The sequence below is a fragment of the Candidatus Ozemobacteraceae bacterium genome, assembly GCA_035373905.1.
GTDB lineage: Bacteria > Muiribacteriota > Ozemobacteria > Ozemobacterales > Ozemobacteraceae > MWAR01.
The window spans coordinates 1-57,091 of the sequence record DAOSOK010000001.1; the positions used below are offsets into that span (position 1 = coordinate 1).

At 61.7% G+C, this 57,091-nt stretch carries 53 protein-coding genes (1 of these 53 cut by a window edge); 19 read left to right on the forward strand and 34 right to left on the reverse strand.

Annotated elements, in window-relative coordinates; translation table 11 throughout:
- Window positions 1-206 precede the first annotated feature (206 nt).
- Window positions 207-785, reverse strand: a complete 579-nt coding sequence (locus tag PLU72_00005; protein HOT26535.1) for a hypothetical protein — start codon at window positions 783-785, stop codon at window positions 207-209.
- A 228-nt stretch (window positions 786-1,013) separates the two neighbouring features.
- Here PLU72_00005 and PLU72_00010 point away from each other — a divergent pair, with 228 nt between their 5' ends.
- Together PLU72_00010 and PLU72_00015 are read left to right on the forward strand one after the other, a co-directional pair.
- Entirely contained in the window at window positions 1,014-1,619 is a 606-nt protein-coding gene (locus PLU72_00010; protein HOT26536.1) for a hypothetical protein, read from the forward strand.
- A gap of 22 nt (window positions 1,620-1,641) precedes the next feature.
- Entirely contained in the window at window positions 1,642-2,100 is a 459-nt protein-coding gene (locus tag PLU72_00015; protein ID HOT26537.1) for a peroxiredoxin, read from the forward strand.
- Window positions 2,101-2,144: 44 nt separating this feature from the next.
- Here PLU72_00015 and PLU72_00020 read toward each other — a convergent pair whose 3' ends face one another.
- The 7 genes from PLU72_00020 to PLU72_00050 form a co-directional block, all read right to left on the reverse strand.
- The gene (locus PLU72_00020; GenBank protein HOT26538.1) at window positions 2,145-2,567 is read right to left on the reverse strand and encodes a type II toxin-antitoxin system VapC family toxin; all 423 of its coding nucleotides are present in this window, start codon (window positions 2,565-2,567) and stop codon (window positions 2,145-2,147) included.
- A complete protein-coding gene (gene vapB, locus PLU72_00025; protein ID HOT26539.1) occupies window positions 2,567-2,800 on the reverse strand; it encodes a type II toxin-antitoxin system VapB family antitoxin in 234 nt (77 codons plus the stop codon). Before vapB ends, PLU72_00020 begins: the two co-directional genes overlap by 1 nt.
- A gap of 152 nt (window positions 2,801-2,952) precedes the next feature.
- Window positions 2,953-4,917, reverse strand: a complete 1,965-nt coding sequence (htpG, locus tag PLU72_00030; GenBank protein HOT26540.1) for a molecular chaperone HtpG — start codon at window positions 4,915-4,917, stop codon at window positions 2,953-2,955.
- A 68-nt stretch (window positions 4,918-4,985) separates the two neighbouring features.
- The gene (locus tag PLU72_00035) at window positions 4,986-5,432 is read right to left on the reverse strand and encodes an Hsp20/alpha crystallin family protein (GenBank protein HOT26541.1); all 447 of its coding nucleotides are present in this window, start codon (window positions 5,430-5,432) and stop codon (window positions 4,986-4,988) included.
- 140 nt (window positions 5,433-5,572) lie between these two features.
- Window positions 5,573-6,133: a hypothetical protein gene (locus PLU72_00040; protein HOT26542.1), complete on the reverse strand. Its 561-nt coding sequence runs from the start codon at window positions 6,131-6,133 to the stop codon at window positions 5,573-5,575.
- 16 nt (window positions 6,134-6,149) lie between these two features.
- A complete protein-coding gene (locus PLU72_00045; protein ID HOT26543.1) occupies window positions 6,150-6,989 on the reverse strand; it encodes a serine/threonine-protein kinase in 840 nt (279 codons plus the stop codon).
- Between the two features lie 121 nt (window positions 6,990-7,110).
- Entirely contained in the window at window positions 7,111-8,292 is a 1,182-nt protein-coding gene (locus PLU72_00050) for a cyclic nucleotide-binding domain-containing protein (protein ID HOT26544.1), read from the reverse strand.
- 268 nt (window positions 8,293-8,560) lie between these two features.
- On the opposite strand from PLU72_00050, the gene PLU72_00055 reads away from it, so the two are divergent.
- From PLU72_00055 to PLU72_00070, 4 genes are all read left to right on the forward strand, one after another.
- Window positions 8,561-9,088 carry a hypothetical protein gene (locus PLU72_00055; protein HOT26545.1) on the forward strand — a complete coding sequence of 176 codons (528 nt, stop codon included), beginning with the start codon at window positions 8,561-8,563 and terminating at the stop codon, window positions 9,086-9,088.
- 113 nt (window positions 9,089-9,201) lie between these two features.
- On the forward strand, window positions 9,202-11,433 hold the full coding sequence (locus PLU72_00060; protein ID HOT26546.1) for an alpha-amylase family glycosyl hydrolase: 2,232 nt from the start codon (window positions 9,202-9,204) through the stop codon (window positions 11,431-11,433).
- A 77-nt stretch (window positions 11,434-11,510) separates the two neighbouring features.
- A complete protein-coding gene (locus PLU72_00065; protein ID HOT26547.1) occupies window positions 11,511-12,518 on the forward strand; it encodes an SH3 domain-containing protein in 1,008 nt (335 codons plus the stop codon).
- A gap of 31 nt (window positions 12,519-12,549) precedes the next feature.
- Window positions 12,550-13,521, forward strand: coding sequence for a hypothetical protein (locus tag PLU72_00070; protein HOT26548.1), 972 nt, complete (start codon window positions 12,550-12,552; stop codon window positions 13,519-13,521).
- Window positions 13,522-13,597: 76 nt separating this feature from the next.
- Here PLU72_00070 and PLU72_00075 read toward each other — a convergent pair whose 3' ends face one another.
- On the reverse strand, window positions 13,598-14,188 hold the full coding sequence (locus PLU72_00075) for an FmdE family protein (protein HOT26549.1): 591 nt from the start codon (window positions 14,186-14,188) through the stop codon (window positions 13,598-13,600).
- Window positions 14,189-14,229: 41 nt separating this feature from the next.
- Window positions 14,230-16,164, reverse strand: coding sequence for a TonB-dependent receptor (locus PLU72_00080; GenBank protein HOT26550.1), 1,935 nt, complete (start codon window positions 16,162-16,164; stop codon window positions 14,230-14,232).
- A gap of 50 nt (window positions 16,165-16,214) precedes the next feature.
- On the opposite strand from PLU72_00080, the gene PLU72_00085 reads away from it, so the two are divergent.
- Window positions 16,215-16,391, forward strand: coding sequence for a hypothetical protein (locus PLU72_00085; protein ID HOT26551.1), 177 nt, complete (start codon window positions 16,215-16,217; stop codon window positions 16,389-16,391).
- Between the two features lie 668 nt (window positions 16,392-17,059).
- On the opposite strand, the gene PLU72_00090 is transcribed toward PLU72_00085, so the two are convergent.
- The 7 genes from PLU72_00090 to PLU72_00120 are packed head-to-tail and all read right to left on the reverse strand — an operon-like array spanning window position 17,060 to window position 21,965.
- Entirely contained in the window at window positions 17,060-17,488 is a 429-nt protein-coding gene (locus PLU72_00090; protein HOT26552.1) for a biopolymer transporter ExbD, read from the reverse strand.
- The gene (locus PLU72_00095) at window positions 17,488-18,072 is read right to left on the reverse strand and encodes a MotA/TolQ/ExbB proton channel family protein (protein ID HOT26553.1); all 585 of its coding nucleotides are present in this window, start codon (window positions 18,070-18,072) and stop codon (window positions 17,488-17,490) included. The genes PLU72_00090 and PLU72_00095 overlap by 1 nt, the downstream gene beginning before the upstream one ends.
- Window positions 18,069-19,310 carry an ATP-binding cassette domain-containing protein gene (locus PLU72_00100; GenBank protein ID HOT26554.1) on the reverse strand — a complete coding sequence of 414 codons (1,242 nt, stop codon included), beginning with the start codon at window positions 19,308-19,310 and terminating at the stop codon, window positions 18,069-18,071. The genes PLU72_00095 and PLU72_00100 overlap by 4 nt, the downstream gene beginning before the upstream one ends.
- Window positions 19,307-19,987: a methyltransferase domain-containing protein gene (locus PLU72_00105; GenBank protein ID HOT26555.1), complete on the reverse strand. Its 681-nt coding sequence runs from the start codon at window positions 19,985-19,987 to the stop codon at window positions 19,307-19,309. The genes PLU72_00100 and PLU72_00105 overlap by 4 nt, the downstream gene beginning before the upstream one ends.
- A gap of 20 nt (window positions 19,988-20,007) precedes the next feature.
- Window positions 20,008-20,805, reverse strand: coding sequence for a DUF364 domain-containing protein (locus PLU72_00110; GenBank protein ID HOT26556.1), 798 nt, complete (start codon window positions 20,803-20,805; stop codon window positions 20,008-20,010).
- Entirely contained in the window at window positions 20,793-21,461 is a 669-nt protein-coding gene (locus PLU72_00115; protein ID HOT26557.1) for an energy-coupling factor transporter transmembrane component T, read from the reverse strand. Before PLU72_00115 ends, PLU72_00110 begins: the two co-directional genes overlap by 13 nt.
- Window positions 21,462-21,467: 6 nt before the next feature.
- Window positions 21,468-21,965 carry a hypothetical protein gene (locus PLU72_00120; GenBank protein HOT26558.1) on the reverse strand — a complete coding sequence of 166 codons (498 nt, stop codon included), beginning with the start codon at window positions 21,963-21,965 and terminating at the stop codon, window positions 21,468-21,470.
- Between the two features lie 265 nt (window positions 21,966-22,230).
- Between PLU72_00120 and PLU72_00125 the strand changes: the two genes are divergently transcribed.
- The 3 genes from PLU72_00125 to PLU72_00135 are packed head-to-tail and all read left to right on the forward strand — an operon-like array spanning window position 22,231 to window position 26,428.
- Complete coding sequence (locus tag PLU72_00125) at window positions 22,231-22,860, forward strand: helix-turn-helix domain-containing protein (GenBank protein HOT26559.1); 630 nt, start codon at window positions 22,231-22,233, stop codon at window positions 22,858-22,860.
- 13 nt (window positions 22,861-22,873) lie between these two features.
- Window positions 22,874-25,132, forward strand: a complete 2,259-nt coding sequence (locus tag PLU72_00130) for a hypothetical protein (protein ID HOT26560.1) — start codon at window positions 22,874-22,876, stop codon at window positions 25,130-25,132.
- Between the two features lie 54 nt (window positions 25,133-25,186).
- On the forward strand, window positions 25,187-26,428 hold the full coding sequence (locus tag PLU72_00135; GenBank protein ID HOT26561.1) for a M20 family metallo-hydrolase: 1,242 nt from the start codon (window positions 25,187-25,189) through the stop codon (window positions 26,426-26,428).
- 203 nt (window positions 26,429-26,631) lie between these two features.
- Here PLU72_00135 and PLU72_00140 read toward each other — a convergent pair whose 3' ends face one another.
- From PLU72_00140 to PLU72_00150, 3 genes are all read right to left on the reverse strand, one after another.
- Window positions 26,632-27,552 carry a hypothetical protein gene (locus PLU72_00140; protein HOT26562.1) on the reverse strand — a complete coding sequence of 307 codons (921 nt, stop codon included), beginning with the start codon at window positions 27,550-27,552 and terminating at the stop codon, window positions 26,632-26,634.
- A gap of 291 nt (window positions 27,553-27,843) precedes the next feature.
- Window positions 27,844-28,704: a pentapeptide repeat-containing protein gene (locus PLU72_00145; GenBank protein HOT26563.1), complete on the reverse strand. Its 861-nt coding sequence runs from the start codon at window positions 28,702-28,704 to the stop codon at window positions 27,844-27,846.
- A 160-nt stretch (window positions 28,705-28,864) separates the two neighbouring features.
- Entirely contained in the window at window positions 28,865-30,214 is a 1,350-nt protein-coding gene (locus PLU72_00150; GenBank protein ID HOT26564.1) for a hypothetical protein, read from the reverse strand.
- A gap of 224 nt (window positions 30,215-30,438) precedes the next feature.
- On the opposite strand from PLU72_00150, the gene PLU72_00155 reads away from it, so the two are divergent.
- Together PLU72_00155 and PLU72_00160 are read left to right on the forward strand one after the other, a co-directional pair.
- Entirely contained in the window at window positions 30,439-30,582 is a 144-nt protein-coding gene (locus tag PLU72_00155; GenBank protein HOT26565.1) for a hypothetical protein, read from the forward strand.
- Between the two features lie 294 nt (window positions 30,583-30,876).
- Entirely contained in the window at window positions 30,877-31,422 is a 546-nt protein-coding gene (locus tag PLU72_00160; protein ID HOT26566.1) for a hypothetical protein, read from the forward strand.
- A 31-nt stretch (window positions 31,423-31,453) separates the two neighbouring features.
- On the opposite strand, the gene PLU72_00165 is transcribed toward PLU72_00160, so the two are convergent.
- The 6 genes from PLU72_00165 to PLU72_00190 all read right to left on the reverse strand — a co-directional run bounded on the left by PLU72_00165 (window position 31,454) and on the right by PLU72_00190 (window position 37,165).
- Entirely contained in the window at window positions 31,454-32,461 is a 1,008-nt protein-coding gene (locus PLU72_00165) for a pyruvate kinase (GenBank protein HOT26567.1), read from the reverse strand.
- Window positions 32,454-33,725, reverse strand: coding sequence for an MFS transporter (locus PLU72_00170; GenBank protein ID HOT26568.1), 1,272 nt, complete (start codon window positions 33,723-33,725; stop codon window positions 32,454-32,456). The genes PLU72_00165 and PLU72_00170 overlap by 8 nt, the downstream gene beginning before the upstream one ends.
- Window positions 33,722-34,993, reverse strand: coding sequence for a hypothetical protein (locus PLU72_00175; protein HOT26569.1), 1,272 nt, complete (start codon window positions 34,991-34,993; stop codon window positions 33,722-33,724). Before PLU72_00175 ends, PLU72_00170 begins: the two co-directional genes overlap by 4 nt.
- Window positions 34,986-35,936, reverse strand: a complete 951-nt coding sequence (locus tag PLU72_00180; protein HOT26570.1) for a hypothetical protein — start codon at window positions 35,934-35,936, stop codon at window positions 34,986-34,988. Before PLU72_00180 ends, PLU72_00175 begins: the two co-directional genes overlap by 8 nt.
- A 10-nt stretch (window positions 35,937-35,946) precedes the next feature.
- Window positions 35,947-36,621: a methyltransferase domain-containing protein gene (locus PLU72_00185; GenBank protein ID HOT26571.1), complete on the reverse strand. Its 675-nt coding sequence runs from the start codon at window positions 36,619-36,621 to the stop codon at window positions 35,947-35,949.
- A 166-nt stretch (window positions 36,622-36,787) separates the two neighbouring features.
- Window positions 36,788-37,165, reverse strand: coding sequence for a J domain-containing protein (locus PLU72_00190; protein ID HOT26572.1), 378 nt, complete (start codon window positions 37,163-37,165; stop codon window positions 36,788-36,790).
- Between the two features lie 170 nt (window positions 37,166-37,335).
- On the opposite strand from PLU72_00190, the gene PLU72_00195 reads away from it, so the two are divergent.
- From PLU72_00195 to PLU72_00225, 7 genes are all read left to right on the forward strand, one after another.
- Window positions 37,336-38,121 (forward strand): GIDE domain-containing protein, encoded by a 786-nt coding sequence (locus PLU72_00195; GenBank protein ID HOT26573.1) that lies wholly within the window; start codon window positions 37,336-37,338, stop codon window positions 38,119-38,121.
- Window positions 38,122-38,236: 115 nt separating this feature from the next.
- The gene (locus PLU72_00200; protein HOT26574.1) at window positions 38,237-39,055 is read left to right on the forward strand and encodes a protein phosphatase 2C domain-containing protein; all 819 of its coding nucleotides are present in this window, start codon (window positions 38,237-38,239) and stop codon (window positions 39,053-39,055) included.
- A 69-nt stretch (window positions 39,056-39,124) separates the two neighbouring features.
- Window positions 39,125-39,673, forward strand: a complete 549-nt coding sequence (locus tag PLU72_00205; protein HOT26575.1) for a tetratricopeptide repeat protein — start codon at window positions 39,125-39,127, stop codon at window positions 39,671-39,673.
- Window positions 39,674-39,703: 30 nt separating this feature from the next.
- A complete protein-coding gene (locus PLU72_00210; protein HOT26576.1) occupies window positions 39,704-41,371 on the forward strand; it encodes a serine/threonine-protein kinase in 1,668 nt (555 codons plus the stop codon).
- A gap of 33 nt (window positions 41,372-41,404) precedes the next feature.
- Complete coding sequence (locus tag PLU72_00215) at window positions 41,405-41,881, forward strand: hypothetical protein (protein ID HOT26577.1); 477 nt, start codon at window positions 41,405-41,407, stop codon at window positions 41,879-41,881.
- Between the two features lie 21 nt (window positions 41,882-41,902).
- Complete coding sequence (locus tag PLU72_00220; GenBank protein HOT26578.1) at window positions 41,903-42,787, forward strand: hypothetical protein; 885 nt, start codon at window positions 41,903-41,905, stop codon at window positions 42,785-42,787.
- Entirely contained in the window at window positions 42,784-44,178 is a 1,395-nt protein-coding gene (locus tag PLU72_00225) for a tetratricopeptide repeat protein (protein ID HOT26579.1), read from the forward strand. The genes PLU72_00220 and PLU72_00225 overlap by 4 nt, the downstream gene beginning before the upstream one ends.
- A gap of 17 nt (window positions 44,179-44,195) precedes the next feature.
- Here the strand turns inward: PLU72_00225 and PLU72_00230 are convergent, their stop codons facing one another.
- The 8 genes from PLU72_00230 to PLU72_00265 all read right to left on the reverse strand — a co-directional run.
- Window positions 44,196-44,864 carry a hypothetical protein gene (locus tag PLU72_00230; GenBank protein HOT26580.1) on the reverse strand — a complete coding sequence of 223 codons (669 nt, stop codon included), beginning with the start codon at window positions 44,862-44,864 and terminating at the stop codon, window positions 44,196-44,198.
- 1 nt (window position 44,865) lies between these two features.
- Window positions 44,866-45,402, reverse strand: a complete 537-nt coding sequence (locus PLU72_00235) for a prepilin-type N-terminal cleavage/methylation domain-containing protein (GenBank protein HOT26581.1) — start codon at window positions 45,400-45,402, stop codon at window positions 44,866-44,868.
- Entirely contained in the window at window positions 45,399-45,863 is a 465-nt protein-coding gene (locus tag PLU72_00240) for a hypothetical protein (GenBank protein ID HOT26582.1), read from the reverse strand. Before PLU72_00240 ends, PLU72_00235 begins: the two co-directional genes overlap by 4 nt.
- A complete protein-coding gene (locus PLU72_00245; GenBank protein ID HOT26583.1) occupies window positions 45,853-48,030 on the reverse strand; it encodes a hypothetical protein in 2,178 nt (725 codons plus the stop codon). Before PLU72_00245 ends, PLU72_00240 begins: the two co-directional genes overlap by 11 nt.
- A gap of 55 nt (window positions 48,031-48,085) precedes the next feature.
- Window positions 48,086-49,303, reverse strand: a complete 1,218-nt coding sequence (locus tag PLU72_00250; protein HOT26584.1) for a hypothetical protein — start codon at window positions 49,301-49,303, stop codon at window positions 48,086-48,088.
- 305 nt (window positions 49,304-49,608) lie between these two features.
- Window positions 49,609-49,935: a YbaB/EbfC family nucleoid-associated protein gene (locus PLU72_00255; GenBank protein ID HOT26585.1), complete on the reverse strand. Its 327-nt coding sequence runs from the start codon at window positions 49,933-49,935 to the stop codon at window positions 49,609-49,611.
- A 58-nt stretch (window positions 49,936-49,993) separates the two neighbouring features.
- Complete coding sequence (locus PLU72_00260) at window positions 49,994-56,752, reverse strand: Ig-like domain-containing protein (GenBank protein HOT26586.1); 6,759 nt, start codon at window positions 56,750-56,752, stop codon at window positions 49,994-49,996.
- Window positions 56,749-57,091, reverse strand: the 3' portion of a protein-coding gene (locus tag PLU72_00265; protein HOT26587.1) for a hypothetical protein. It continues 497 nt past the right edge of the window; 343 of the gene's 840 nt are visible here — the last part of the coding sequence; the start codon falls outside the window, past its right edge; it ends in the stop codon at window positions 56,749-56,751. Before PLU72_00265 ends, PLU72_00260 begins: the two co-directional genes overlap by 4 nt.

Below are 57,091 nucleotides of genomic sequence, written 5' to 3' on the forward strand. Positions count from 1 at the left end.
CCAAATTCAACATCTACGTTAACACCCCCAACTGAACATACAAGACGAGTAGTACCGCCCACTTGACCTCCTCTTATGCAATACACCAGAGTTGTCTGGAAACGCTGAATTTTCCCGAAATAAAGAATATTCCGTCAGACCAATGAATATTTTTCGGTATACCAAGTCACGTGACAGGAATGACTTCCCTTTTGGTGGGCGGTTCATCACTTATAAGGATCGACATTTATCGATGGCGCTTTTACAGCCTTCAATAGACGAGCGAGTTCACTGGAATCGAATCTTTTTATCGAGCACTCTCTATTGCCGTAGCGGTCTTCATCTCTGATGGAGAGCCAAAAATAGGTGGGATTATAGGAATCTTTCTGAACAATGAGAGTTCCCTTCATTCCATCCACTGACAATTCCCACCTTTCGATGGGGTGTGAGTTCTTGCTGTAGCGATCAGGTGACTCCCTGAGGATTTTCAATAGACTGTTTGCTGAGTTCGAATTCCCTTGAAGTTCCAACTTTTTCCCGCCAGCATGGAATACAATATTTGAGCCGGCTTTTGCGATATTTTCGTGAAACTCCCTGCTGATGAGGTTGTCTCTCGCAACCCAGAGAAACCAGGAAATAAAGAACAGAACGAAGATTCCGACAAATAGCGTGCCTCCATTGAGCCTTGAATCTTTTTTTTCTCCTCTTGCTGAAATAATCATCAACAAAAGAGACATGAAAATTATAATTCCTATTAATACATAATCTATCTTGAATTGAATCAGGAGAATGAGCAGAGTTCGCATGGGAGGCTTTCCTTCCGCTTATTTGGTCCGGGGCAATGAACGTCATGAAACGACGATACTGCACCCTTTTGGAACGTGGGCATTTTACCCTTTGTTCCGGTATATATCCAGAACATGCCGGATCACCCGATTTCGTGATTGCAGAAACAGGATTTCCTGGTGTACACAGTATTCTGCATTCAGCCGTGACTCCGAATTTTCGTCCGATCGGCCAAGATTTCCTGGAAAATGAACATTCATCGCGTTGTTGTCGTGTGCATGCTTTCCTGCCTGGCGTGTTGTCCGGCCGGGGCATTCCCGGCACCGGATTTCCCGCCGGCGTGGGTCGAAAAACGGGTGCCGGCGCAGAAATTCGTCGAGTATGACCTTGTCGATCTCCAGGGACAGCGCTGGAACAGTATGGAACTTCGGGGGAAGCCCGTCGTGATCCTGACCGGGCACCGTGATATACGTCATGATATTAAACGATGGGCCGAGCGCCTCAAGCAAGAATTCGCCGATGCCGGCGGTATCGCGCTGTTTTACGATGTCAATCTCGCGCAGTTCCCCTGGACGACCGAACACGAGGATGCCGAGGCCTGGTGGCGGGAGCAGCGGTTCCCGATTCCCGTCGTGCTCGACTGGCATGCGCTGATCGGCCGGGCGTTGAAGATTGCATACGGCACGCCGAACGTCATCGTTCTCGACCGGGACAACCTGCTCGTTCACCACGCAACCGGCCCGTGCGAGCCGGCCGCCTGGGAACTCGTCCGGAACATGCTTCGCCGCCTCCTCGCTGGTGGTGGCGCGAAGCCGAATCTCGGCCCCGGGGTTGCCCCGAAGGCCGTGCAATGATGCGCTTTTCCAGAAGGTTGCGATGAACGTCGGAGACAGGGCGCCGGAATTCACGTTGAACGACCAGGACGGCAAGCCCGTTTCCCTTGCGGATTTCAGGGGCAGGCAGACGGTTGTGGTGTTCTTCTACCCGAAAGACGAGTCGCCGGTCTGCACGATCGAAGCCTGCGGATTCCGCGACATGACCCCGTCGTTCACCGAGGTCGGCGCCGCCGTGCTGGGCATCAGTTCGGACAATTCAGAAAAACACAGGGCATTCGCCGATCAATACAGGCTTTCCTTCCCTTTGCTGGCCGATACCGACGGGGCGGTGCGCCGCGCGTTCGGGGTGCCCAGCACCCTGTGGCTGTTCCCCGGTCGCGTCACCTACGTCATCGACCGCGACGGCATCGTGCGCATGGTCTACGACTCGCCGATCCGCGCCCAGCAACACGTCGAGCGCGCCCTCGAGGCCGCCCGCTCCCTCGCCCCGAAGCCCTGACGACAGCAGGGGATTTTGCTGGCCCTGAGACCTGATGGCATCCCTCAGGGAGCGATCCTGTGCGAAGACTTGCACCAGTTCACGAGTTTCAGGCCGGGAACCCGGGAAAACTCGCGTTCGTTGTTCGTGACGAGGCATGCGCCCGCAGAGAGGGCGTGAGCTGCGATGAGGGTGTCCATCGGCCCGATCGGAGATCCGTTTTTCTCGAGATGATGGCGGATAGCTCCATATTCGATGGCTGCCGCCGAGTCGAAGGGAAGGATCTCGAACGGCAGGAGGAATTCCTGCAGGTGTCTCCTGTTTTTATCTGGCTTCGAGCTTTTCGCGATGCCGAACTCGAGTTCGGCGAGGGTGACCGCTGAAATGCCGATTTCTCCGGGGCCGTGCGCTTTGACATGGGCGGCAAGCGCCGGGTGTGTGCTTTTGCAGAGATAGATGAAGATATTCGTATCGAGAAGATACAGCATCAGTCGAAGAGCTCCTCACGTCGTTCGAGACTGCCCTGGTCCCGTTCGGACATGAAGTCTTCCGTGAATTTCCCGGCGTTGCGTTCCATCGGGGCCCACCAGTCGTCCTTGGGGAGGAGGATGATGGCGTTTCCGAGACGCTTGATGAACACTTCTTTCCCGTTGAATCGGAACTCCTTGGGAAGCCGGACGGCCTGGCTCTGCCCATTCTGGAAAAGTTTTGCGGTTTTCATGTTCGTCCTCCGTATATACTAATAAATAGATACTCCAGATGGTGCGATTGTGCAAGATGTTTCCGCCATCATCAATGATCCGCTTGCCCGGACAAAATGAACCGGGGCCGCCCTGTGCGGACGGCCCCGGATATTTCGATGGGGAGGAATGATTACGAGAGGGCTTTGACCATCAATTCGGCGACACGGCGGCTGAAGCCGGCGGGGTCGGGGAGTTTGCCGCCCTCGGCAAGCAGGGCCTGGCCGTAGAGCAGCTCGGCGTAGTCGCCGATGCGGCTGTCGTTCTTGTCGGTGGCGTAGATGCCGTTCAGTTTCTCGAGCAGCGGGTGGGTGGCGTTCAGCTCGAGAATGCGCTTCACGGGCGGAACGTCCTTGCCGGTGGCCTTCAGCAGGGCTTCGAGCTGAGGCGTCATGTCGTATTCGTTGCCGACGATGCAGGCGGGTGAGGTCGTGAGGCGGCTCGAGAGGCGCACTTCCTTCACGTGCTCGGAGAGTTTGCCCTGCAGGGCCTCGAGGAGCGGCTTCCAGGCAGTCTCCTTCTCCTTGCGGGCCTCCTCTTCCTTCTTGCGTTCTTCATCGCTGCCCAGTTCGGCGACGCCCTTGGCGGCGGACTGGAACGTCTTTCCCTTGTATTCATGCACGAATTGGACCCACACCTCGTCGACGGGGTCGCTGAGCAGCAGCACTTCGTAGCCCTTGGCCCGGAACGCCTCGAGATGCGGCGACGACTCGGCCATCGCGCGGGTCTCGCCCGTCAAATAGTAGATGCTTTTCTGCTCGGGCTTCATCCGGCCCACGTATTCCTCCATCGTGAACCAGTCGCTCGGCGAGAAGGTGCTCTGGAAGAGGCAGGCGTCGAACAGGCGGTCGCGGTCCTCGGGGACCTTGAACAGGCCTTCTTTCACCACGCGGCCGAACTCCTTCCAGAACTCGAGGAACTTGTCGCGCTGGTCGGTGCGCATCGTCTTGAACGCGTCGAGCACCTTGCGGGTGATCGTCTTGCGGATGCCGGTGATGCGCCGGTCGTGCTGAAGTATTTCGCGCGATATATTCAGGGGCAGGTCCTCGGCGTCGACGACGCCGCGCACGAACCGCAGATACTCCGGCACGAGGTCCTTGCAGTCGTGCATGATGAAGACGCGCTTGATGTACAGGTTCACGCCCCGTTCGGCATCCGGCATGTAGATGTCGTGGCCGGCCTTGGTCGGGATGTAGAGCAGCGAACGGAACTCGTTCGTCGTGCCTTCGGCCTTGAACATGATCCACTTGAGCGGGTCGTTCCAGTCGCGGCTGAGGTGCTTGTAGAACTCCTTGTGCTCGTCCTCGGTGATCTCTTTTTCGGGCCGCATCCAGATCGCTTTCATCGAGTTGAGCGTCGCGTCCTCGATGGTCGTCTCATCCTTCGCGTCCTTACCCTCGCCGACGCGCTTGTGGCGCTCGACGCGCATCTTGATGGGGTAGGCGACGAAGTCGGAGTATTTCCGCACGATATCCCTGATCGTCCACTCGGTGGTGAAATCCTGGATCTCGTGATGCTCGTCGTCCTCGCTGGCCTTGTCATCCTTGTTCTCGACCTTCAGGTGCAGGGTGACCGAGGTGCCCTGGTGGTCCCGGGAAGCCTCGTCGATGCTGTAGGTGCCGTCGCCGGTCGATTCCCAGCGCCACGCCTTCTCTTCGCCCGCCTTGCGGCTGACGACGGTGACACGGTCGGCGACCATGAAGCTCGAGTAGAAGCCGACGCCGAACTGGCCGATCAGCTCGGGCGGAAGCGCCTTATCCTTGGCTTCCTGAGCCAGCCGGAGAAACTCCTTCGTGCCGGAACGGGCGATCGTGCCGAGATACTCGACCAGCTCGTCGCGGTTCATGCCGATGCCGGTGTCGTGGATGGTGAGCGTGTTCTTTTCCTTGTCGGGCTCGATGCGGATGTGCAGATCCTCGGTCAGGCCGCGGAGCGCGTCTTTCGTGAGCGCCTCGAAACGCAGCTTGTCGAGCGCGTCGGACGCGTTCGAGATGAGCTCGCGCAGGAAGATCTCGCGGTGCGAATACACCGAGTGGATCATCAGATCGAGCAGTTGCCTGGCTTCGGTCTTGAATTCGTAGGTCTGGGCAGTAGACATTGAGGCTCCTCCGGAAATATGTGACTAAATATTGTATACCTGAGCGTATCAGGTGAGAATCCGCAGCGTCAGACGATCTTTACGTCGATCGTGCGAGGACGTGCTTCGGGGGCCTTCGGCAGGGTGAGATACAGGACGCCGTGCCGGATCTCGGCTTTGACCGCCGTCGCGTCGATGAGGGCTGGCAGTTCGAACATGCGGCTGAACTTCCCGCTGCGGCGCTCGCGCCGATGGAAGGCGGCCGCCTCGACCTCCGGCGCAGATCGTCTGCCGGAAAGGGTCAGGACGTTTCCCGACAGCTGGACGTTGAGATCGCCTGGTTCGACACCTGGAACCGGCGCCTCGATGAGATACGCGTCATCCGTCTGCGACAGCGAGATCTGCGGAAACACTCGTGCCATGCGGCTTTTCCACGCGACGCCGGGAAGGGGGCGGCCCCGGACGGCGCGAGTGAACTCGTTCAGCTGCTCGCCGAACCTTTCCATGCCTTCGTTCGTGAAATGCCAGACGTTCATGGTGCGACTCCTTGGGTGTCAGAATGATTTGACTATCGTGATTCGCAAACGTCATGCCAGACAACAAAAAGCCCATGCAATGCGGAATCCCGCATTCCCCGGAGGAGGGTGCGACGTCGCAGCGACTGCCCGTCAGCCCGTCACTTGATCTCCAGCTCGAACGCGAGACTGTTGGTCTTGTACCCGTCGATGATCATCCAGAGCAGCATCTGATGCTTTCCGACCGTTGCGCTGGCCACGGTTGCGACGGGGAAGGGGAGCTGGACCTGCCAGATCCCTTCCGTCGAGGCGGCGCCCAAGCTGGTGGGAATCTCGAGCGGCGAGGCGAACTCGTCGAAGAAACCCGCGCCGCGCACCGACGCCCTGAAACTTGCAGATGCCGTGCCGGAGCTGACGATGCCCGTCGGCCCAGGATTGGCGACCGTGCTGGCCAGCGCGACAACGCCGGTTGCCGCGGCGATGGGCGTCGCGGTGACCCAAGAGCAGGAAAGCGTCAGGATTCCTCCGTCTGCCTGCTTGATCGAGTTGCCGGTGACGGTCAGGCTTGCGATGGTCGGGTAGAACCACGGCGTGCCGCCGGCCGTTCCCGCGGAAAGCGGGGTTCCCTGGTCGTTACAGCCTGTCGACAGCAACGTCGCGACGAGGCAGGCAGCGATGAAAAGAACGGGAAGGAGCAGGGGGAATGCGTGGCGGTCCTTCATGGATGGCCTCGGTCCGTCATGCGCCGAGAATCTGCGGAATGACGGCCTTGAGGTCGGCCATGATACGGCGGATGGACGGCCGCATGCGCGGGGTCTTGTCGAGCATGCCGAACACGGTTTCCCGCAGAGGGGCGAACTTGGGCACGGCGTCGAACCGCTCAGCCGGCAGCGGCGCTGTCACGTGCTGGAGGAGCCTGGCTACGTTGTCGCCGGGGTTGGTCTCGTCGAACTCGAATGGCACCTGGCCGGTCAGGAATTCCCAAAAGATGATGCCGATCGCGTAGACGTCTGATGCCTCGCTCAGGGCCAGCCCCTGGCACTGTTCGGGCGACATGTAGGCCGGTGTGCCGAGAAGGACGCCCGGCTTGGTGAGCTTTTCGCGTGTCTTGGCGAGGCCGAAGTCGACGATCTTGAGCTGGCCGTCGTTGCCGATCAGCAGATTGGAAGGCTTGAGATCGCGGTGGATGACCATGCGGTTGTGGCACTCCTCGACCCCTTCGAGCAGTTGCTGAAACGCCCGAAACAGGGCTGGCAGGTCACGGCGCAGCTCGTCCTTCATCGCGGCCATCGAACGGCCGTCGATGAACTCGGTGATGATGAAGGGAAGGTTGCCCTCCTTCTCGAGCGAGTAGATGCGGGCGATGGCCGGATGCCGCAGCGAGGAGAGAACCTCGCCTTCCTTGATGAACCGTTTCACCGTGTCGATATTGGCGCTGGCCGGGCCATCGAGGATCTTCAGCGAGACGTCCCGGTCGGCCGTCATGTCATGGGCCTTGTAGATCGTGCCGTGCCGCCCCTCGCCGATGAACTGGATGATCTTGTATCGCTCTCGGATCACATCGCCCGGGTTGCGCATGTCTTCCTCCACTGAATTCAGGTTGTCCGTGCTCTGCCCATCGTATAGTTGGCGATATATCGCAACGTCCCGACGGGACGCAACATTCTAAGCTATTTTCTCGGGACGGTCAATCGAACGATCAGGGCTTCTCGATCTGGCCGAGAGCCGCGGAAAATGCATTGTATATTTCTCTCGATTGATTCGCACAGGAATGGAACGGGCGTTCCAGCGCCGGATTCTGCCTGCGGAGAGTGTCGAGCCTGGACGCGATTCCGTGATGCGCCTCGAGAATGGCACCGAGTTCGGTGAACAGGAACCGGCGTATCGTGCTGCAGAGGCCTGAAACGAGCTTCAGCGTCTCGTTCGTTCGGGTGACGAGGCCGAACATCATCCCGGACAGCATCCCGGGATGCGAGCTGAAAAAGTCGCGGATATGTTCCTGTTCGATCACGATCGCGGAAACCGGCGTGAGGCACACGACGTTGGCTGTCCGAAGCGAGTCCTGATTCCTTCCGTCGAGACGCTCGAGCACGGCGATCTCCCCGATGATGCTCCCGGGCCGGTCGATCCGGATCCGGTGGTCATTGTCGAGGACGACGTCGACCGCTCCGCCGGTCAGAATGAATAGCCTGTTGCCGGGCAGCCCTTTCCGGCAGAGGAACGTGCCGGTGCTGAACTCGCGCGCTCCGTTCGAGAGGTCGGCTCCCTGGATGACTGCGTTGGATACCGAGGGGGCCGGCTTCGAAAGCCAGGTTTTCGCGGCGACGCCTTTTGCCCGGTCGAACGCCTTGTGCGTTCGGACGAACTCCAGGATGGATGCGATCGTCGAAAACGCGCCGGTGCGGATTTGTTCGATTTCACTCGTGACCGCGAGGAGCGCCTGGGCCGAAAGAGACTGGAGGCGGCGCAGGTCGTTCTCAATCCGGGAAAGCCTTTCGAGCCGTTCGATTGTCGCCCGAAGGGTGCGGGCCAGTGATATACAAGTCTTGATACCGATTTCCGGTTGGCCGGTCACGATGTTCTGCAGAGATTCCCCGGCGGTGGGAATCGGCGTTGCTCCTGACTCCTCGAGAGCGAAGACCGAAAACTCGTGAGGCTTCTTGAGCAGGGCATCGATCTCGCCAAAGATCTGTCCCGGCTCGTCGAAAATCTCGAGCAGCACTGCATTTGCGAGCCGCTCCGCCATGGGGACATCCGGATTCGAGTCGGTGAGTTTCACTTTTGCGAACCGGCCCTGGGTCAGCCCGTAATACTCCTGCCTGACCTCACCCTGAAAAAACACCGGCTGTCCGGGCTCGAATGTCGTGTAATCGTCACGCACGTGCTAACTCCATTTCCCTCTGGCTTTCCAATCAATACATGCCTCGAGGCACGTTCATTGTCGCATGTCTTTGTACCCTCCCTATGTATTCCGGGAGTGACAGGAATGTCAATACTCCTAGAGAGGCCCGAATTCGTGGAGAGACTGGGTTGGCCACCTTCCTGAACGTGGTATCATGGGGCAAAATCCCCCAAGTCTGAACGGAATCTTCAAGGGAGGTTCGGAAGTGAGAAGAGCGTGGTTCCATGGTGTGATGCTGGTAACACTGATGATGGTGAATTCTTGGGTGTATGCGACAGAGAGAGACCTGGGGCGAAGCCAGGCGGTGCAGGAGTTCATGGCGGCGCAGCGGCAGAAGTCGCAGGCCTTCCAGGAAGCGGAAAACAACGATGGGAAAGCGTTCATGGCCGCTCTCGCCGGAAAGCCCAAAGCAGAGAAGATCGCGGCCGTGCGCACGTTCAAGACGGAACAGTATGAGAAGAACTGCGCCTTTCGGGAGCAGATGATGGCCGAATGGGACGCCTTCCTGGCAACGCAGGGATCATCGAACGTCGGCGCCGCTCAGGGGCGCAGAGAGATGATGAAACAGCGGATGGCAGAACAGAACAGCAAGATCAAAGCGTTTTTCGCCCAAAAGCATGCCGAGAACATGGCGTTTCTCGACAGAATGCTGGCCGATTCCTCGATGGACGGCGCCGCGCTCGACAAGGAAATGAGCACCTTTTTCCAGAATCAGAAGGCTTCGGCGAAAGAACACATGGATTCGATCCGACGACCCGCCGGGAAGGGACGCTGACTGCGGGTTCTGAGAAGCGACCTGATCGATTCTCCAGGGCGCCGGGCATGCCGTGAAAGATTCAGGGAACATACAACGAGCCAGCAGAATGCGAAGTAAATAGGAGCATATATATGAGACGGATTATATTGGTTGTTTGTCTCCTGGTGGGTGTCTGCTCGACGTCTTGGGCCGAAACGTGGAAAACGCTTTCCGTCGCGGGGACCTTCAACAACTGGGACCCGGCCGCTGCGGGCGGGGAGATGGCGGTGAAGGGCGACCATTGGGAAGCGAAGATGTTCCTGCATGCCGGGGCCGTCGAATACAAATTCTGCGCCGACAAGGCCTGGGCGTTGAACTGGGGCGACGATGCCGAGAAATCCGATCTGCCGCAGAAGGGAAAGGCCGTTCGCGGCGCCGGGAACATCCTGATCCGCATCGACAAGTCGGGCACATTCCTCTTTTCCTTCGATCCGTCCACGGGAGAGTATGAACTGGTTCGCGACTCCGCGGGTGAGCCGCCGGCGCCGAATCCCGAGCCTCCGACGCCCCCCGCGCCCGAACCGCCGGCGCCCCCCATTCCCTCGCCAACCGGAATGGACTTCCGCGAGGAGACCATCTACTTCCTCATCACGACCCGCTTCTACAACGGCGACGCGGCGAACGACTTCTACTGCCGCGACCGCATCAAAAAGGGCGATCCCCACTGGCGCGGCGACTTCAAAGGGCTGATCGAGCAACTCGATTACATCAGAGACCTGGGCTTCACAGCCATCTGGATCACCCCGCCGGTCGAGAACCGCAGCGGCCTCGACTACCACGGCTACCACGCCTACGACTGGACCCGCATCGACCCGCGCCTCGAGTCGCCGGGGGCGACCTACGCCGACCTGATCAAGGCCTGCCACGCCCGCGGCATCAAGGTGATCCAGGACGTGGTCATCAACCACTCCTCGAACTACGGCATCCGGAACAAGGTCTGGATCGACCGGCTCCCGATCAAGTATTTCCGCAAGGCCGGCGTCTCGTTCGAGTGGCCCTACGTCGGGAATCTCGGTAACTATACCTCGCCCTGGCGCGAAGACAATGACAACCCGCTGGCTCCCGGCTGGTTCCGAGAGAGGCAGACCAGCGATCCCGAGGGAATAGTCCCGCTGAAGGACCCCGTCACCGGCGTCGTGCTTCCCACCGAGAAATGCGATCCCAACCGCTTTTTCGGAACCGACGTGAACCGGCTCGACCCGGCCTGGTATCACCAGAACGGCTTCATGGCGGGCGGCGACTGGGAGAGCCCCGCTTCCCTGCAGACGAAGCACATGGCCGGCGATTGCCTCGACCTGGCGACCGAGCGAGCGAACGTGCGCGAATATCTGAACACGGCGATCTGCGGCTGGCTCGACCTCGGCGTCGATGCTATCCGGCTCGACACCGTCAAACACGTCGAGCGCGGCGATCTGCTCAGCTATGTCAACACCTGGAAAAAGCACAAGCCCGGCCTGTTCGTGTTCGGCGAAAACCTGGTGAAGGGCCATGGGTGGGGCGATCTCGGCGGCGACAACGGGCCGTCCGACATCCGGCCTTGGTGGTACACCCGCCTCGGAAACGACCGGCGCGACCCGAATTCGGGCCCCGACTCGGGCTTCTCGGTGCTCGACTTCTCGCTGTTCTCAACGTTCCGCGACAATCTCAGCCGCGGCTCGCTCGGCGGCATCGAGCAGGTGCTGTCGATGGACTGGGTCTACGGCGACGCCACGCGGCTGGTCACCTTCCTGCAGAACCACGACGTCGGCCCCGACAACGATTTCAAATACCGGTTCAAGGGCGACGACTGGATGGCGGCCGTCGCCTACAACCTGCTCTGGACGATCCGCGGCATCCCGTGCCTCTACTACGGCGAGGAGATCGCGTTCCAGAAAGGGCTTCCCCAGGACATCTGCGGAAACGACGACACCCTCGACCAGACCGGCCGCGCCTACTTCGGCGATCATCTCGCCCCCGGCGCCGTCGCGAAGACACGCGCGCATCCCCTCTGGACGCACATTCAGAGGCTCAATGCCATCCGGCGAGCCGTTCCAGCCCTGCAGAAGGCCCCGATGAGCCTCATCCGCGAATGGGGCTCGGGCATGAGCTTCGTGCGCGACTGGAACAACGGCAAGAGTTACGCTGTCGTCGGTCTGGCCGCCGGAAGCGACCAGCACATCACGGTCGTCGGCATTCGCAACGGCCTCTATCGCGACGCCGTCACGGGAAATACGGTGAAGGTCGAGGGCGGCAGCCTGGTGTTCGACGTGAAAGCCAACTCGGCGGGGATCTACGTTCTCAATGGCCCGGGGAAAATCGGTTCCGACGGGGTGTTCCTGCGCTGAGCCGCATTGATTTTTGATGTAACCTTGGCGGAAGTCCGGGAAAGATAGGGCATGGAAATTCGAACTGGAGGGGCATTATGAAGAGTTCATCCGCTGTTTTGCTTCTTCTGGCGTTGGTCGCGATCGTCAGCATGGCCGGTCCTGCGCTGGTGTGTGCGCAGAGCCCGCAGTCGACGCTGGAGGGTCACGAGATCTCCGATTCCGATCAGCCTGCCGCAACCGGCGCGGGCGATTCCGGAAAGACCGCGGCCCAGATGGAACAAACCATCGCCAGTCTCGAAGCTCTCGTGAAGCAGTATGAAGAGCTGATCAAGAAACTCGAGGGCCAGGTGAAGGGCGCCGAGGCCGCCGTCGAAGGCGAAGATGGAACCGTCGAGGTCAACTCCAGCCTGAACGTCCGCAGCGGCCCGTGGGGCTCGATCATCGGCGGCCTGACCAACGGCGAGAAGGTCAAGATCATCGGCAAGCAGGACCCCTGGTACAAGATCTCCTACGGCGGCGGCACCGCCTACGTTCACCAGAACTACATCTCGACCGCGAAACAGCCTGCCGGCCAGGTGCCGGTGGTCTTCCCGGCCGATTACGCCGGGCCTATCATCGACGGAACCCGGGCGGGCGGAGGCTCTTCCTCCAGTCCGAGTTCGAGCGCCGGCGCCGCTCCCCCGGCTGGCGACCTTCAGACCCGCATCGTGAGCGCTGCCCGGGCGCTCGTCGGCATGCGCAACTTCCCGTACGACCCGCTGACGAACGGCGGCAGACTGGGCTGCGCCCAGGTCGTTTCCACCGCCCTCAAAAACGCCGGCGTCATGAGCAAGATCGTCCTCAACGTCCACGGCGTCATGAATGACCTGCTGGCCAAGGGCTGGAAATACGCGCAGGTTCCGCCGTATCGCGCCGGCGACGTCGTCACCTGGAAGACCTACGACTCCACCGGCGACGGCGTGATGGATCCCGACACCCATATCGGCATCGCCGTCGAGAGCGGAAACAACGTCCAGGTCATGAACAACTCCAGTTCGCAGAGAATGCCTCGGCTGTGCGCCGCCAACGCGATGACTCTCAGTCACGTTCTCCGCAAGGTCTGATTCCTTTTTATATTCAGGAGTATAAAATACTATGCGTCCGTTCATCACTCTGATATTCGCTGCACTGGTCGCTCTGCCTGCCTTCGGTCAAACCGAGCTCACGCTGCCCTTCGGGGACGAACCCGGCAAGGTCGCCTATCTCAACTACAAGAACAACCCCGGCGCCGAAGAGCCTCACCCCTGGGGCCCGCTCTCGTTCAGGAACGCCGGCTCGGAGTTCTGGGTCGCCGATACCGTGGCCGGCCGGGTGTACCGGGTCGATGCCGCCGGCAAGGTGCTCGCCACGATCGTCACCCGGAAGACCGGGAAAAACGCGGTCCTCGAGGATATCGCCCTCGTCCGTGACGCGGCCGGCACGGTGTCCGGCGTCTGGGTCGCCGACGGCATGGAACAGCAGGTCGTTCTGTACGGAACGGACGGCACGAAGCGGAAGACGTTCGGCGCCCCCGGAAACGAGCCCGGCACATTTGCCCAGATCGCCCGCATCGAAGCCGGCCCTTCGGGACGGGTCTACGTCAGCGACAAGGGGCGCCAGCGGATCATCGTTTTCGATCCCGAGGGAAAGGTCGTCCGCGAACTGCCCTGGCAGTGGTCGGGCCTCTGTCTCGACAAGGATGAAAATCTATACCATCTCGAATGGAACGACCAGGAAAAGCGCGTTCACCTGATCGCCGAAACGTTCGACGGGAAGCCCCTGCTGAACAAGGTCCTCGATCTTCCCCCGCACACGAACTCCGAACTCTGGTTCATCACGCCGGCCGGCGAGGCGATCATCACCTACTCGCCCGACAACGCCCCCCTCCAGGCGCTGAAGATGGCCCGCTGCACGCTCGACGGCAAGCTGGTCGCCATCCTCGACATCAAGCTGCCGATCGTCATGAACCGGTATCTCGAACCCCTCGACGCCGAGAGCGTCTGGCTCGGCCAGGTCGATTACGAAAAGGCCCCCGAAGGCGCCTTCCGCGTCATCCCCTTCAGATACGGCGTCAAGCCCGAGGGCTGACCGCTTTCAGAAAACCCCGGGGCGGCTCCATCCGAGCCTGCCCCGGGGTTTTGCATTTCCGTGATTTTTCTCGCGTTCACGCTGGTGCGCACGGGCGGCAGTGCGGCCTGCCGGCGACCATGACATGCCTTCCATCCATGATCGATTCGCCGCATTTCACGCACCGCTCGCGTTCTTTGGGAAAGCCCGGAAGATCGGTTTCCGCCCAGTCGACCTCGGCAACCGAGATGGAGAACTGGCGCTCCCACGGATACCCGAAGAAGACCCGGGAAGCGGCGGCTGTGTCGTGACGATCGATACCGAGCCGTTTCATCTCCGCTTCGAGCTCGTCGAACGCCTCGGTTTTCTGGGAAATGCGGATCCCCTTTTTTCGTTCGATCGAGCAGAACGTCGCGGCGAACCTGCCCCAGTCGCGGAATTTCAACGTGCGGCGGCCCAGACGGCAGCCGGTGACCGAGATGATCGCGTCGGTGAGGCATCGGTCGATCTCGGTGATCACGATCAGATCCTTGCTCGGGTAAGTTTCATACCCGAGCAGGTGCCGCGCCCCGAACGCCATTTTCACCCCGTTATACATGCCGGGGCAGAGGTGGCCGTGAAAGGCGCACGCGTCGGAGAGACCGCGCTCATACTCGTTCCATGATATGTCCGGTGTGAATATCTTCATATATATCTTCCTTGATAGTCTGTCGGCCCGCCGGGGCGGCGTTAGAACCTCACGTCGAGTCCGAGAATCGCCTGGCGGGGGATGCCATACACGACCGGCACCCCGACCGCGTGCGTGTCCGTTTCGATATCCGCATCGGTCAGGTTGTTGACGGTGAGCGTCGCCGTCATGAGGTCCGTGATGCGGCGGCGCAGGGTGAGGTCGAGCCGGGTCGAGGCGGGGAGTTTCGTGGTGATCGATTGCCCTTTTCCGGTCGAGACGTAGGGCGCGTCGCCGAGCCGCTCGACGAACAGAAGCCCCGACGTGCGGCCGCGTTCCCAGGTCAGGCCGGCGTTGAGCTTGTACGACGGCCGGGCGTCGAGCCGCAGACCGGTGGCGGTATCGTCCGCCTTCTCGATGCGAGTATGGCCCAGCCAGAGCGAGGATGTATCGCAGAGCTTCCCCTGTACGCGGGTTTCCCAGCCGGAGAGATCGACCTCGCCGCGGTTCACCCACAGGAAACGCGGGGCGGTGCGCGGCCACGTCGCGCTGAACTCGCGATCGATCATATCCTCGACGGTCGAGACATACCGCTTGAGCGATATTTCCCAGTCGCGATGGAACTGCCACGCGAAACCGCCTTCGGTGGTATCGGCCGTTTCCGCTTTCAGGGCCGGGTTCCCCTGGCCGGGCACGGTCGCGGTCCAGGTGCCGTCATTCTTCTGACGTCCCATGAACGTCATGTACAACTCGCGCATGACGGGGAAGCGGGCGACGCGGGAACGGCTGACGTTCCAGCGCCATCTCGACGCGGGGTTCCAGGTGAGGCCGCCGGTCCAGGATGTCTCGGAATCGGCCGTCGAATGGGCATCGCGCCGGATCGTCCCGTTCAGCCGGAGGTTGCTGCCGATCTCGAAGATATCGCTCAACAGGTATCCGTGCGTATCCAGCTCCTTGTGGCCGCTGGTGGAAGCGCCGTCCATCGTATCCCTGCGCCCCTGCCACCCGACGGTGAGGCGGTGATCGGACGAGGGGGCCCAGGTGTAGAGGAGCTCCTGGCCCGTGACGGCCATGTCCTGCGTCGATTCGGCTTTCTGGGTTGCATACGTGGTGTCGGTGTAATCGGTGATATGCGAGAATTCCGCATTCCGGAAGGCACGGAGCGTCAGAACGCCGTCGCGGGCTGTTTCCTTCTCGACGACGAGGTCACGGTGCGAGACGTTCCAAGTGTCCCAGATCTGCGGTGTCATCGAGGTGTCATTCAGGTTCGGCAGGCCGAACCGGCCGCGCAGTTCGAGGAAACTCGTCCGGACGCGCCAATCCTGCGGTAATGAATAGCTTCCGCGATACATGAGCGAGTCGGTGTCTTTGAATCCGTTCTCCAGGTGGCCGCGCGTCTCGTTGCCGGACCAGGTGAACAGGTGCTCCGACGCGTCGCAGACGCGCCCGTACGTCACCTCGCGCCGGTTCACGCCGAGGTTGCCGATCTCCTGCGACATGCGCAGCCCCTCGAGGTCGCGTGCGGTCGGCAGCGACAGGTTCAGTGCGCCGGCAAGTCCGCTTGCACCGTACAGCAGCCCGTCGCCGCCGGACACGAGCACGGCGTTCTTCAGGCCGCGAAGCGGGTAGGCCGTCAGGTTCGCCCAGTTGGCCCACGGCATGTTGACCGGTGTTCCGTCGAGCAAGACCTGGGTCGTGTGATTCGGAAAGCCTCTGACAGACGGCGCGGCGGCCATGCCCTTCATCGAGCCGCCAAGCGCGACAGACGGATGCGCCCGGATCATGTCGTTCGGCGTCGGAGCATACAGGAGTTGCGCGGTGGCGGTCGGAACGGCTTCGTGCGTGGCCGGGAGCCATCGTTCGAGGCCGGCGCGTTCGGCCGTGATCGTCAGACCGCTGAGCCGATACGCGTTCGTGCCCGAGGCGGTCTGCGGCTCCGCCAGCACACCCTGTTGAACGAGCAGCAATCCGATGCAAAGGAATCTCCAGCGTTTCATCTGTGCCCTGTCTCCTTGAGTGAATATGTGACGGGTATCTCAACGCATGCATGCGTATTCCATCCGATGGGCGGGGCCGGGAATCGGCGGTCGCGAACCAGTGCCAGCGCGGCATCCCGGAGTGCGTCCGGAACGACCCCCTGCACCGCCGGTTCGGAGACGGTGCCGTCGGCGCCGATGCGGAACGCGAGGAGGACGGTTCCTTCAAATCCCCGTTTCCGGGCTGATTCCGGGAAACGCTTCGCCCGTTCGAGCCGTTCCCTGACCACGGCGAGGTAAGCGGTTACCTCGTTCCCGGACGGTGCTTGGGGGGGCGCGGGGACTGAATGAATAGTGCTAGATATACTCGTTGTTGTATTTCGCGAGGAGGTTGCAGTTGCCAGGTTTCGTATTCGTGCGATCCGGTCGGCAAGGCACGGGATGCCGGGCCGATCCCCCGGCGGGGCCGGATCCGATCTTCCGGCCACCGGTCTGGGAAGGTCGGTATGAACCGGCCGGGATGGGGCCGCGGATACGGATACGATCGGAGAAACGGGAATGACGGGCTTTCTCGGAACTCGACGTGGGCGCTGTGCAGCGGCATTCCTGATGACACGGGCGGCAGTTGGAGCCTGGCAAGTTGGGAGCGTGGGCATGGGAGGCGGAGTTGCAGAATCCATCTGCGCGATGACGGGCCTGGAAGAAACCGCCGGCGGGTTGACCATCGTTCGGACCGGCGTCAGCCGCTCGAGCGCGAGGACGGTGACGGAAGACCGCGACGGAGGAAGACGTAGTGGACTCCAGCCGCACCAGAGGCCCAGAGCCGCCAGCACCGCGAACTGCATGACGGATGAGCCGGCCAGGGCAAGAGCGGCGGGGCAGACGTCTTCCGCTGGAGCGGGCGATACCGGTGCCATCATGGAACGGCCTCATGTCCGGCCGTCTCCCGAGCGTGACCCGCGATGGCGAGTCTGGCGATGCCGGCCGCCTGAAGACTGTCGAGCAGTTCGAGGGCGATGCCGGCCGGCGCCTTGCGGTCGATTTCGAGGACGACGGGCGCGGAAGCGGGGAGCCGTCGTGCGCGGCTTGCAGCGTCCGGCAGCCAGCCTTCGGCCGGGAGTGGGGTTCCATCCCAGATGACACGGCCTGCCGCCGTGACCTCGATGGGAACCGGAACGGCGGTATCCTGCCGGCGATGCTCACCCACGGAGGGCAGTTCGACCTGCATCAGTGGCAGGGCCTGCTGGGTGAGGATGAAGAACAGCAGGAGCGTGAAGATGATGTCCGATGCCGGTGTCATGTCGAACGACATTCCCGCGGTCCGGGCCGATCGCTTCCAGGCCATCAGCGGACCTCTCCGTCGGGCTGGCCGGGAGCGTCCGGGGCATCGAGCGTTTCGAACAGCCGGCGTTCGATTTCCCTGAGGCGGCTGCGGGCGAGGCTTTCGATCGTCTGCGCAAGGCCGATCCCGATGAGGGCCAGGATCAGGCCATAGATCGTGGTATATAGCGCTTCGAATAAACCTCCCGCCAGCTCGGGGGGGATTGCGACACCGCGCGCGGCGATGACGCGGAGCGTGTTGACCATGCCGGTGACGGTGCCGAGGAAACCGAGCATCGTGCTGGTCTGGGCGAGGAATTTCAGGGTCGGCACGCGGCGCGTCAGGCAGTCCTCGAGGCGGGCGAGGGCGAGCTCGATCGAATCGGTCAGTCCGATGCCGGGCAGACCGCGCCGTTCCTTCGCCATCGCGAGCGCGCGGTCGACCCAGTAAGGCGCGCCGCTGCACGCGAAACGGCCGGGTCTGAACCGCCACAGCAGAAGCCAGAGGATCCGCGACAGCCCGATGGCCCACATCACGAGACCGACCACCGTGAGAGGGATCATCACGGGGCCGCCCTTCTGCAGGAAGTCGAGGATTGCGTTCGTCATCTCATGTTCTCCAGGTCTATACGCGTATGGGGAAATGCCTCGAACCAGCCGGGTTCGTGTGTCGCCGCGACGATGCGCCCCCCGGCGGCAAGCCAGGCCGACAGGAGGGCCGAGATTCTCGACCGGTTCGTCTGGTCGAGGCCGCCCAGCGGCTCGTCGAGCAGAAGGATGGCGGGGTGGCGCGCCAATGCGCCGGCGAGCGAGACGCGCCGTTTTTCGCCGTAGCTCAGGAGGAGGGGCGAGGTTTCGAGATGCCGTTCCAGGCCCAGATACCTTGCGAGAGCTTCGGCGTCGGGCCGGCGGTCGCTGCGTCCGAGCGTCAGTTCGGCGAGGACGTCCGGCGCGAACAACTCCTGGTCAGGGTGCTGCGGCACGAACGCGCGGCTCGCCGAACCGTTGACGCTGCCCGCCGAAGGTTCGGCAAGTCCCGCAAGGCAGCGCAGCAGCTGTGTCTTGCCGCTACCGTTCGGTCCGGTCACGATGGCAAGCTCGCCTCGGTTCAGCTCCAGGTCGAGGGAAGCGGCCGCCGGTCCGCCGGCCCATCGAAGGCCGCGAAGGACCAGCGGCTGCGGATCGTCCGCCGGTGTCAGGGACGGGGGGGGTGAGGGATGGTTCGCGGAGACGCCGGCGGGAAGCAGGAACACGTCTTCGCCCGGCTCGATGCCGGCTTCCGTCGCCAGTATCGTGACGCCGCTCTCGGCGAGGCTGTTCATGGCGTGCAGCACCCGTTCCCGGTGCGCGATATCGAGGCCGGTCAGCGGTTCGTCGAGCAGGAGAAGCTCGGGCGGATACTGCCACATGCCTGCAAGGCCGAGATACCGCGCCTGGCCGAAGGAGAGCCGGTCGATCGGGTTCGCCAGCATCGGTTCGAGGCCAAACCTCTTCGCCGTCGCGAGAGCATGATCCACTGCCGCCTCCCAGGTCGGTTCCCGGAACTCGGGACCGAGCAGGAGTTCGTCGAGAACCGTCGTCGTTAGCAGATGGAGAAAAGGATCCTGGCTCGAACGTCCGTGGACCGCCGGCAGGGCTGTTTCGCCGAGATCGACGACGCAGCCGGGCGTCGATGCCGGAAGCTCGCCGGCAAGGAGCGCCAGGAGCGTGCTCTTGCCGCAGCCCGAGGGGCCGCGTAGACGGGTGATCCGGCCGCGCGGAAGACGGAGCCGAAGATCCGAAAACAGGGGCTCGGCCTCGCCGGACCAGGCGAATCGCCTGATATCCAGCTCCAGCGGCGCATTCATCGGGATGGCTTCCAGAACAGCCAGAAGCCGGGCGGGTTGCCGAACATCTCGACCGTCCCGCCCCGCTCACGCGCGAGCCGTTCCATGGCGTCGCGATCCATCGGAGGAATGCGTGGGGCGCCGACTTCCGCGTCCCGCTTCGCTCGCCGGCGAACGATCTCTTCCCGGACCTCCGCCGGAATCCGGAGACCGTAGCCGCCGCCCACGTACGCGGCGCCGCCCTCGGCAAGGACGCGCTTCATCTCGTCGAACGCAGCCGGGAGGTCGGGCCAGAACTGGATCGAGCCGCGGCTGAACACCAGGTCGACGCTCCCTGCGGGGAGCGGGATGGCCGCGGCGTCGCCCGAAAGCGCGGTGAACTTCGCGGACAACGCATGCCCGAGCCCGGAAACGTGTTCGACGGCCAGTTCGAGCATCGGCTTCGAGACATCCACCTCGACGACGCTCTCGGCGCCGGCCTTCAGCAATTCGACCGCCATGTGACCCGGGCCTCCGCCGATGTCGAGCGCGCGAAGACCCCGGATCGGACGGCCCAGCGATGCCTCGATGTCGACGATCAGCCAGCGGTATAACGGAGAAAATATAGTATCAGCAACATTTTTGAAGTCGTCGGCGTCGTCTCTGTTCCAGTCGGGAAACAGTGGGCGGGGATGTACGGGCGGGCGCGCGTTTTCCATCGGTGTCGCTCCTGTTCGATTCAGCCGCCGAGAGACGACGGCGGGCGAATGACCGGCCGGTTGCCGACCAGTCGCATGTCGCGGGGCATGAGAACGGAGGTGAGACCCGACAGTACACGGGCCGTGCCGCCGTGGGCGAGCATGGCCTCAACGGTGTCGGGATCTTGGGCCCAGGCGCCGCCGACCACGTCCACGCCGAACTCGAACAGCACCGGGCTGAGCGGCACCGTCGGGCCGAGGACGATCCAGGTGGATCCAGGTTTCTTGAGGCGGAGCAGGTCATCGATCGTGTCGTTCAGGCAGGTGACGCCCGTCATCGCCACGACATCGGCGTCGGGGATCACCTGCGGCGCAGCCTCGGCGGGCAGATCGCCCGGCTGGGGCCGCTTTTCGAGGATATGGAACGCCGATGCCACATCGCGGATCTCTTCCAGGTGAGGAAAATGACCAACGACGACGGCGCGCTTGCCACGCGCGAACGATGCCGCAAGTTCGATGGCATTTCCCGCAACGCAGTCTCGGACGGGGGGAAGGGCGACGGCGTTGAGGGCCGCCATGCCAATCGACCGTTCGAGCGGTACCTGAGAGTCTGTCCAGGAAACCAGTTCCGAGAGGGGAAGCCGTTCGACCGAGCCCATCCGCCGCACCGGCGTGTGGTTGCCGTTCGTGTAGATCCGGTCATCGAGAAGGGTCATGCTCATGCCCATCTGATCGGCCTTCACGATCGTCATGAACGCGTAAATGGCGACTTTTCTGACCTTTGCGTCGAGCCGTCCCGGCGGAATCGCCAGTTTCACGGCATCAATCACTTTTGACATGGATCTTCTCCTTGGGTGCGCCCGGCGAGAAGTTCGTGAATGATGTCGGGCGGAACAGCGCTTCTCCGGGCGTGTGGGTCGATGCCTCGCACGGCCAGCGCGAAGGCGGCCCGGTCCCCGAGTCGAAAGAGGCGGACGAAGAACGGCAGCAGCAGCGCCTGGATTCGCCATGAAAGCGGGCCGTGTCGCCAGGCGCCACGTACTTTCTGGAGCGCGTAAATGTCGCAAAACTCCCGGCCGAGCAGAGGCAGGAACCGGAACGCCAGTTCCAGCGAGAGCGCGATGAACGGCGGCAGACGTCGGCAGGCGTAGGTGAGTTCCCTTGAATTGAGCGTGGAGGAGAACCACAGGCCGGGCGTGAGCGACAGATGGAAACGCAGGATCGCCATGGCGGTGAATGGGGCGAGCCGCGCAAGATCCATGTGCGGAAGAGCCATGAGCGCTACGAGCAGGCCGCCGAACGCGGCGAACCCGATCTCGCGGCGCCAGCCAAGCCAGGGGCAGCGGAAGATGGGGCGGGTTGCCTGAGCCAGCAATGCCCCTGCCGCCAGACGGATGGCGTCGGGTGCCCAGACGGCCCAGAGAAGGAAGGTGGATGTCAGTGCGAGTCGCAGCCAGACCGGGTACGGATTGATGGATGCATGTCTCGTTGTCATCGCCCGTTACACTCCCCGCTGGGGGATCACCCGGAGAAGCCACACGCCGAGCCCGGCCCCCGCCGCCCGCAGAACCGTGTGAAAGCCGACGAAGACCAGCGTGAAAAACAGAATGCCCTGTGCCAGAAGTCCAGCCGCCGGGCCGAGCACCAGATACGTGACGCCGCCCTGGACGGCTGCCGATATCGCTCCCGAGACGGCAATGATCGAGACGCTGCGAACGGGGTGCCGCGCCCATGATTCGCCCGGATTGCGGAGGGCGGCGGCGTCGATGATCACGCCGTCAAGCAACATCAATGGAACGAAGAGAGGATGGTGTGCCCAGACCGGCCCGCCGGGAAGGAACAGGATGACGACTTGCTGTACGAGTTTCGTCAGCGTGGCGGACCAGCGGTAGGGGACCTTTTCCCGAACAATCAGCAGGCAGGCGGCCCCCAGGGGAATTGTCGCGATGCCACCGAAGCCCGGAAGCGGGATGAGCGCGTGAAACAGGTTCGTGGTCATGACGCTCAGGCCTCCGCAGGCTCCGAGCAGGGAGATGAGAACGAGACCCCGTGCGTTCAGTCGATTCATAGAGTAATGATAGATAACGTTAGGTAGTATTGTCAATAGATAAAACTGCTACTAAACGGTACTGGTCGCTATTGTGCTCCGTGCGTGGGATGAGGTCGATGGATCATGTGAGAATGAGATGAACCGCCTACCAGACCCCGACGCATCGAGGTGGCTTGTGGTAGAATCTTCCCACGTCTGTTGGAAGGAGAGAGCCATGGGTGACCCGCAGAAGCTGTTGACGCTCAAAGAAGCTTCCGAGATCCTGCATGTGAACCCGGAAGTGCTTCGCCGCTGGCTTCGCGGCGGACGTGTGAATGGTGTGAAAGTTGGCAGTGACTGGCGTATCAGCCAGACGGAATTGTCGAATATGCTTCGGCCCGCTCGTTTTGCCTCGGCACCCGTCGTTGACGGCCCGAAGATGTGCATCAAGTCGCCGAAATGGCTCGAGTATTCCGGGCTTCCGAAACAGCTCAACGACGAGATCGGGCCCGAAGCCTGGCCTCTCCTGAAAAAGCTGGTCGAAATCGATTTCGAGAAGGAAGACGATGAAGACCGGCGAATCCCTCTCGATACCGAGGATCTCTCCGAACGCACCGGATATTCGAACCAGATTGTCGAACGGACCCTCGAGCAACTTGCCGACAGACAACTGCTCTCGATCTCAAAACAGCGTGGCGGCTCACGGCATATCGAGATCCTGACGCCACTCCGCACGCCGCGGATGATTCTGGACATCCCGTTCAAAAAGGGCGGGGTGCAGGACGCGCCGTCAAACGCTCTCAAAAACCGGTGCATGCGTCGGTATCTGGAAGCGCCCGCGGGCAGCCGACGCTCGAAAAAATAGCATAAATAATAGAATGCCGACTCTCCAGCCGGGGACTGAAAACTCCGCATTGCTCGGCAGCCGTCGACCCGGATGGGCATTCTGCCTCCTCGCCGTTCTGGCGATCGGCCTCTGGATCGGTCTGATCGGCCGTGAACTGTGGCGCCCCGAGGCGCGCGTCATCTTCAGAGATTCGAACCTGATGGGGCTTCCGAACCTGCAGTATCTCGGAGAAGCCATCCGCGAAAGGTTCATTCCCTGGGTGCATCCCCGCCAGGGCTGCGGCACGCCGTTTCTCGCCGATCCCCAGTCGCAGGCGATGTACCCGCCCGCCTGGCTCTTCGCCCTCTTTCCCGAGGAAGCGGCGTTCAAGCTCCAGCAGTTCGTCCACCTCCTCTTTCTGGGAATGGGATTCGCGCTGCTGGCCTGGTTTCGAGGCGTGCGCGCGGTCGGGGCCATCTGCGCCGGCATCGTCGGCGTCTCGGCCCAGTGCACCCTCGTCCAGCTCGAGTGGCTTCCGACGCTGGCGGGAACCGCCTGGGTGCCCTGGGGGCTGCTCGCGGCGATGTCAGGCGCACCCGGGTGGTGGCTGTTCTGCCTTGCGATGATGATCTTTTCAGGCTACGCCTATCTCTGGGTGATGACGCCCGTCCTCGCGGCGGCCGGAGTCCTTCTTGCCCCGCTGCCGGAGCGTCGCCGGTTCCTGCTGATGGCGCTCCTGCTGCCGGCCGTGACGGCACCCTGCTGGATGGGCTACTTCTCGTTGACCGGAGAAGCGAAGCCTCATGGGCTGACCGGCGACCGGGTGTTCCCCATTACCGGGTTCGAGCCGTGGCACCTGTCGTTTTTCCTGATGCCGCGCGGGATCGCCCCCTACGAATTCGTTCATGCCGACGGCCGCATCAGCTCGTTTCCCGTCGAGTCGGACGTCGCCTGGAGCCTCTTCTGCTACTTCGGGGTCGTTCCCCTGATCCTTGGCCTCTATGCGGCATGCCGCCCGACGAGGGAGCGGGCCGCCGTGGTGTTGATGGGGGCCGGCGGGCTGGCGATGGCGTTCGGTCTCGGATGGCTCGGAAAAATCTCGGTCCCGCTGAACCAGGCGATCCATCATCCTGCCACGTTCATCCAATTGTTCGTCTGGGCCCTGTTGTTCGCATGGCCCGTCGGCTGGCAGCTGCTGGATGATCCCGAGCGGATCCGGATGTCCCGGACGCCTGCGGGAGCATGGCTCTGGTTCGGCCTCGTCGCGGCGGTCGCGGTCGCCGGTCATTTCCACCTGTCGGGACGGGCGCTCGAAGATGCGGCATCGACCTACTGGAACCAGTCGTTCAGGGTAGGCTGGCTTGGCTGGTTGATCGCCGGCGTCACCGCCGTTCTCGCCTGGGAATCGGCCAGGCTGCGGCTCGCCGCCGCCGGTCTGCTCGCGGTCGCGCTCGTCGACGTGTTCCTCTTCCTGCCGATGGTTTTGCCTATCACCGATTCTGCGCCGGTTTCGACACGAATCACGGAGGGAATTGACGGGAGTTCCGGCAGACTGCGCCTTCAGAATGACTACGTCGACCGGTATCTCGACAAGGAACATCTGGCGCAGGCGAAGGTCGACGAGCATCTCAGGTGGAGCGTCAGCGTCGGGTATCCGAACCTGTTTTCCCGCTTCGGGATATACCAGATGGATGTCTACAATCCGCCGTTCATCCATGACACGCTCGTTCAGTGGACGGCGAGACTCGATGCGGCTTCCGGAACGGCCGAGGTCGAAGCGCTGAGGAGATTGTCCGGTGTAAGATATATAATGACGACGATAGATATGTCGGCCTACGGCTGGAGAGAGGTCGCGGTGAGACCCGCGCCTGTCGGGAGCTGGACGGCGAGGCTGTATGATGCCGGTCCCGCGCCGGGAGCCGTTGTCATGAGTCGAACCGCCCTGGAGAACCTCGATGCGGGCCGGTCGCCCGCGTCTTCCGATCTCGTGCCCGTCGATCTGCGCTGGCAAAAACAGGATGCAGCGGCAGTGCTTCCGGCCGGCGACGCGCTTCCGGCTGAAGCCGTGCTGTTCGTGCCGGTGACTCCCTGGGTCGGATGGCGCCTCTTCCTCGACGACGGCCTCGTTTCGCCGATCGCCCGGGGAGACCGGTTCGGGCTGGCCGTTTCCCTCCCCGCCGGAGTTCGTGCGGTCCGGCTGCAGTTCCGGCAACCCTGGGCATACCACGCCCTCTTCGCGATGTTCCTCGGCATCGCCGGTGCCTGGGTCGCGTGCAGACGGGAAATGGGAAATTTCGTCACGAACGGATGATATGACGCGAAAAGGTGTATACTCCCGACAACATTCCCTTCTAAGGAGCAGAGCATGTCCGTTGACAAGCAGATCCTCGAGAAGATCTCCACGTATTCCGAGTATGCGATCCACCTCCAGCGCGGTCTTGTCGCGCACCCGGCCGTCTGTCCCGAGAACGGCGGCGAAGGCGAGCTGGCCAAGGCCGAATGGCTCCAGGGCGAACTCGCGAAACTGAAGTTCGACGAGATCAAGCGGTACGACGCCCCCCACGCGAAGGCGAAGGGCGGGGTGCGGCCGAACATCGTCGCCCGCTATAAGGGGACGAAGTCCGACCGGACGTTCTGGATCATGACCCACCTCGACGTCGTCCCGCCCGGCGAACGTTCTCTCTGGAACACCGATCCCTACCAGCTTCATATCGACGGCAACAAGCTGTACGGGCGCGGCACCGAGGATAATCATCAGGGGCTGGTCGCCAGCCTGCTGTGCGTGCGCGCCCTCATGGAGTGCGGCGTGCGCATGCCGTTCGACGTCGCCCTCCTGTTCAACGCCGACGAAGAGACCGGCAGCGAATACGGCGCGCATTACATGGCCGAGAAACACCCGGACGTCTTCGGCAAGAACGACATGTTCATCGTCCCCGACGGGGGCGCCGCCGACGCCTCGCTCGTCGAGATCGCCGAAAAGTCCATCTGGTGGCAAAAAATCCGCACCCAGGGCAAACAGTGCCACGCCTCGATGCCGCATCTCGGCCGCAACGCGTTCCGCGCCGCGAGCGAGTTCGTCGTGAAGCTCGGCAGCCTGTACAAGACGTTCAAGGCGAAGGACAAGCTGTTCGATCCGCCGATGAGCACCTTCGAGCCGACCAAGAAGGAAGCCAACGTGCCCAACGTCAACACCCTGCCCGGCGACGACGTGTTCTATCTCGATTCCCGCATACTGCCCCAGTATCCGCTGGCCCAGGTCGAGGCAGAGATCAAACGGCTCGCCGCAGAGATCGAGAAGAAGTTCGACGTGAAGATCAGCTTCGAAGACCTCCAGCGCGCCGAGGCGGCTCCGCCGACTCCGGTCGACGCGGCGATCGTCGGCGCCATGATCAAGTCGGTCAAGAAGATCTACAAGGGCGCGAAGCCGAAGGCGAAGGGAATCGGCGGCGGCACGGTCGCGGCCGTGTTCCGCAAGATGAATCTGCCTGCCGTCGTCTACTCGAAACAGGACGAGACGGCTCACATGCCGAACGAATACTGTATCCTCGACAATCTGATCGGCGACGCCAAGGTGTTCGCCCTCACCATGCTCGAGATGGAAAAATAGTTTCAAACATACAGAACCGGCCCGTCGCTCGAATGACGGGCCGGTTCGTTCGTACTCTCGGTATGGGCCTCATCCGGAGAATATCTTCGTCGATCGCCTGTGAAGCCCTTGGAGCAATGGACGAAAAGAACGACCCCGAGCCTGGCAGGCGCGGAGCCGTACGAGAGGAGCCGCCGGGCAGGCGCGCCCGGCGGGCTCGGGAATCAATCGAGAGACTGGCTCAGAGAGTCGGCGAATGCTTTGAGAGCTTCGAACCCGGCCGGGATGATGCCGGCTTCCTGTTTCGGATTCGGCGTGGCCTGGATGGTGATGAATTTGATGAAATCGGCCAGCGCCAGCTTTGCCGTCTCCGGATCGCCGGCTTCGTAGGCGATCCGAATCGCGTCGATGTGGTCCTGCGTGGCCTGGCAGATGCCGTGGTTTTTGAACCAGTCGGCGTTGAGAGGCATATCGAAAGAGATGGGGGGGACGACGGTGACGTTCAGCTCGGCGGTTTTATTGGCGACTCTGCAGGTCACAACGCCTTTCCAGACCGTTGCGGGAGCCGAGAATGCGGTGCCGGAGACGTATGAACCGGTCCAGATGATGGCCAGCGTCACGCGACCGGTGGTGCCGTCGGGGCGTGTGGCGGTCACTGCAACCGATCCCAGGTCGAACACCTGGTTCGTTTTGAGGGTGACGGCCGCCGGATCGAGAGAGATCGAAACGGCGGTGATGTTCAGGGTGAGAGCATCGACAAAGGATTTCAGCTTCTGATACGTCTCTTCGGGAATACCCTTCAGGTGCTGGGCTTCAAGATAGCCGGCGAACTCTTGCAACGCCGTGAGAGCCGTGTCGTAGGCTTCCTGATCGTAGGCGGTCACGACCGCGTTGAAGTGGGCCTGACAGCTGTTGCGCAGGTTCTCCTTGATGAACGGCAGCGCGGCGATGTCTATCCCGTAGGCCACGATTCGATCAACGCCGGTCTCTTTGGGAGCGGCTGTACCGGCAGCCATGACGAAAGAACCGTTTTCCGAAATGCTGGAAGCGACCGGGGAAACGCCGTTGCCTCCCTGGCCGCAACCGGTCAGGGTGCAAGCGATGCATACGAGCACAAGGGCATTGAAAAAACGCTGAAATTTCATGAAATCCTCCAAAAGACAGGTTGAATGCTCTCGGCAAGGCAAGCAAACATCGTGCCAAGTAAATGTATCGACATCTTCAGAACAGTTCTGCAGGACTGCCAAATTCTAGGCGTCTCCTTGCCGAAATCCTGTTGTGCCTTCATCAAGATTGGGTTTCCAAAGATTGTGTAATCCGGTCATCGGCCACTGATCGCCGTGCCCCGAATCTCATCATGCCTTTCTGGTGATGTTGGCCGAGAGAGGTGTATCACGAAAGGGGACACGCAATTGCCTTTTGGTGCGCAGGAAGCCCTAGCGGCAGTTCGGAAAAAGTTGCCGGGTGAGCTGGAAGGCGTTTTTCACGGGCTGAAGCTTATCGAGAATCAGGCCTTCGGTGGCGGCGGCGGATTGAAATATCTTCGGATCGAGCCAGGCGCCGGTGAAATCGACCTTTCGCAGACGTGCCTTGTCAAATCTCGTGCGATCGAGAATCGCGCCCTTGAACGACGCGCCGTCGAGAGTGGCGCCCCTGAAATCGGCGTATGTCATGCAGCTGTCATCGAAGCGGGTGCCGACCAGGCGGGCCTTTCGGAAATTGATGCCCGCAAAATAGTACCCCCGCAGATCCATGCCGGAAAGGTCGGTCCCTTCAAACGTTTCCCAGGCGACGGGCTTGTTGCGGACCTGTGTGTTCCAGTAGTCGCGGCCTCGGCTGAGAAGTTCAAGGTTCTTGCTGATCTCCGACCGGGTGGCCAGCCATTGTTGTAGATTATATTTAACAATATCATACCCAGCCGCAGAGATGAAAAAGACCGTGACGGCCGCCACGAACAGGCTGGCTTCCACGCCGTCCGGCGGCTTTCCCTGGGACACCTTGCCATTGGTGGCCATGACCACGGCCAGGAAGCCGCGCCAGAAGTCCATGATGGTCAGAGCCATCAGAGTGAATCCGACGCCATAGATATCCAAGAAGTCGCCGGGGGGTAAGTCCAGAAGCCTTTGAAGAAAGAGCATCAGTGGAAAGGCGAGGACGCTGAAGAGGACGACGAAGAACAATCCGCGCATAATCAGCTTCAACCCGTAGAAAAAGGTTCGGACGGGGGTGTTGATTTCACGGGCGGGTTCGGCGATCGGCACCAGTCGGTCGAGCCACTTGAACAGTTTGATGTTCATCGTAATCCCCTTTGAACTCAGAAGAAGAAGGAACGATGCAGGACTAAGCCCGGCAGACGCAAATGCATCGATATATAAATAATGAAATATATAAAATTCATCGCCGTCGGCTCCGAGAGAAAGCCTGGCTGGAGCTCGTCTGAAGATATCTCGAGTTTCGTTATTTGAGTTCGCCCGTGATCTCGAATTGCCCGACCGGAACGTCGAACAACAGGACTTTTGTCGGTTTTTCCATCTTCAAAACGGGGAAAAGATTTGATTTCTTGAGCGCAATTCCGAATGCTTTCAACTTTTCCGACGTCTGAGCGTAGCCTTTGATGGAAATTTTCCGGTCCAAATCAACCCTCACATGGGTAAACCAGACGCCATTGCTGGGATCAAGACCTGACTTCCTCGTAACGCCGGGGGTGAAGGAGCTGTGAGTGAAAAGCGTCGCCCATTCCTCGTTTGGAAATCTGGAAGGAGATTCGGGAGCTGGATTGGGAAATGAGATTTTCCCCAGGAGGATGGAAGAAAGAATCGGTTTGCCAAAGGAGGGGTCGGTTTCGGCCGAAACGGAAATGAACATCGAGCGAAATCCGAAGGCGCTTTCTTCCAAGATTCTGAAAACGACAGGAATTTGGTCGTCGATGGACGAAAAACCTGCCTCCAGCGGATAAGAGGTTTGTTCGCCGTCCTTGAGGGGAGGTGAAACCCTGAGATCCATGAGCCGCAGGTTTGCGCCATCGATTTTTGAGAACACCCCCCGCATGTGTCGCCAGAAACTGCTGGTTTCTCCGGAGCTCTCGATTTGGCCCGAAATGACGGGAATTTGAAATGTGAAGCTGACGACTCGAGCTCGTTGAAAAACCGATAAAGCCATCTTGGAGGAATTCGGGGCAAAAGCAGTTGCAATTTCTGAAAGGCGGGGCCAATCAATGGCATAGCCGGTCACGCTTGCCGAGCCTTCCTGGTCTGTCTGAACCGTCGTGAACCAGCCTTTGGCATCGGATGGCGGCTGCTCGCCTTTCTTGAACGGAGGATTGAACCCGCCGTACTCCAATATCCGGGAAAACAGAGCAAAAGAGAAATGGTCTTCTGGCTTCAATGGCTTCTCTTGAACATGTTCCAACACGATCATTCCCGACAGAAGAACGCTTTTCTGAGGATCGTTTTGTTGGCCTGCATCGGCTTTCAGGGATTTGATCCTGAAAGATTGCTCGCCGAGCTCGGCTTTGGCGCATTTTTCCAAGAGCGATTTTGTTTCGTCGGGATCCAGTTCGGTGAAACCGAGTTCGATCTTGGCAGAACCGCCTGAATCCGGCTTTAGAAGCACCTTCCCTGGAAATGAATCCGCAATCAGTTGTACTGCCTTGATTCGTTCGGTGTTTTGACAGTGCCCCGAATGCGGAAACATGAAGACGAGTGACAACGCGATACAAAGGAACCACGTTTTTCTTGTCATTGTTTCCTGCCTTTCTCCCGGCTTTTCCGCTGCATGAATGTTTCTTCGCTCTTCTCGGACCGCCATCTCTTTTTCACGATTCTGTATTCCTCCGCAACACAAGCCATTTCGACGTCCCCGTTCACGATGAGCCTGTCGAAGGGCGAGAAGCTCTCGTCTCCTTTGTCATCCTCAGGAATGGCTTCGACAAGCTCGGGGCGAAGGGCTGATTTTCCTTCTGGAAAACACAATAATATCTATCATGCCTGGGGATGTCGGGGCCAGAGAATAGTTGCGGCTGACGGACGACCGTGCCAGCCTCTCAAATGATGCGGTTTGCGGCGGTTTCGACGCTCAGCTTCGTCGAAAAAGGCAACGTGGAATCCCAGCTTCTCATCGAAGGCCGCCTCGGGTATCATCAGAACGGCTCATCGTGGTTTGGCGTGCCTGGGTGACCGCTTGGGATTTCTGTATCTTGCCAGGCGATGCCCTGAATTCCCGAGGAATCCGAGACTTCCGGGGGAGTTGGTCGAAGTTCACCATTGCTCCTCGTCACACGGTACACGACAATCGCTTGCATGCTCGATACCGTTCGTGCTGAGGCTGTCGAAGCACGAATGCTCTCGCCCTTCGACAGGCTCAGGGCGAACGGGGGCACCTGGTGATGCGGATACTATACATATTGCTCGTGATACTTGTCGCCTGATATATGAGACGCATGGTGAAGCATGCGGCGGAAAGGAAATGCCATGGATACGAATCGTACGGTTGGGGGGATCATGGTTCTCGCTCTTGGGTGCTGGCTGGCGATCTTCTTTTCGGTGACCCTTCTCGGCGCGGGGTTGACGCTCCTGAATCAAGTCAAGGGGAATCCCAACCAGGACTTCATGGGGACGGGCGTTGACATGAGTGGGTTCCTGAAGGCCGTTTCCATGTGGGGGCGGCGTGGAGTGAACATCGCGGAATCTCCGGACATCGGAGCTGTCGACGCGCTCTTACGGATCATATTGGGTGTCAGCTGTGCCTGGTTTGGATCAATGATCCTGGCTTTGGATTCCTTGGAGAAGCGCCCCCAGGCATGGTACGTGAAGATCGCGTTCCCCGTCTTTCTTGCAGGTTTCTTCCTCTCCCCGTCGTTCCGGGCCACCCTTCGATTCCTTTGGGAGATCCGGGGCCATCTGGCTGGAATCTTCTCGCTGACGCTCTATCCTGTCTTGTACCTGGCCGGCCTTGGACTGGCGTGGCGGATGGTCGAACGCGCGGGGAGTGCCGTCATCCCGTATTTCAAACGATGAGTCGTCCTTCTGCCGGGAGCGGGATGCGTGTTCAGACGTTCGACGGAGTGTCCGTCGAGAGATGAAAATAATAAATCATAAAGGATATAACATCTGATATATGCGAGCCGGAGGCGGTTTCGTCGGAGAGGACGATGCCGTCGAAACCCGCGGTGAAAATGTCATGAAGATGCACGATCTCGCTTCTCGAGGGCAGGGGGGAGGCGGCCATCGAGCCGAGCACTTCACCCGCCAGTATTTTCGGCTTGTGCAAACGTGAAAATGCTGCGATATATTTTGCCTGAAGGCGGCCCAGGTAGCGCAGATCCGCTTCGGCGCCGAGATCGCCGCGGCAGAGCCAGGTTTCGTCGAACAGGGCGTCGATCTCCGCGAGCCGATCGAGGGCCGCGGGACGTTCGATCTTCGCGATCAACCTGCGGTTTCCAAGAAGGGGCCTGAACAGGCCGGCTTCGCTCCCGTCGAGGACGAACGAGACCGCGTATTCCACGAAGGGAAATTCGTTTCCGATTCGGATTGCTTCGGTATCGCGCGGAGAAAGCCGGACCAGTTCGTAGACGCGGTTCTCGCAGTTGAAGCCCTTGTTCGAGCTGAGCGGCCCCGACCGGACGCAGTCGGCTTCGAACGAGCCGGGGCCGTTCCGGCCGGTGATGCGCAGAATGACCCTGCGGTCGTTCAGATGCACCACGTCGCCGACGGCGGTCTTTTCGAACACGCTCTCGTGTGGGACGGGAATGACGGCCGGTGCGTCGGAGGCATCGGCAAGCCTCAATTCGACCCGTGCCGGAACGCCGGAGACCTCGGGATACCGGCCGATGCGCACCTTGGCGCCCTGCAGGTCGAGAACGACCGGCAGCACACGCCCGGTGTCGTGGAAAACACGTCCGATTCCGGACAGGCTTTCCCTGAGCCGGTCGCCCGACATGTGCGAGGTGTTCAGCCGGAACCGCGTCGCGACGCGCCCGAGAGCGGCCACCATCTCGGGAGAGGACGATGCGGGGCCGATCGTGAGGATGCGTTCGGCGTCGGACGGGTTACGCATGTTCCGCTTCCGGCGCCGGCGCGGGTCCGGCGGCCAGAACGGTGGCGGCCTGGACCCGGTACAGCATTAGGGAGCCGACGATGTAGCAGGCGATGAGCAGATACTGGACCGCCGTGAGACCGACGAGGTTCAGAAACGTCCCTTGCAACCAGGCGATCGCCGTGAGGCCGGCCCAGGCGGTGAGCGTGTTGAGGCTGCCGAACACCGTCTTGTTCTGGGCCTGCGGAAACATCTCGGGCAGGGTGATGACCATCGCCATGCAGTAGATGCGATCGAGGATCATGAACAGGGTGATTAGGGCCAGCGCCGCCCCGTAGGGCAGGTCGCCGGTGATGAAGACGGGAAAAATGACGCCTGAAGCCACGAGGCTGCCTGTGAAGGTGAGCGCATGGCCGAGCCTGTTCCGGATGGCGGGAACGACGAAGTTGATCACCGCTTCCCCGAGGCCGATCGCGAACAGCGCCTTGCTGATGCTCGCCAGATCGAGTCTGTAGTGGGTGATGAACCAGATGCCCGCGACGCAGTAGAAGCCGAAATAGCACATTCTATTTATTGTGAATCCGATATAATACTCGGCCGCCTTCGGAATGCGGAACGCCTTGACGTAGTCCATGAGCATGCCGCCGACCGAGAGCGGTTTCTTCTCCTCGCTGTCTCTGGAACGGAGCGACAGGACGAGAACGACCCCGGCGACGGCCATGATGGCGCCGAACAGCCAGAAGGAATACTGCCACGAGAGGGCGGGGGCGGCCGCGCCCGGCGACGCCTCGGCGGGCAGGACGGTCCGGGCGGAAACGGCGTGGGCCGTGAGCATCCCGACCAGCGGCACGCCGAGGGCCGTCGCCAGGGGCCGCGCCGACATCAGAACGGCCATCATCGCCTGATAGTGGCTTTTCGGCACCCCGTAGAAGGTGATCCACCACATGCAGGCCGCGATGGTACCCGACGAAAGACCGAACACGAGCCGTGAGAGCTGGGCGAGCATCATCGAGTTCGTCGAGAGGAAAACGGCAAGGCCTGCCAGCAGGCCGCTGGTCGCCGTCGCGAGCAGGGTCGGCACCCGGAACCGAGTCGTCAGGGCCGGTCCCAGCAGGACGCCGGTCACGGTGCCGATCGTCGCCCAGGAGATCAGCAGCAGCACCCGGTTCATCACGACCCCGAAGTGCCTCGAGAGTTCGGCGACCATCGGGGAGATCGCGCTGTCGATCGTCGAAAAGCCGAAGATCAGCAGAAACGACGAGACGACGACGAGATGGTTCTTCACGAAACCCGTTCCTTCACGGCAAGATCGAGGGCGTCGACCTCGCGACGGTCGGCTGCGAACACGGCGATGCCCGCCTTGCCGCCGTCGGGGGGCAGGACGATGACCGCCCCGGCGTCGCGGGCCGCGGGGGCGATCAACAGGGACGCCGCCCGCTTCGACAGTTTGCCCGAAAGGGCCGCGTGCAGACCGGCGAACGTTGCGTACTCCTCACGGACGGGGAGCGTTGCGAGGAACCGGACGTGGAGGGTGCCGCGGGAAAGCCCGGTGAGACGCGTTCCCAGGTCGATCAGGTGCGAAAAGCCGTTGTGCCTGAAGTTCGACTCGATCAGCACGGCTCGCCTCACCCCGTCTCCGTTGCGAACGATGCCCCAGTCGAGGTTGAGATACCCGCGGGCGCCCAGCTGGTAGGCGGCCCGGCCGAACGCCAGGCTTTCCGCGCGCACCTGGTCCGCGATGTCCGGATCGGTGAAGGGATACGAGAAGCCGACCCAGCCTCCGTTTTCGAGGATTTGCTCGTCGATCCCGACGAATTCGGGGCCGTGTCGCTCGATGTCGACCAGCGAGCCGAGCGTGCTCTCGAGATCGAGCCGCGGCTCGACCAGGATGCTTCCGCCGGTGTACCAGTCGTCGATCCGGGAAAGCAGGTCGGACGGCGTTCCGCACAGGTTGCCGACCCCGCCCGCGCTCTGCACGTTGCGGAGCATGAGCTCCCCGGCATGGAACTGGGAGGCGCTTCTGATCGCCCTCCGAAGCCCGGCGGCATCGTCGGCGACGACGCCGGGAACGGTCTCGATGCCGAGATGGCTCGCGATGCGCTTGCACTCGAGCTTGTCGTTGAGCTGATGCGACAGACCCTCTTCGATCAGGACGTCGTGCGTGGGATTCGCCGGAACGCCGATCGCGGCGGCGACCCGGAGCGTGTTTGTCGTCTGAATGTACGGCTCCAGCATCCAGTCGCCGCCGCGGCACAGGTCGCGCGCCTTTTCGATCAGCGCGGCATCGGCCATGAACGCATCGGCCAGAAGGAACGGTCGCGGGGTGACCGACGGAAACAGGACCGGCAGGGTCGAGGTGAAGCCGCTGACGGCGGCGGCGTAGGCAACGAATCGCGGGTCGACCTCGTTCCCGACGATGACCGCGTCACCAGGCGCCGCATGGAACAGGAACCGCGGCGTCCAGACGCTGACTTTCGACATCAGGTCGCCGGCGTCGGCCTGAAACGACTCTCCGAATACTTCCTCGATATTCGCAAACCAGAGTTTAGGCATAGAATGTCCCGTCGCAGACCGGGCATGTTGCGCGGTCGATCCGAAGTCCCTTGCTGGCGCTCTTCAGCCCGCACAGGACAAAATCGAAACCCAACTCCCGCAGCAGACGCGAATACAGATCCACGATGCACTGCTTCGCTTCGGGTTTCAGTTCGATGTAGGTCGTTTCCCCCTGTTTCGGCAGAAGCTGGCGGGACGCGTCGACGGCAAAGTGAGACAGGATGCGTTCCGTATACTCGCTTCCGATGCGCTTCCGCATGTCCCCGACCATCGGTTCCGTCAGGAGGAGGGTGGAAAACATCACCCTCTCGAGGCCGTTCGACTTCAGCGTGTTCAGCAGTTCGCGCACGGCCGCCTCGTCGTCCTCGAGACCGGGCACGATCGGGTCGATATGCACCGTGACGCGCACGCCGAGAGCCTGGAGTCGAGTTGCGGCGCGAAGCCGGTCCGCCACGGGGGCGATGTGCTGTTCGAGCGTCACGGGAGCCGCCGGCTTGAATACCGGGTTATACGAAAACTTCGCGTTGTGTGCTCCCATGATCTCGATGCAAGCCGCATCGGGCAGACCCTTGGTCGTGACGATCGCCCGGTCGATCGGGGACTCGGCGAGGACCTGGAGGATTTTCGCCGCCAAACCCGACGCCACGTAGCGCGGGGTGAACACATCGGTGTAGCGCGACAGCTTCAGGATCTTGATCTCGCCCTGGGCCAGCCTGTCGCGGATATCCTCGACCAACGCCCCGGATTCCTCGAGGGGAAGGGGCTTGTCGAAGCTCGTGCCGAGTTCGCCGAGTTTCGCGGTCACGGCGGAGCGGTACCGTGCGTAACAGTAGTCGCAGTCGTGCTCGCAGCCCGCCCAAGGCTCGAGATAGTGATACTTGCCGTACCAGCAGGTGCCGAGACAGCCGGGGGTGAACAGCGCAATCCTTTCCGTGTCCGTCATTCCCTTTGCCTTATCCTTCCTTGATTGCCGTCAGATGACTGAGAAAGCAGGTTCTGCGGCGTCGCTCCGCGATGCGGAAACCGCCGGCGCGCAATGCCTCTTCCCATGCGTCGATGCCGGTCGCGAATTCCTCCCTGAGAGTGATCAGAACGTCCTCCCGAACCTTCGACCACCGCTCGCCATACCACTGCTCCGCATCGGCGAGAACCTGAGCCATGTTCTCCCCGAGCCTGCTCCGGGGAAAATCGAAGACCGCGTCTTCGATGACGAATCTCGAGCCCGGAGCGAACCGTTTTCCGACCAGGGCGAAAAAGTCGAATTTCTCGGGGTCCGTCAGGTGGTGAAGCGCCTTTCGGGAGGAGCCTCGGGTAAAGGTCTCGCCTTCGAGGCGGCAGTCGAGAAAAGGCAGTTCCAGAAGCTTGACGTTCGGATACGTCTCGAGTCGCTTCCGGGCGATGTCGAGCTGCTGGCGCGCGATGTCGACGCCGACGGCGCGCCGGCAGAGCTTCGCCGCGATCGACAACGCCGAGCCGTTCCCGCAGCCGAAATCGATGAAAACGTCATCGGGACCGAGTTCGAGGGGGGCGAGATACTCGAGGATTTCCTGCTCGTCGAAGGGAAACAGGGTGTTGTAGTGCTCGACGAGCGCGCCCGATTTCCAGACGTCCGGGGCGTCTGTTCCCATCGCCAGTGTTCCTTTCCAAATATATTATATAGTATATAAACCGACCCGGCGACAGCCGGGGTGCCTGCGGAACATGATGATATCACACCCCCCTCCGGAGCGCCACCGGCGCGGATCGGGAACGGGCCGGCAAACGAGGGGGTCTTCCTCGGGACTCACCAGCTCCTCAGGAGGCGGTCTCCTTCAGATAACGCGAGAGCTCGAGATAGGCCTCGGTGAGCTCCTGGCAGAGGCGCGTGGCGGTTTCGATCTTCTCCGGCTCGTTCCCATACCGGTCGGGGTGATACCGCATCATCATCTCCTTCCAGGCCCGGCGGACGGTCGCGAGATCCGAGCCGGGCGGCAGTTCGAGGCGGCTGTAGCACCGCCGAAGGCGCGCGTCGAGGGGACGGCCCGGGCGGCGATGGCCGGCCGAAGCGCGGTCGGCATCTTCCTCTTCGTCCGGCCATGGAACATCCCCGTTTTCGAAATCGAGGAGAGAGCGGCCGAGCCAGGAGTTGACGTACGATTTGACCACCCGTAGCAGGCGTGACGGAATCCCCATGACGTTTTCCTCCGGATTCCTATGGTATCACGTGGCGAGAGAAAACCGGGACGCTCTGTTCGTTGTCGCACGCGCGGCATGTTTTTCTTGTCATGAGAGGAAAGAATGGTACATGATACCGGCATGCCGGTTCTCAAATACCAATTGAGCAGAGGATGGAGGAAAAAAAGATGGTAGCTGTCGGTATATTCGTTCTCGTTATAGGCCTTGCGCTGTTATACTGGCGTCATCTCGAGCAGATGAAGGTCGCACAGATCAAGGGCACCCGGACCTCGACGGCCCAGGAATTGAAAGACGGGGCCGTCTCGCCGGGGAAGGCGGTCGAGGTGAAGGGAAACATCCAGTGCGATTCCCCGCTGACCGCACCGCTTTCCGGCAAGCAGTGCGTCTGGTTCAGCTGCGAGAGCCGCGAGCGGATCGAGGTGACCTATTTCGAGACCAACCAGCAGACCAAGCAGCAGGAGCGCAAGACGAAGACCGAATACCGCGTCGTCCGTTCCGAGAAATCGATGGTCCCTTTCTGGATCCAGGACTCGACGGGCCGCGTAATGGTGCGGCCGGAAGACGCCGAGATCGACGGCATCACCGTCGTCGACAGGTTCGACCAGGCCCCGGCCTCGTCGATCGGCCAGGTGTTTGCGACCGGCGGCCTGATGGCCGGATACGTCAGCTCCCTGCCACAGCTCGACAACAACCATCGCATCCTCGGCATCGAGCACAAGGAAGTCATCTTCCCGGTCGGACAGCCTGGATACGTTCTCGGTGAACTTCATTCCGGCGGCGAGGCCCCGACCATCGCCAAACGGGTGAAGAGCGACGTCTCGTTCGTCATCACGACGAAATCCGAGGAGGAACTGGTCGCCGACGCCGAGTCGCGGGTCTTCTGGCTGCTCATCGCCGGCGGAGTCGTGTCCCTGTGCGGCGTCGCCCTCATCGTGAAGAATTTCATTCCCTGACCGCGCCGCGGGGGCGGTCCTGCTCTGGCCGTTCCCGCGCCGTTCCTGCTTGACCGGCCCTGTGTTCGCGTTTATAATGCCCCCTGTAGTAGAGATGCCGGAGAAAGGCCGTCGATTGCAGATCTCGTTCCACACCGACCGTGGCCTCGTTCGCAAGAATAACGAGGACAGTTCGCTGGCGATTCCTCCCTGGCAGGAACCGGCCATATCTGCCGGCGCATGCATGTTCGGCGTTGCCGACGGGATGGGCGGCCATGCGGCGGGCGAGGTGGCGTCGGGCCTCGCGACGGCGACGTTGAAGACGTGGTTGTCGAGCCAGCGTCCCGACCGTGTCGCGGGGCCGGCCGAGGTGGAAAGCGCCTTTCTCGAGGCCAATTTTGCGATCTGGGAGTATGTCAAGAAACACGCCGATTGCCAGGGAATGGGAACGACGCTGACGGCCGGGTTCATCTCGGATAACCGGATGATCCTTTGCCACGTCGGCGATTCGCGCGTGTATCTCCTTCGGAGCGGCCAACTGAAACAACTGACGTCCGATCACACTCTCGTCGCCGAGCAGGTTCGGGCGGGAAAACTCGACGAGGCGGCGGCCCGATGCCACCCGGCGAGGCACATTCTCAGCCGTGCGCTGGGCGTCCGGGAGTTCATCACGGTGGATACGACGGTCCTGGAACTGGCTGTCGGCGACACTCTGCTCTTCTGCTCCGACGGCATCTACGGACCCGTATCCGATGACATCATCCGGGAAGAACTCGCCCGCAGGCCGTTCAACGGCGCGGCGAAACGGCTCGTCGAGCTTGCCTGCAAAGGCGGCGGTCCGGACAACGCGACGGCCGTGGCCGTGCTGATCGACGAGCTTCCGGTATCGTATCCGGGCCGGTACTCGTGGCAGCGCTTCAGATCGATCCTCGGTGAGTGGGGAATACTCGGCTGACCGGGGTTCCGGGCGGCCGACGCGATACGACAGAAGAAAAAACATCCTGAGTGCAGGAGGGAAAAAGGTATGGACGCGGTAACTTTGATGATTATCGTTGGAGTGGTGGTGCTCGTCGCCATCGTGCTGGTGCTGCTCATGTCGAAAGACAAGGCGTCGCCGGGTGACGTGATGGGGGCCGGCCAGGCCGACGACGAACGGGCTGCCGTCGCCTCGAAGCGCTTCAAGCAGGTTCTTTCGGGGAACGACCTCCAGAACCAAATGAAGAAAGAGGAAGAGGAGCTCCTGACGAAATACACGTCCGGCACCGGCGAAGGCATCGCCGAGGTTGAGAAGCTGCTCGTTTCCGACCCGAACAACGTCGATCTTCTCGACTGGCTGGCGTTTATGTATTACAGCAACAACGAGACCGACAAGGCGATCGAGACCTACAAGCGCGCTCTTTCGATCAAGCCCAGCAACGAGAACCAGCATTACTATCTCGCCAACAGCTACTTCAAGAAGGGGATGCAGGCCGAAGCCCAGAAGGAATGGGCGGAAGTGATCCGCCTCAAGCCGGGCTCCAAGATTGCCAAAAACGCCCAGGAGCGCATCGACTTCGTCACGACCAAGAAGTGATCCATTTCTGACCGGGAGAACCGCTGAACGATGGCAATGATCGCCCCCCCCGAACTGACCCGCTACAAGCTCCTCGACCTGATCGGTTGCGGAGGGATGGGGTCCGTCTTCATCGGCATCGAGCTGAAGTCGGAGAAGTTCGTCGCCATCAAACTGCTTTCCCCGGAATGCGTGGAAGAGCCCGTCATTCTCGAGCGGTTCAAGCTCGAAGGGCAGATTCTCAAGGGGCTGAGCCACCCCAACATCGTGAAGTTCATCGAAGCCGGCCAGGAGGGCGATTACCACTACCTGGTGATGGAATACGTCAAGGGCCTTTCGATGGATGCCTTCCCGCGGAGCAACTCGGCGACGACGCTCGGCGTCAAGCAGTCCATACCGACCATCGAAGAATACCTGACGTTATTCATCAAATGCTTCGATGCCCTGGGATATGTTCACAAACAGGGGATCGTCCACCGCGACATCAAGCCGCACAACATCATCCTGACCGGGCCGGAATACTCCCCACGCCTGATCGACTTCGGCATCGCCAAGAAGCTCGATGAGTCCGGTGAATTCGATCAGCCGGGCGAAAAATTATATACGGTTGTCTATGCCAGTCCCGAGCAGCTGATGAACAAGCCCGTGGACCAGGTTTCCGACCTGTTTTCGTTCGGAGTGGTGATGTACGAGAAACTGACGGGCCGCCTTCCGTTCGAAGGAAAGAAGGAGATGGAAGTCTTCCTTTCCCAGACGAAATGGAACTTCCCTCCGCCCCGCCAGCTCGTTCCCGAGATTCCCCAGAAGCTCGAGCAGATCGTTCTCAAGCTGCTCTCCAAGGATCCGGCGAGCCGCTATCCGACGGCCGCCATGGTCCAGGGCGAGCTGGAGAAACTGCTCGAAATTCAGCGGACCGGCCGCGACGGCCTGAATCTCTCCGGCATCATCAGCGACATCCGCGAGACCGGATCCGCCATCTCGGCGACCCGGGGGTTCAAAAAACGCACCATCGCCGACGAGCAGATGCTCGTGAAAAAGGCTCGCAGCGAATACGTCGAGGCCAAGAACCAGCTTCGCGCCGCCACGCTCAAACTCCGCTCCGATCCCGAGCACGTCGAGCAGCTCAAGGCCGTGTGCGAACAGCTCAGGGTCGAATACGAGCGCCTGCAGGGGCAGCTCGCCATGGCTCTGGGATTCAAAAGTCAGCCGCTCGTCATCGATCGCTTCAATGCCATCCTCAAGCTCGAAACGGTGGCGTTCGAGAAGCGCGGCGTTCCCTTCAACATCAACACGATCGAGCAGAAACTCGCGCACTCCGACGGCTCCGACATCATCGTCGGCTCCATGAACTTCACCGAACGGGTGAAGCGTGTCTACTCCTTCAACCAGAAGGATTCCTACCTCGCCTGGGACGAATCCACCTGGTTTTTCAACGCGTATGACGAGAAGGATTTCCCGATCTTCGTCATGGTCGGCGATCCGGGCATGCCCCGGGCGCCGCAAGGCTTCAGGGGGTTCTTCTGGCCGTTCGAATTCCTGCTCGCCATCCACAAGCTCGGCCGGACCGGCGTTTCCATCATCGAGACGTTCACCGGCTGCGATCGCCGCGGCCAGGCCGTTTCCGCGCAGCACAAGGAGACGATCCTGTTCTCGAACAATCTTTTCGACGCGCTGAAAGAGCGCCTGACGAAGCTCGTTGCCGCAAAAAACGGGAATTGAGCGGGCGAGCGTGAACAGGGAGAACCGCCCCGCATGAACATCGATGCTTCGCTTCGCGAACGTCTGCAGGCGGGTCTGCAGAGGCTGACCCTCCTGTATGGGGAACTGGCCGACGATGGGCGCGATCTGCTTGCCCAGACCGAGTTTTCCCTCGACCGGGTGCTTCAGATGCTCGATCATCGCGACCTCGTGATCCAGGAAGTGCAGGCCATCGAGCTCGAACTCGTTTCGGCCCTCGGCGCCGCAGGTTCCGAGCATGCCGTCGCTGGACTTCTGCAGGTCGTGAAGACCCTCGAATCGGGCTCCCTGCCGGCCCTCGAAGATGCCGCTCGGTTCAGGACAGCTCTGGCAGCCCTCGTCGACGTCGACGAACTGGTCGCGAAGCGCCTCCGGGAGGCCCGGAGCGATCTCGAAGCGGAAATAAAGCGATTGCGGCGCAGCTCGAGGCTCGTTCAGGGATACCGCCCGGCAAACCCGACGGGAAGCGCCTTCATCGACAAAATAAAATAGACCGGAAGAAGTGGGGCCGATATGAGAGACGGAACGGAAATCACGAAAAAGTGGTCCGGAGCGCTGTTCGTCGCATTCCTGGCGATGACCGGCCTGGTTCCTCCGGCGGGCGCCCGACTCGATGCGGTCGAGACGACGGCGAGCGGGACGACGAAAGCCGTGAAATCCGGGCATGTCCGCTTCGGAGACCTGTATGTCGCGGGAATGGCGGCCCTGCTTCCGGGGGGCGGCACGCTCGAAGCTCCCGGCGGCAAGCCCCGCGTTTCGGGAAAAACCCTGCGGTCCGACCTGCTCATTCCGAGCGGTTCGCTTGTCTCGACCGGCGCGGACGAGACCGCCCGTATCAGGCTCGGCGAGCGCTCCCTGTTGCGCGTCCGCCCGAACTCGGCTCTGCGCATTTTTTCCCTGCGTCTCGAGCTGGTGCGCGGTGAACTGTGCGTCCAGCAGGGTAAGACGATCCTGCCTCTCCGCATCCAGGCCGCCTCGTCGACGATCGATCTCGAACGCGACTCCGCCGCCGATTTCTTTCTCTCTGAGGACGGCCGCATGATCGTGACTGTTCAGGCCGGCACCGCAAAAGTCGCGGGGGAAAGTGACGCGGTTGTCGCCGGACAGCGCGTCGAGGTGAGGAGCGGCACGGTGGTGACCGATCCGCCCGTCGCCCGCCTGGCCGACTGGTTCGCCTATGCGGAGAAAACCGGCGTCCAGGAGTATACCCCGCGGCTCGGCCTGGATATCGGAGACGGTGCCGACGACGCCCCGTCTGCCCTGACGCCGGGCGGCCAGGAGCCGACGGGCGGCGAACCCGTGCGCCCAGATGACACCAGTGGCGAGCTCGTTCCCGGTTCTCCGCAGACGCCTTCCGACGTTCTGCAGGATCACTTCCTCGAGGACTCCGGCCGGTGAGTATACAAAAATTCGTCTATATCCTGGTCGTCGTCGGTCTCGCGCTGGGCGGCAGCGCGCCGGTTTTCGCGGCGGGTGACCGGAACGAGAAGATCCAGAACATCTATTTTCAGGCACTCCAGGCGCTCGAGGAGGAGAACCACCTCAAGGGCGTCCAGTTATACTACCGGTTTGTGATCCTCGGCGGAATTCCCGTGTCGAAGGCCGTTCGCGCCCGCGATCTGGCGCGTGCGATGAGCAGTTTCAAAAAAGAAATCGCCGAGGGGCGGAACAGCAACAGAACCGAACTCGGAATTCTGCTCATCGACCGGATCATCGAGCGGTTCGACAGGGCTGAGCAGCGTCTCGATCTTCTCCGTGAAAAACACCCCTCCTCGGTTCTGCTCGCGTTCCTGCGGGGAGAGGTTGCCCTTGCGCGCGGCGACGAAACGCTCGCGATGAGGATCTTCGGGACGATGAACCGTCTTCCGAATCCGCGCGGGTTTCCTGCGCTGGCCGACTATCTTCTCGACCAACGGGGCAGGGGAAAAAGCGCTGATCCGGCCGCTCGCCGGAAATTCTTCATGAAGCTCGCCTATCGACGCTGGGATGAATCCGACTTCGAAGGCGCCGGCGCGATGTTTCGCGCGCTCATGAAGGAGTATCCGCTGGATCCCGAAGCGCCGCGGGCGCTCATCGACCTTCTCCTACAACAGGACAAGACGGACGAAGCCGTGAAGATTCTCGACGGGTGGAAGGGGCAGGCAGACGAGCCGCTGATTCCTCCGTTGCCTCTCGCGCGCATCCGCTACTCTCAGGGTCAGTATGAAGAGGCTCTGGCCCTGCTGGTGCCTCTGCAGGAAGCCGACCCTCAGGACGCGTATCTCAGGCTGCTGGTGGCCGAGAGCCTGTACCAGTTGAACCGCCATGCCGAGGCCGCGCCCCATTTCATGGAACTCGCGCGTTCGGATCCGAAGAACCAGGGCTTCCTTCAGCGCCTCGTCATCTGCTCCGAGGCGGCGGGAAGGCGCGCCGATCCGCTTCCCCTGCTCGAAGCATACGTGCAGGAAAACGAACGGGATTCGGCGATGCGGTTCGAACTCGCCTCGCTGCTGATCCGCCTGGATCGCCTGGATGAAGCCCGCCTGCATTTCAACGTGCTCAGGGAGTTCGGAAATCCTCTCCAGAAGGAAGCGCTCGAAAAAATCGCCGCCATCGACCGCGCGAATTACGAGCGGATGATGAGCGCCTCCGCCGCGAGCGGAAGCGGCGGCGAACCGGACAAGGGCGAGCATCGGGTTTCCCAGCAACCCGACGATCTGGCGGCGACGGAGCCGGTGATCGGCGCGGCAGGCGATGCCAGCCTTGCCGAGGAAGAGCAGATCCGGCGGATGAAAGAGCTTTTCAAATAGTGCTGTATATATAAAAATCAGTAATACGTCCTGTTCCAGTGCGGATGGTTGATGTTCTGGTTCGCCACGGAACTCGAGAGGGTGGATGTCAGTTCCAGCGTATTGCGGCCGTCGGCGGTTTTTTTCGGATCGGCGTCGATGACGAGTTTCACCAGGAGCATCGGAACGTCGGGGTTCAGGGGATGGCCGTACAATTCGAACCGCGCCCCCTTGATCGCCGGGAAGACCAGTTCCCTGCCAGCGCTCAACCGGACGAGACATTTCCGCTCGGGATCGATCAGGTAATTGACTTCTTCCAACGTCGGACTCGGGCTGGCGTCCGGCGTGTCGAACGTCTGCCGGAAAAAGTGGATCTCCGAGCCCGATACCAGGATCGGCGTCGTGCCGTCGCCGGCGAAGGCGCCGGCTTCGACCGCCGGCCGCTGCATGGCGCTTCTCTTCTTGGCGAGGGGCGTGGAGCCGGGGATGCGCGGGACGGCGCACCGGAAATCCCGTCGCAGGTAGTTGATGGCGTGCCGGGCGCCCTGCAGCTCCTGCAGATCGACCGAGCCGCGCGAACGCTGGTTGCCGATGAAGCTGAACACCTTGTAGGCGATGAGGAAGAGCCCGACCATCAGGACCAGGCCGATCATCGTCTCGACCAGCGTGAAACCGGTTGTTCCGAATTTCCTGCGCGACGTTTTCATCTCAATACGGCTCCCGTTCGTTGAACACGACGGCCGGAAGGGACAATTTGCGCATTCGCTCCGGGTCTCCGCCGATGGCTTCGATTTTGTCCGGCTTTTTGCCCTCGTTCCAGAACACCTCCACGATCACCTGCTTCAGGAACCGTGAGTTCGGGATGCCGCTTTCCGCCGGTTTCATTTTGATCTTCCGGTAGAAATATGCATTGGTATATTGATCAGGATATGTTTTATCCGCCGGTTGCCATGCGGCCGCCGGGTGCGCGGGCAGGGGAACGGATTTCCCGGTCGCCGGGTTGACGAGCGACCCTTCGAACATCTGGAGCTTGGCCGGCGTGAGTTCTTCGAACGGCGTCGACTGGATCAACTCGATCGTTTCCTGGGCTATCTGGAGCGCCCGGAGGTAATTCTCCGCCTTGCTGGTTTCGGCCCGGGTGGATGCGGCGAAATAGATCAAGCCGCCGAAACAGACCAGGCTTATGGCAAAGGCCACGACCACTTCGACGAGGGAAAAGCCGCGTTGCGGGATTCGTCGAATCATCGGATGCCTCCCGTCTTACCGGAACCCGGCGTGGGGGCATCATGCATCGCCCCCGATTGAGGGGCCGTCTCCCTGAGTTCCCGGATGCGCTCGACCGCTCGTCTTGTCGCGTCGGGCGCCTGAGGCAGGAAATACGCGTCCGGCAGTTTGTGAAAATCGCGTGAGATTGGCCTTGGCGGGATACCATCCGCGGGCAGAAACTCGGTCGCACCGGGCCTGAGTTGCCCGATGGCTGATGTGCGTTCCCTTATGAGGGCTTCAAGAGCGGCCGCATCCGTCTCGCCGCCGGTTGCGAATCCGGATGAGCCGGATATTGCCCCCGCACCTCCCGTGTCCGGTCGCCGACCACGCGCGCCGGACTTTTGCAGCCAGAAGGCGAAGAAAAGCATGGACAGCACGGCCAGGACGAGCAGTCCGGCCGCGACGCCGTTCAGATTTCCCGCTCGTTCGTCAGTCGGCATTGTAATCGACCGCCAGCATGGTTCGTGCCTCGCTGATGCTCACCCGGACCGGATATTCGGGAAAATACAGATTGGGGTCATGCACGATGGTGAGTTGTCCGCCGTCGGGGAGGGTGCTCAGTTCGAACAGATTGTCGACGAGCAGATTGCCGTAAATGTTGACGCTTTTTCCGCCGAAGCTGATGCCGCTTTCGGCTGCCGCCGCCGCCGTGGAGTTATCCTTGAAGCTGGTCGTCGCGGCCAGCGAGGCGAAGATGTTCACGATTGGCGCGGACGACTGGACGAGAAAATGGCCGAACATCAGATACATTCCCAGCGCATCCCGTTTCGTGTTGAGCGGCGCGAGATTGCCGAGCCGGCAGTTGCCCTCGTGGACGACGATCCGGCCCCTGCCGCGGTAGTGTTCCACGGAGGTGAGGTCGAGAGGTTTTTTTGCGGCGCTGACGATCAGGGAGATGCCGTCGAGGTCGAGCACTCGTTTGCCGCCGATGGTCTTGATGCGATCGCGCGCGAACTCGTCCGCGTTCTGATAGATGTGCGCCACGCTGCGCAGCGACTCGTCGAACGCCGGAAACACGTCGTGGCCGGGGATGCTGCCTTTCCCGGCCGTCGGGGACGGGACGACGGTTTTGCCCGTTCCGAAAAACAGGTGGTTGATCGACAGCAGATCGATCGCCGTCGACATCAGGACCTTGGTTCTCTCGTCGATCGGGGGCGTGCATGGCTTGCCCGCGAACGTGAGCGGCGAGTTTTCGTAATGCAGAGGGATGGGCGGAAAGGGGACGTCGACCGAGGCGCCGCCGTACAGGTCGAATCTAACCTTGACCTGGTCGAGAAAGGCGATCTTGAAAAAACGGAGATACACCGGCCCCTCGACGAACACGGGAATGTCGCGTCGCTCCCCATACAGCAGGGGCATCTTTCCGCCGAGAACCCGCTGGGGGTTGACGTTCATATAGTAGTTGAAATACTGACCGATGCCGCCGAACGGCTGCTCCTTCACGAACGGCTTTCCCCCGTCGCCGGTGATACTGGAGTAATCGGTGTATCCGTACTGGTATTTCCAGTGGTCCATCAGGGAGGTCACCAGCGATCTGAATACCTCGGACCTGCCCGGGTCGCCGCCGGATTTTCGATAATCCTTCGCCACCATGTACCCCATCGACCCCTCGGTCTCCGCATGCTTCGTGCTGGAGTCGACGATCTTGTTGTAGATCGCGACGATCTCGGGCGTGTTGTGGAAATCCGAGGCTTTCGAAAACGATCCGGAAATGGTGCTGAACGGGAATGGGGGTATACTATAGAATAAATTATCTTTGCTCGCCTGCGCGTGCGCCGGGTTGATCGTCTGGAACGCTCCGGGCTTGTAGAAGGGGCCGAGCAGGTGATGGTCGTCCCTGAAAGACAGGTCCAGCAGAATCGGCGGTGGCTGCGAACTCTTCGCCCCCTGCGGGAACTCCGGACAGGCCGGATAGGAACGGTTGCCGAGATATACGAATGAATATATCGCCGGATCGCTCGGGGCGATCCCCTTGATGACGATGCGCTTCTTCGGGTTGTTCAGAAGGCGGCAGAAGCTTTTCACGAACAGCACGTATTTGTCGAGAAAGGGATACGACAGGTCGACGATTTTGATCTCGCGGCGTTCTTTCAGCTTGATGTCTGGCAGGCCCTTTGACTTCGCCGAACCTGTCAGCTCCACGAATCCCGTATACGACGGTCGTGCCCCTCCGATCGTGTCGAGGATCACGATGCGGGCAAGCCCCGTTATCTCCGAGTGCCTGCCGGAATACTCGGCGGCGAGCCTGTTCGCCAGCGGAAGACGGAAGGGGGGAAACTCGACGACGCAGACCTCCCGCGCGCCCGCCGCCGGACCGGTTTTCCATGCGTCGAACAGCGCTCTGCCGATGCCGCTGTCGGGATCGTTGGCGTCCGCCTTCACGGCGGCCAGCATCTCGCTGATGCCCGCCTCGGCGAACAACACGAGCCGCTCCTGGTCGATCGTGCGGCTGATCTGGAGGACCTCGCCGGTCTTGTGGGTGGAGAGGCTTATGACCAGGATCAGCATCATCAGCGCGAACGCGCAGACGAAGAAAACGGCAAACCCCCGGCGGCTTCCGCAATCCGCCAGGGGCCTGCTGATCGATCGCTTGTCCGGCCGGTCCATGGACGATCCCGTTGTGAACTGTGAAAAATCAGCTGTTTCCAGCCGGGCCGCGGGGTTACCAGCTCCCGCCCAGGCTGGGCTGTTCGTTTGCCTTCGGTCGTTCCGGTTCTTCCGGTTCCTGGATGCTGAGCCCCTCGGTCACGGCCGACTGCACGGGATCAAGACCCTGGCTGAGTCCCTTCTCGATCAGGCCCGTGACTCCCTCGCGGGATTTGTCCGTCGAGAATTTCGCATCAAGCTTGGGTGAAGACGACAGAATGTCGGCGGTCATCCCCTGGGCCATTTTGCCGATGCCGACCTCGAAGACGGCTCCGACGGTGGAGGAGACGCCCGCGTTGACGAATTCCCTCCCGATGATCTTTGCCGCATCGGCTCCGGTCGCGCCGCTCCGGTTGACCTCGCGTATCGAGCCTGTGAGGCCGCCGATGGCCGTGTTCGCGATGGCCGAGCCGGCGACGCCGGCCCCCGTCTTGCCGAGAACGATGCCCGTCGCCGTGTCAGCCGCCTGGAGAGTCGTTTCGAGGGCGATCGTCTTCATGAAATCCTGGTCGCCGGTGATGGCCTTTTCGGAGGCCGTGATGAGCGTGTTGCCGGCCGCCTTGATGACGCCTTCGGCGATCGTGAGGGCGAGGGTGACGCCTTTCATCACCGGAACCGCCGGCGCGACGGCGGGGAAGACGACGGCGATCGGAATCAGGATCGCGGTGACGATGCCGATGACGGTTCCGGCCGTCGACAGCTTGCCGGCGATGTCGAGCAGCTTCTTTCCGGCGTCGCCGAGAGCCTTCTGATAGACGCCGAGGGCACCGCCGCTCTCGACGATGCTGTTGTAGCTCTTGGTGGGGTCGGTGTTCGCGGCTGACTGGATGTCGCCGCTCTTGAGCATGGCCATCGTCGCCTTGGCGTCGGCCTTGAGCTGCTCGATGTCCTTGTTCGCCCGGTCTATCTGGGCTTTGTATTTGTTGTACTCTTCCTGCTTTTTTCTGGCTTCACGCTCGGCGGCCGATTCGCCTTTGAAAATGCCGCCGACGTCGCTCGCGAACGACTTGATCCCGTCGATCGCGTTGATCGTGAAGTTTGCCATGCCGCCGAGCTCGACCGGCTTGATCGCCATGATCGCATCGTAGGTCTTCTGAAACTCGACCGTCGCTTTCTCGATCTGCGCCTTCTGCGTCTGGGCGCTCTGGGCGAACGTGATTGCCGGCGAGAAGAGCTGGAGAACGAAGGCCAGCATCGTCAGAACGGAGATCAGTTTTCGCGAAAACCTGTTCATAGGAGCCCTCCACATGTTCGATGGTCTGCGATGTCGGTCCTACCTTCATCTTACCCGCAGAAGGGAAAAAGTTGCAGCATTTCTTCACTTGCAGTCCTGCAGAGCAATACCCATCCGTTCGCCCTGAACCTGTCGAAGGGCGAAAACTTCTCGTGCTTCGACAGGCTCAGCCCGAACGGAGGAGGCACCATGGTCCTTGAGCCATACAACAACACCGCGAGCCCGGAATTCTTTCCAGGCCCGCTTTTGAACTCGCTTGAAACATGCATGCCCGCCGGCTCGAACCGACGCACACGCGGGGAAACTCAGAACATTCCTGGAATATTCAGGCCGCCGGTGACTTTCCCCATCTCTTCCTGGACCATTTCCTGGGACTTCTTGATGCCGGTGTTGACGGCCGAGAGAACGAGGTCCTGGAGAGTTTCGACGTCGTCGGGGTCGACGGCTTCCTTGTTGATGGTGATCTTCTGCAGTTCCTGCGCGCCCGTGACGACAACGGTCACCATGCCGCCGCCCACGCTGGCCTCGACCGTGCGCTTCTTCAGCTCTTCCTGGGTCTCGGCCATCTTTTCCTGCATTTTCTGGGCCTGGCGCATCAGACCCTGGAGGTTGGCTCCGCCTTTGGGAAACATCGATCGATAGCTCCTTTACGGGTGAAATGGCGTTGAAAACGTGTTTATCTTAGCATTCTCACCGCAAAACCGCAAACGTGCCCTTGAATTTGCGCTTCCTGACCGGGGCGTCCGTGTCCGGATACACCTCGAGCACGTAGATATAAGCTCCGTTCGCGATGTGCCGCGGCATCCGCCAGGTCACCCGGTTCTCTCCGACCTGGCAGGCTTCCATGAGACATTTCACCTCGTCGCCGCCCATGTCGTAGATCTTGATCTCGATGCCGGCCGAGCCGGTGAGCCAGAAATGGAAGGTCACCACGTCGCCGCGGGCCGGGCTCGGCCAGACCGAGAGATGGTTCAGCCGAGTCTCCGGCTGGTACCGCAGTCTCAGGCGCACGCGGGGATCGGTGACGGACGTCATGGTCAGGGATTCCCCGGGTCTGACGGCGATCAGCCCCATCGCCGGGTTGCCCGGCCCGCCGTCGCCCCGGATCGTGATCTTGGCCCGGAACAGGCCGCTGTGGGGAGCCGATTCGACGAGCGAAACCTCGAACCCGCCCGGCTCGCTGTCGGAAACGATGCGGACCCTGGTCGTGTCGGCATTCACCCAGTTGAGGTCGTCGGCTTCGATCTCGAGATACACCACCGCCTGGTTCAGCTCGCCGCCGTCGATCTGCTGGCGGAACGTCGGGTCGGAAAAGGCCGTCATGCCGCTGATCTTGACCGGTTGCGTGTCGCCGCTCGTACGGTAATAGATATATTTCGACTGCGATGTAAGCGTGCCGCACGCGAGATCGACCCGTTCACCGGGGACGACGGGAATGGTGATGCTCGAGATGCCGCGCGCATCCTCGAGATCGATGCGGCCCCGGAACCGGCGGCTGGTCGCATCGACAGGCTCCAGGGGGAGAAGATAGGGCGTGGTGGCGGTTCGTTGCGCGAAGGCCTCGAGAATCCGGTGATCGGGCGGCACGACCGCCGCGCCCGATGCGGCGACTTCGATCCAGAAGCTCGGCCCGTTCACGATGTCGCCCGGCAGGGGAGTGGTGAAGCCGGCGTCGGTATAGATCGTGATTCCCTGAGTTCCGGCAGAGATGAACGAGTAGGTCGGCACCTGCAGGGATTGGCCGAGGAGATCCTGCAGGATCGGAAAAACCACTTCGACGAGCGAGCCGGGCAGGAAGATCGTTTCGGGCTGCCACTGGAGGGTGCGGGAAGACGCGCCCGGCGTGACGAGAAGCGCCCGTGCCGGAGCGCCGTTCACCGTCAGCGCGAGCTGTCCGGCCGTCGGGAGGTCGATCGCCTTCGAGAACGAGGCGGAAATGACCGACGCCTCGTGGGCCGTGCGCGAGCCGGACGCCGGTTGGACGCCGGACAGCGTCGGCAGTTCCGCCACCAGGAAGGGGATGGACGGGCGCGGCCCCAGTTCGAGCGTCGCGGTCGCGCGACTGCCGCGTGCGAAGGGGATGACGCCGCTTCCCTGGAAGCGACCGGGTGCCGTGGCGATTTCGCTCAGAACGACCGAGACGGCGCCCGTCGCTCCGGAGATGCTCACCAGCCGCGTTTCCGGATTATACCCCAGGAGATCGGCCGCAGACGCCGTAATCGCGACCGGGCCCGGCAACGCCTCCCCGAGCGGCGAGACGGCCGTTCCCGCCCTGCTGCCGGTGCCGCTGTACAGCTCGAACGTCGCCCCCGTTGTCCCGCGGTTCGTGAATGCGATGTCGGAGGTGACCGGCACGCCGTCGGTGTCGCACAGAGGCGGTCGGAGACCAATGATGTGTGCGGTGCCGGTCGCCCAGCGCAGGGACGGCGCAATCGAAAGATCGTTGCCCGTGAGGTCGAGGGCGGCTGAGAAGGGAACGCCGGCGCCGGCGAGCGTTTTCACCGTGATTCCGCCTGAGGCGATGCAGCCGGGATCGAGACGCTTGTCGAAAGAGAGAATGAAGGTCTGGTCGAGCCACACGCCGGTGCTGCCAGAAGCCGGCGAGACGCCCGTGATGCGCGGCCGGTAAAAGACCGGAAGGCTCAGCTGGAATGCGGCGTCGGCCTGGGAGCGGATCTTGACCGTTGCGCCTTCCCCGGCGGCTGTAGGCAGCACGCGCCTGAAAATGCCCGTGTTGGGCCCCGTCTCTTCGAGCAGGACGACCTCCGTGGCGATGAACGAGCCGTCCGACGCGTCGATGCGGACCCGTGTCGAGTCGATCGTCGAGAACGAAACGTCTTCGGCGCGGACCTCGAGATACAGCGCGTCTCCGGGAATGACGCCGTGCCATGGGGTCGCAAAAGCCGCATCCCGGTAGTGCCTGAGCGAACTGACGACGGAAGGCGGCTCCGGCGGGGGTTGCGAGCGGAAGTTCGTGACGTAATCGCTGCCGAGCACCTGTCCGAACGCATCCGCGATGGTGCCCTTCACGACGAGGCGGTAATCTGTCAGAAGATTCAGGAACTCGGTCGGAATGAACTCGACGGCCTTCCTGTCACTCGAAATATTGATCGTGCCTACGACAGGGACCGCCCCGGGCATCAGGAGCAGTTGAAAATTCGCCGTCGTGAGAGGTGTCGCCGGCGAAAGCGGTTGCGAGAATCGCCACGTCGGCCACGAGTCGGCCGGCACGGCGACGGCCCCGTCCGCCGGCGAGACTTGGGTGACGAAAAACCGCTGCCGGATCGAGAGGGTGCGCGACAGACCCGGTGCGATCGGCAGGGAGACCGTCAGCGTGGCGCCGGGCGAGTTCGGAACGGCGAAACTCCCTCGGAAATCGCCGCCGGTGACTTCCGTGACGGTGAAGGCGGATGTTGCGGCTGTATCGGAGTAGGCGACGGAAAGCGATTCGAGGCTTCTGGTGCGGGCATCGGTGCCGGAAAGCCTTACCCTGACAGTCGCTCCAGGATCGACGACGGTGCCGTCGGCGAGCAGCTGGGTGAAACCGGCGTCTGCATACAGGTTCAACGGCCCGTACGACGGCGAGAGCGTCGAATACCCGGCTGCGAGGGCGGAGAGGCTCAGCCCGTCGGTATCCCTCACGGAAGGCGTGACTTCGAGGAGAACGTCGGAAAAGGTCGCAAGGTCGGCTTCGATCGCGATCGTTTGGGAGGCGGCGAGTGATATGCTCGCGATCAGATATCCCCGGGAGTCGGCGAGCCGTATTGCGCCCGGAACCAGCGTTGAGGCATCGACAGGCTTGCTCGTCTGAACCCGGAATATCGTGTCGAAGGCGAGATTCGGTGTCCCGGACGCGGGGAACAGCCCGGTGATCTGCGGCGGGACGGGGGTGCGGAACTGTCGCAGGAACGTGGGATCGGTGATGGATTCGACGGTCAGCACGGCGCCGTATTCCGGGGGGGCGGCGATGGAACCCTGGAAAACGCCGGAATTCTGGGTTGTCTCGACGAGGGAGGCGGTGATGCTTGCCGGGTTCAGGCTCGAGGACAGCCTGATGCCCGTCGCGTCGAACGTCGTGGGAGAACCGTCGACCGCGGTGACCCTGACGAACAGCTCCTGGCCCGGAAGAACCGCGCTTCCCGAGGTGATCGCCGCGGTATACGCCGGATCGGAAAAGACCGTGAGTCCCAGGATCGTGGAGGGCGGAACGGTGCTCGCCTGGGTGCGGAATCCGAACGAGAGCGTCCCGACGAAGGGATTTCCGACCGTGTCGCGAAGCCCGGCGACGCTTACCGTGTGGTCGGTGTTGTAGGCGAGCTGGGCCGTCGGCCTGATCGTGATGCGCCGCGAGTCCGTCGCGTAAGCCAGAACCGTCGGGAGAGGCGTGGCGCCCGCCCTGAGCGTGACGTTCGCGGCGGAGACGGTCGAGGGATCGAGGTCCTCGCTTGCCTGCAGGGTGATGTCGGTCGAGACCGAGACGCCGATCGAGCCCGAGGCGGGAAAAACGATCGATAGTTTTGGATATGTAACAACCAGCGAGGCGCTCGCGGCCGGGGTGACGGTCGAGGCGGCGACGAGCCGGAAATTGTCCGCCAGCCCGCTTACGGCGAAACTGCCGCGATAGACTCCGGTCGAGGCGCCCGTTTCCACGAGAGTTGCGACGGCTCCCGTCGAGAGCGATGCCGTCTCGGCGTCGACCGTCAGGTCCGAGCCGTCCTGTCCGCGCATCTCCAGATACAGCGTGCCGGTGGCGGCGCAGTCGGCATCCGTCGCGAGTCGGGCGAAGGGAGCGTAGGTCGCGTCGGGAAAGAACCCGACCGAACCGATCGAAAGCGGCTTCGTTTGGGCGGCCTGCGTCGTAAAGGTGAACGCGAAGCCCCGGTAGATCGGATTGCCGGTGGTTCCCCGCAGGCCGGTCGAGGAATACTCAGCCTGCACTCTGTAGATGGCAGCGGGGGAAAGGGGGGCGGCGGGAGTGATGGTCACGAGTCGACCGTCGCCGCTCACGGTCCGGTTCGCGGCGACGGTGCCCGACGGCCCCGTGAACTGGAGCGACGCCGTTCCCACCGTGGCCGGATCGAGTGCCGCCGAGAAGGCCACGGGAATCGCCGCGTCGAGCCGGACGTTCGTCGCCCCGCTGGCGGCCGAACTTCCGGAAAGCGTCATGATCGTCGTCTGGGCCGGGACCCAGGCGGGGAACTCGACGGTCAGGGTTGCGCCCATGCCCGTCCCGACCGAAGGCTCCCAGCTGAGCGTGGCGACGGGTTCCGGAGGAAGCGTGCCGGAAAAAGTGAAAATAGGTATATTTGATAATGTATAATTACCAAAATAAAGTCCGCCCGAGTCGGATGCGGATTCCGTCATGGGAATCGTAATGGTCGGGCCCCATGAGGCGCGGAGGGTCGCGTCGAACAGATCGCGCGTCTGCGTGGCGCCGTCGGTTCCCGTGAACTTCAGATACACGGCGGCCGTCGCAGAAACCCGCTCCGAGGCGGAAAACGCGTCGAGATGCGTCGGGTCACGGAACAGCACGAACGAGCCGGCGGACGTGGGCGGCGTCGTCGCCGGCTGGGTCCGGAAGGTTGCGCTGAAGGTCGCCGGCGTGTTCGAGAACGCGTTCCCCGCAAGGTCTTTCACGCCGGCGCCGATTTCGACCGTATAGGAGGCGTCGGTGCGCAGGACGCCTCCGGGCGCGTCATCCGGATCGATCGTGATGACCGGACCGTTCAGGCTCACGCTGTAGCTCGCCGGGCCGTCGGTGCGGAGGAGTCGGACGGATGCGACGGTAACGCTCGGCGTCGCGACTGGTTCTGAAAGGGTGAGTATAATATTTTTATCTATTGTGACGCCGGTGCTGCCCGATGCAGGATACATCGAGACGAGCGTCGGCGGCGTGACGTCGGTGGTCGTGAACGTGTAGGAAAGCGTCGCGACCTGAGGATTGCCGGCAAGATCCCTGACCATGCCGCACTCGACGGTATGCAGGGCGCTTCCGGCCATGGCCGCGACGGGAGTCAGGGTGATAATGCGGGTCGCAGCGTCCCATGAGCGATTGACGGCTACGGGAGCCCCGCCCTGGAGCAGACGGACGGTCGTCGCATCGATCGAAGCCTGATCGAGGAGTTCGCTGGCCTGGATCGTGATCGAAGACGTCGTCGGCACGGCCGTCGCGCCCGATGCCGGCGAAACCGGGGTCGTCACCGGGAATGTGACGGTGAGCGTCAGGGAGGCCGTCGGCGAGGCCGTCTGGAAAACAAGGGTATGAGGCTGCCCGTAGGAAACCGACGTCGTGACAGCCGGCGTCAGGAACGTCTCGGTCGCGGCGACGGGTTGCGAGAAGGGCAGGGTGCTGACCGTGACGCCGTCGAGCAGGAAGGTCGCCGTCGCCAGATCGATCGTATTGAACGCCGGATCACGTGCCCGAAGCCGCAGATACAGCGTCGTCGTCGCGTTGATCTCGCTCCCGGGAATGATCTGGACCGTCCTGGCCGCATCGCTGAACGCCTCGATGGCCAGCACCTCGCTGGCCAGCACCCCCGAATTGACCGTCTGTGTCCGAAGCGTATAGGTCGCGGCCTCCCAGAGTTGGGTGCCGTTCGCCGCCAGAACGTCGCTCGCGATTTGTATGTAGTATGTGGTATTGAACTGAAGATCCTCGCCCGTCTCGACGGTGACCGAGCGGGAATCGGCTGTCTGGTAAACGAGGGAGACCGGCGCGCTGGCCGGTCCGAACATCCGTATCTGCTTCCCGTCCGTGTTCCCGACCCAGCTCGAAAAGGACGCCGTCATCATGTCGCCCGTGAAAGCGAGCCTGATCTGAGCTCCGGAACTGGCGATGATACGCAGGTCGGAACTGGTGAAGGGAATGACTCCGCCCGCCGCATTCGCCGCTTCCGCAGTGCAGGAAGCCGTCAGGGGTTCGGGGAAAAACGCCGTGACCGTCACTTTCGTGTTGGGAAACGGCGGTCCCTGGAGATGCAGGACTTTCTCGGCCGCATCCCAGGCGCACTCCGTCGGATAGACGAGAGGCCTGCGCCAGAGTTCAAAGCTCGAATAATCCTGCTTCCGGATGATCAGTCCGGCGTTGGTCTCCCCCTGGCGCTCGTAAGAGAAAAGCGACGTCAGCCCGGGAGTGACGGCCGTGTTCGTCACCGCCGATGTGCTGGTGAACAGAGACGCGTCGCGAAGAAACGTTCCGCCGGACTCGATTCCGATGAACGCTGTCTCGAAATTCGAAAACCCCTCGACATCATTTCCGACGCTGCTCCAGGTGGAGCCGATGACGGGGGCGGCGATTTCGGTAATCACGCCGCCGGTATAACGAAAATACTTCGTTTTTGCTGTTGTGCCCGAGATATATGACAGGACGATTACCCCGGTGCGGGGATTTTGCGCGATCGAGACGCAGTCGGAGTTGATGTCCCCCGTATCGACCGTCGTACTCGTCACGATCGAGAGATTGTCCTCGCGGCAGATGAAGAAAACCGCCTGCGTCGCGGGCGATCCGGAATTGTTGTCCGGAATGACCGTTCCCCCAGAATCCCGTCGGCATATGTCCCGATGCGGCAGGCTGAAACGCCGTATTCCACTTCGAGTCCTGTGAATAAGGGGGCGGCTGTTGGCGTCGGGGATGTTCCCGTGATTTTTACATGGTACAAATTTGAAGGTGTTCCGGGATTCCAGAACAGCTGAACGCCTCCGAGGGTTGGGACCATTCCATAAGAATAAGAAGGCTTGAAGCTTGTCGATGTTGCCACGACGCTTGCGGCTGGTGTGTCGGGAAACGTT

What these genes read in the sequence shown, in the direction of transcription:
- PLU72_00005 (HOT26535.1), bottom strand. Translation starts at nt 785, where the DNA reads ATGCGAACTCTGCTCATTCTCCTGATTCAATTCAAGATAGATTATGTA.
- PLU72_00010 (HOT26536.1), top strand. Translation starts at nt 1,014, where the DNA reads ATGAACATTCATCGCGTTGTTGTCGTGTGCATGCTTTCCTGCCTGGCG.
- PLU72_00015 (HOT26537.1), top strand. Translation starts at nt 1,642, where the DNA reads ATGAACGTCGGAGACAGGGCGCCGGAATTCACGTTGAACGACCAGGAC.
- PLU72_00020 (HOT26538.1), bottom strand. Translation starts at nt 2,567, where the DNA reads ATGCTGTATCTTCTCGATACGAATATCTTCATCTATCTCTGCAAAAGC.
- vapB (HOT26539.1), bottom strand. Translation starts at nt 2,800, where the DNA reads ATGAAAACCGCAAAACTTTTCCAGAATGGGCAGAGCCAGGCCGTCCGG.
- htpG (HOT26540.1), bottom strand. Translation starts at nt 4,917, where the DNA reads ATGTCTACTGCCCAGACCTACGAATTCAAGACCGAAGCCAGGCAACTG.
- PLU72_00035 (HOT26541.1), bottom strand. Translation starts at nt 5,432, where the DNA reads ATGAACGTCTGGCATTTCACGAACGAAGGCATGGAAAGGTTCGGCGAG.
- PLU72_00040 (HOT26542.1), bottom strand. Translation starts at nt 6,133, where the DNA reads ATGAAGGACCGCCACGCATTCCCCCTGCTCCTTCCCGTTCTTTTCATC.
- PLU72_00045 (HOT26543.1), bottom strand. Translation starts at nt 6,989, where the DNA reads ATGCGCAACCCGGGCGATGTGATCCGAGAGCGATACAAGATCATCCAG.
- PLU72_00055 (HOT26545.1), top strand. Translation starts at nt 8,561, where the DNA reads ATGATGGTGAATTCTTGGGTGTATGCGACAGAGAGAGACCTGGGGCGA.
- PLU72_00060 (HOT26546.1), top strand. Translation starts at nt 9,202, where the DNA reads ATGAGACGGATTATATTGGTTGTTTGTCTCCTGGTGGGTGTCTGCTCG.
- PLU72_00065 (HOT26547.1), top strand. Translation starts at nt 11,511, where the DNA reads ATGAAGAGTTCATCCGCTGTTTTGCTTCTTCTGGCGTTGGTCGCGATC.
- PLU72_00070 (HOT26548.1), top strand. Translation starts at nt 12,550, where the DNA reads ATGCGTCCGTTCATCACTCTGATATTCGCTGCACTGGTCGCTCTGCCT.
- PLU72_00075 (HOT26549.1), bottom strand. Translation starts at nt 14,188, where the DNA reads ATGAAGATATTCACACCGGACATATCATGGAACGAGTATGAGCGCGGT.
- PLU72_00080 (HOT26550.1), bottom strand. Translation starts at nt 16,164, where the DNA reads ATGAAACGCTGGAGATTCCTTTGCATCGGATTGCTGCTCGTTCAACAG.
- PLU72_00085 (HOT26551.1), top strand. Translation starts at nt 16,215, where the DNA reads ATGCGTATTCCATCCGATGGGCGGGGCCGGGAATCGGCGGTCGCGAAC.
- PLU72_00090 (HOT26552.1), bottom strand. Translation starts at nt 17,488, where the DNA reads ATGGCCTGGAAGCGATCGGCCCGGACCGCGGGAATGTCGTTCGACATG.
- PLU72_00095 (HOT26553.1), bottom strand. Translation starts at nt 18,072, where the DNA reads ATGACGAACGCAATCCTCGACTTCCTGCAGAAGGGCGGCCCCGTGATG.
- PLU72_00100 (HOT26554.1), bottom strand. Translation starts at nt 19,310, where the DNA reads ATGAATGCGCCGCTGGAGCTGGATATCAGGCGATTCGCCTGGTCCGGC.
- PLU72_00105 (HOT26555.1), bottom strand. Translation starts at nt 19,987, where the DNA reads ATGGAAAACGCGCGCCCGCCCGTACATCCCCGCCCACTGTTTCCCGAC.
- PLU72_00110 (HOT26556.1), bottom strand. Translation starts at nt 20,805, where the DNA reads ATGTCAAAAGTGATTGATGCCGTGAAACTGGCGATTCCGCCGGGACGG.
- PLU72_00115 (HOT26557.1), bottom strand. Translation starts at nt 21,461, where the DNA reads ATGACAACGAGACATGCATCCATCAATCCGTACCCGGTCTGGCTGCGA.
- PLU72_00120 (HOT26558.1), bottom strand. Translation starts at nt 21,965, where the DNA reads ATGACCACGAACCTGTTTCACGCGCTCATCCCGCTTCCGGGCTTCGGT.
- PLU72_00125 (HOT26559.1), top strand. Translation starts at nt 22,231, where the DNA reads ATGGGTGACCCGCAGAAGCTGTTGACGCTCAAAGAAGCTTCCGAGATC.
- PLU72_00130 (HOT26560.1), top strand. Translation starts at nt 22,874, where the DNA reads ATGCCGACTCTCCAGCCGGGGACTGAAAACTCCGCATTGCTCGGCAGC.
- PLU72_00135 (HOT26561.1), top strand. Translation starts at nt 25,187, where the DNA reads ATGTCCGTTGACAAGCAGATCCTCGAGAAGATCTCCACGTATTCCGAG.
- PLU72_00140 (HOT26562.1), bottom strand. Translation starts at nt 27,552, where the DNA reads ATGAAATTTCAGCGTTTTTTCAATGCCCTTGTGCTCGTATGCATCGCT.
- PLU72_00145 (HOT26563.1), bottom strand. Translation starts at nt 28,704, where the DNA reads ATGAACATCAAACTGTTCAAGTGGCTCGACCGACTGGTGCCGATCGCC.
- PLU72_00150 (HOT26564.1), bottom strand. Translation starts at nt 30,214, where the DNA reads ATGGCGGTCCGAGAAGAGCGAAGAAACATTCATGCAGCGGAAAAGCCG.
- PLU72_00160 (HOT26566.1), top strand. Translation starts at nt 30,877, where the DNA reads ATGGATACGAATCGTACGGTTGGGGGGATCATGGTTCTCGCTCTTGGG.
- PLU72_00165 (HOT26567.1), bottom strand. Translation starts at nt 32,461, where the DNA reads ATGCGTAACCCGTCCGACGCCGAACGCATCCTCACGATCGGCCCCGCA.
- PLU72_00175 (HOT26569.1), bottom strand. Translation starts at nt 34,993, where the DNA reads ATGCCTAAACTCTGGTTTGCGAATATCGAGGAAGTATTCGGAGAGTCG.
- PLU72_00180 (HOT26570.1), bottom strand. Translation starts at nt 35,936, where the DNA reads ATGACGGACACGGAAAGGATTGCGCTGTTCACCCCCGGCTGTCTCGGC.
- PLU72_00185 (HOT26571.1), bottom strand. Translation starts at nt 36,621, where the DNA reads ATGGGAACAGACGCCCCGGACGTCTGGAAATCGGGCGCGCTCGTCGAG.
- PLU72_00190 (HOT26572.1), bottom strand. Translation starts at nt 37,165, where the DNA reads ATGGGGATTCCGTCACGCCTGCTACGGGTGGTCAAATCGTACGTCAAC.
- PLU72_00195 (HOT26573.1), top strand. Translation starts at nt 37,336, where the DNA reads ATGGTAGCTGTCGGTATATTCGTTCTCGTTATAGGCCTTGCGCTGTTA.
- PLU72_00205 (HOT26575.1), top strand. Translation starts at nt 39,125, where the DNA reads ATGGACGCGGTAACTTTGATGATTATCGTTGGAGTGGTGGTGCTCGTC.
- PLU72_00210 (HOT26576.1), top strand. Translation starts at nt 39,704, where the DNA reads ATGGCAATGATCGCCCCCCCCGAACTGACCCGCTACAAGCTCCTCGAC.
- PLU72_00215 (HOT26577.1), top strand. Translation starts at nt 41,405, where the DNA reads ATGAACATCGATGCTTCGCTTCGCGAACGTCTGCAGGCGGGTCTGCAG.
- PLU72_00220 (HOT26578.1), top strand. Translation starts at nt 41,903, where the DNA reads ATGAGAGACGGAACGGAAATCACGAAAAAGTGGTCCGGAGCGCTGTTC.
- PLU72_00230 (HOT26580.1), bottom strand. Translation starts at nt 44,864, where the DNA reads ATGAAAACGTCGCGCAGGAAATTCGGAACAACCGGTTTCACGCTGGTC.
- PLU72_00235 (HOT26581.1), bottom strand. Translation starts at nt 45,402, where the DNA reads ATGATTCGACGAATCCCGCAACGCGGCTTTTCCCTCGTCGAAGTGGTC.
- PLU72_00240 (HOT26582.1), bottom strand. Translation starts at nt 45,863, where the DNA reads ATGCCGACTGACGAACGAGCGGGAAATCTGAACGGCGTCGCGGCCGGA.
- PLU72_00245 (HOT26583.1), bottom strand. Translation starts at nt 48,030, where the DNA reads ATGGACCGGCCGGACAAGCGATCGATCAGCAGGCCCCTGGCGGATTGC.
- PLU72_00250 (HOT26584.1), bottom strand. Translation starts at nt 49,303, where the DNA reads ATGAACAGGTTTTCGCGAAAACTGATCTCCGTTCTGACGATGCTGGCC.
- PLU72_00255 (HOT26585.1), bottom strand. Translation starts at nt 49,935, where the DNA reads ATGTTTCCCAAAGGCGGAGCCAACCTCCAGGGTCTGATGCGCCAGGCC.